Origin of the sequence: Sphingomonas sp. CROZ-RG-20F-R02-07, from assembly GCF_022662335.1 — a bacterium.
Classification (GTDB): Bacteria; Pseudomonadota; Alphaproteobacteria; order Sphingomonadales; family Sphingomonadaceae; genus Sphingomonas.
Genome location: NZ_JAKNQJ010000005.1, coordinates 173015 through 230685, shown reverse-complemented (window position 1 = coordinate 230685; position 57671 = coordinate 173015). Strand labels below are relative to the sequence as shown.

Here is a 57671-nt window from a genome sequence, read left to right as displayed (position 1 = left end):
CCCCACGCGGATCGTGGCGGCCTGCGCCATGCCCAGCGGCACCTGGAACGCGATCGCGGCGATGTTGAGCGCGATCGCGTGCGCGGCCACCTCGGTTACGCCGATCAGCCCCATCAGGATCGCCGCCCCGCCGAACAGCCCGGCCTCCAGCGTCAGCGTCAGCGCGATCGGCAGGCCCAGCGCGACGATCTGCCGCAGCCGCGGCCATTCGGGGCGCCACCAGCGGCCGAACAGGCGGTAGCGGCGCAGCCGCCGGTCGAAGCGCAGGATCGCGGCATAGGCGATCATCGTCACCACGCTCGTCACCACGCTCGCGATGGCGGAGCCTTCCAAGCCGAGCGCGGGAAAGCCGGCATGGCCGAACACCAGCAGCCAGTTGCCGAGCAGCCCCACGCCCAGCGCCAGCGCGGTGACGCCCAGCGCCCAGCCCGGCCGACCGAGCGCCGCCGCGACGGTGCGCATCACCGCGGCGGCGATGGCGGGCAGCAGCGCGACGAGCAGGACGGCCATGAACGCCCCCGCCCGCGCCGCCACCTGCGGATCCTGCCCCGCCAGCCGCAGCAGCGCGGCGCCGTTCGCCAGCAGCGCCATCGCCGGCACGGCGGTGACGACCGCCAGCCACATCGCCATCCGGAACGAGCGCCGCACCTCGCGCACCGCATGGCGGCGCGCGCCCAGTTCGGCGGCGATCAGCGGCGCGCAGGCGGTGGCCAGGCCGATCAGCGTCCAGAGGATCAGGCTGAACACGAACACGCCGAGCGTGGCCGCAGCGAGTTCGGCGGTGCCAAGCCGTGCGACGAACACCACGTCGACCGAATAGACCGCCATCTGCAACAGGTTCGCCCCGACCAGCGGCCCCGCCAGGGCGAGCAGCGGCCGCCATTCGGCGCGGGCGGCGGCGGGAGGCGGAACGGCCGGCGACGGAGAGGCTGGCGCGTGCATGCGAGCGCCCTAGCGGGTGGCGGGGGCGGAGGACAGGGGTGCGATCGGGGACTTGGTAGCCTTTCCCCTCCCGCTCCCTGGCGGAGGCCGGGGTCCAGTTGGGCGAACGGCTGTGCGTCATCACCGAACTTCACCCAACTGGGCCCCGGCCTCCGCCGGGGAACAAGGGGGTAAGGGACGAGCCCCCAACGATGTTGCCCCATCGCCACACCGCACGCTATGCAGGGCCGAACCGACCGCGGGCTGCCGCGCGTCGCCCGTGAAAGGACAAGGCCCCCATGAAGCTCGTGCGCGGCGCATGGAAATTGCTGGTGGGCATCAAGGACGGGCTCGTCCTGATCGCGATGCTGCTGTTCTTCGGCCTGATCTTCGCCGGGCTGAACGCGCGGCCCAACACCGCGATCAAGGATGGCGCGCTGCTGCTGAAGCTCGACGGCACGATCGTCGAACAGCCCGCCACGCCCGCCGCCTTCGCCTCGCTGAGCGGACAGGGCAGCCCCAAGCAGTTCCGCCTGCGCGATCTCGTCCGCGCGATCGACGCGGCGAAGGACGATGCGCGCGTGAAGCTGGTGGTGCTCGATCTCGAATCCTTCGGCGGCGGCTATCCCGCCGCGCTGAACGAGGTGGCCGACGCGATCGGCCGGGTGCGCGCCAGCGGCAAGCCCGTGCTCGCCTATGCCACCGGCTATACCGATGCAGGCTACCGCCTCGCCGCCAACGCCTCCGAGGTGTGGATGAACCCGATGGGCGGCACGCTGTTCACCGGGCCGGGCGGCAGCCAGCTCTATTACAAGGGGCTGATCGACAAGCTGGGCGTCGACGTGCACGTCTACCGCGTCGGCAAGTTCAAGTCGTTCGTCGAGCCCTATACCCGCGCCGACCAGAGCCCCGAGGCGCGCGCGGCGAGCCAGGCGCTGTACGGCACGCTGTTCGCGCAGTGGCGCGAGGCGGTCGGCAAGGCGCGGCCCAAGGCGCAGGTGGCAAGCTTCCTCGCCAGCCCCGACAAGCCGATCCTTGCCGCGGGTGGCGACATCGCCCGGGCGAACCTGGCCGCGGGGATCGTCGACCGGCTGGGCGATCGCACCAGCTTCGGCACGCGCGTCGCGCAGATCGCGGGCGTCGACACCGGCAAGCCCGCCGGCGCGTTCCGCACCATCCCTTACGACAATTGGGTGGAGGCGCACCCGCTCTCGACCGACGGCGACGCGATCGGCGTGGTGACGGTGGCGGGCGACATCGTCGACGGCAAGGCGGGCCCCGGCACCGCAGCCGGCGACACGATCGAAAAGGCGCTGCTCGACGGGCTGGCGACCAAGGACCTGAAGGCGCTGGTGCTGCGCGTCGATTCGCCGGGCGGATCGGTGCTCGCCTCCGAACAGATCCGCCGTGCGGTGATGGTAGCCAAGGCCAAGGGCCTGCCGGTGGTGGTGTCGATGGGCGGTCTCGCCGCATCGGGCGGCTATTGGGTGTCGACCGCGGCCGACATGATCTTCGCCGAACCCTCCACGATCACCGGATCGATCGGGATCTTCGGCATCATCCCCACCTTCGAGAAGACGCTCGCCAAGGTGGGCGTCACCGCGGACGGGGTGAAGACCACCGCGTTGTCGGGCCAGCCCGACATCTATGCGGGCACCACGCCGGTGCTCGATTCGATCCTTCAGGCGGGGATCGAGAACGGCTATCGCCAGTTCGTCGGCCGCGTCGCGCAGGCGCGCCACCTGACGCCCGCGCGGGTCGACGCAATCGGCCAGGGCCGGGTGTGGGACGGCGGCACCGCGCGGCAGCTGGGGCTGGTCGACCGGTTCGGCACGCTGTCCGACGCGATCGCCGAGGCGGCGCGGCGCGCGAAGCTCGATCCGGCCAAGGTCCATGCCGAATATCTGGAAAAGCAGCCGGGCTGGGCCGCCAAGCTCGCGCGCTCGATCGCCGACCGCGACGACGACGGCGATGCGAGCCGCGGTTCGGACGACCTGTTCGGCCGCGCCGCCGCCGATCAGCGCGCCACGCTGGCGCGCGCGCTGGGCGATGCGAAGCGGCTGGTCTCGACCGGCTCGATCCAGGCGCGCTGCCTCGAATGCGGCGGCCTCGGCCCCAGCGCGCGCGACGCCGACGACGCGACGCTGCTGAACCTCGTGCTGGCCCGGGTCGGGCTCTGAGGGAGGCGGGCGCTAGCGCCGCCCGCGATAGGCCGGCAGGCCCCAGTGGAAGCGCATCGCCGCGGCGCGCAGGGTGAAGCCCGCGCTCGCCGCGGCGACGGCGGCCCAGGCGGGCGGCATGCCCAGCCGCTCCAGCGCGACATAGGCGGCCGCCGCCAGCGCTGCGGCGGTGACATAGAGTTCGGGGCGCATCAGGATCGAGGGTTCGCCCGCCAGCACGTCGCGGATGATCCCGCCGACACAGGCGGTGATGACCCCCATCAGCGCGGCGGGCACCGGCGGCACGCCGTAGTTCAGCGCCTTGGCCGCGCCATACACCGCATAGGCGGCCAGCCCGACCGCATCGAACCAGTCGAGCGCCGCACCGCGCCACCAGCGCTCGGGCGTCGTCCAGATCACCAGCGCCACGCCCAGGCACACCGCCGCGGCGCGCGCATCGTGCACCCAGAACACCGGCGCGCCGATCAGCAGGTCACGCACCGTGCCCCCACCCACCCCCGTCACCAGCGCGAAGAAGGCGAGCGTGACGAGCGTCTGCGCGCGCTTGGCCGCCGCCAGCGCCCCCGATGCGGCGAACACCGCGAGCGCGATCAGGTCGAGCCAGGGTGCGGCGGCCGGCAGCACGGCGACGGGAAGGATCATGGGCACCATGATGCGCGCTGTATAACCTGCATCGTATGGCGGCCACCCCTTGTGTGGCCAAAATATCACACCATCTTCGCGCCAAGTCAGACAGGGATCACCCATGAACCTCGATAAATTCACCGACCGCGCCAAGGGCTTTCTCCAATCGGCGCAGACCGTCGCGATCCGCATGAACCACCAGCGCATCGCCCCCGAACATATCCTCAAGAGCCTGCTCGAGGACGAGGAGGGCATGGCGTCTGGGCTGATCGCCAAGGCGGGCGGCGACGCGAGCCGCGCGCTTTCCGAAACCGATCTCGCGCTGGCGAAGATTCCGCAGGTGTCGGGCGGCGGCGCGCAACAGACGCCGGGGATCGACAATGATGCGGTCCGCGTGCTCGACCAGGCCGAGGAGATTGCGAAAAAGGCAGGCGACAGCTTCGTGACCGTCGAGCGGCTGCTCGTCGCGCTGGCGCTGTCGCTGAACACCGCGGCGGGCAAGGCGCTGAAGGCGGCGGGCGTGACCCCCGAGGCGCTCAACACCGCGATCAACGACCTGCGCGGCGGCCGCACCGCGGACACCGCGTCGGCCGAGGACCGCTACGACGCGCTGAAGAAATTCGCGCGCGACCTGACGCAGGCGGCACGCGACGGCAAGCTCGACCCGGTGATCGGCCGCGACGAGGAGATCCGCCGCACCATCCAGATCCTCGCACGCCGCACCAAGAACAACCCCGCGCTGATCGGCGAACCCGGCGTCGGCAAGACCGCCATCGCCGAGGGCCTGGCACTGCGCATCGCCAACGGCGACGTCCCCGACACGCTCAAGAATCGCAAGCTGATGGCGCTCGACATGGGCGCCCTTATCGCCGGTGCCAAATATCGTGGCGAGTTCGAGGAGCGGCTGAAGGGCGTGCTCGACGAGGTGAAGGCGGCCGAGGGCGACATCGTCCTCTTCATCGACGAGATGCACCAGCTCATCGGCGCGGGCAAATCCGAGGGCGCGATGGATGCGGGCAACCTGCTGAAGCCCGCGCTCGCGCGCGGCGAGCTTCACTGCGTCGGCGCGACCACGCTCGACGAATATCGCAAATATGTCGAGAAGGATCCCGCGCTCCAGCGCCGCTTCCAGCCGGTGATGGTCGGCGAACCCACGGTCGAGGACACGATCTCGATCCTGCGCGGGCTGAAGGATCGCTACGAGCTGCACCACGGCGTGCGCATCACCGACGGTGCGATCGTCGCGGCGTCCACCCTGTCGAACCGCTACATCACCGATCGCTTCCTGCCCGACAAGGCGATCGACCTGATGGACGAGGCCGCCAGCCGCATCCGCATGGAGGTGGAGAGCAAGCCCGAGGAGATCGAGAACCTCGACCGCCGCATCATCCAGCTCAAGATCGAGCGCGAGGCGCTGAAGCGCGAGACCGACGCCGCCTCGGTTGACCGGCTGGCCAATCTGGAGCGCGAGCTCGCCAATCTGGAGCAGCAATCCGCCGAGCTGACGACGCGCTGGCAGGGCGAGAAGGACAAGATCGGCGCCAGCGCGAAGCTGAAGGAGCAGCTCGACGCGGCACGGCTCGAGCTCGAACAGGCGCAGCGTTCCGGCGATCTCGCGCGCGCGGGCGAGCTGTCCTACGGTACGATCCCCGCGCTGGTCCGCCAGGTCGAGGCGGCGCAGGGCGAGACCGAAGGCGCGATGCTGCGCGAGGAGGTGACCGCCGACGACATCGCCGCGGTGGTGTCGCGCTGGACGGGCATTCCAGTCGACCGCATGCTCCAGGGCGAGCGCGACAAGCTGCTCGCGATGGAGGCGATCATCGGCAAGCGCGTGATCGGGCAGGCGCATGCGGTGCGCGCGGTCTCCACCGCGGTGCGCCGCGCGCGCGCGGGGCTACAGGATCCCAACCGCCCGCTCGGCAGCTTCCTGTTCCTCGGCCCCACCGGCGTCGGCAAGACCGAGCTGACCAAGGCGCTCGCCGAATTCCTGTTCGACGATCCGAACGCGATGGTGCGCATCGACATGAGCGAGTTCATGGAGAAGCACGCGGTCGCGCGGCTGATCGGCGCGCCGCCGGGCTATGTCGGCTATGAAGAGGGCGGCGTGCTGACCGAGGCCGTGCGCCGCCGCCCCTATCAGGTGGTGCTGTTCGACGAGGTGGAGAAGGCGCATGGCGACGTGTTCAACGTGCTGCTGCAAGTCCTCGACGACGGGCGGCTGACCGACGGCCAGGGGCGGACGGTGGATTTCACCAACACGCTCATCATCCTGACGTCGAACCTGGGCTCGCAATATCTGGCGAATCTGGGCGATGGCGAGGACGTCGCCACCGTCGAGCCGCAGGTGATGGAGGTGGTGCGCGGCCATTTCCGCCCCGAATTCCTGAACCGGCTGGACGAGATCATCCTGTTCCACCGGCTGGGCATGGGCGAGATGGCGCCGATCGTGGACCTTCAGGTGGCGCGCGTCGGCAAGCTGCTGGCGGATCGCAAGATCACGCTCGACCTGACCGACGCCGCACGCGCGTGGCTCGGGCGGGTCGGCTATGATCCGGTCTATGGCGCACGCCCCTTGCGCCGCGCGGTGCAGCGCCACCTTCAGGATCCGCTCGCCGACCTGATCCTGCGCGGCGACGTGAAGGACGGCGCCACCGTCCATGTCGACGAGGGCGACGGCAAGCTGAGCCTGACCGTGGCGTGATCCGCCCGGACATCCGCTGATTTCCTACCGGAATATCAGCGGATGTCGCGACGGGAGAGCTTGTGCGGCGCGACCGCGTCCCCCTACACTGAGTCAACAGATGGGGGACGGGAATGAAGTTGCGAAGCGCGGCGCGAACATGGGTGGGTTCGCTGACGGCCCTGGCGCTGATCGGCTGCGGCCAGCCGACACCGGTGAAGACGGCATCGGACAAACCCGCACCGGGCTCCGGCCCCGGCAAGGGCCATGGCTATTCGCACGACCCCTACCCCTCCACCTACCGCCCCTATCCCGGCGTGCCCACGCTCGTCCGCGACGTGACCGTCTATGACGGCGAGGGCGGCCGGATCGATCACGGCGCGGTGCTGTTCGCCGACGGCAAGGTCGTCGCAATCGGGCAGACGCTCGACGCGCCCGCCGGCGCGACCGTGATCGACGGCGCGGGCAAATGGGTCACGCCCGGCATCATCGATGTCCACAGCCATCTGGGCGATTATCCGAGCCCCGCGGTGCAGGCCAATTCGGACGGCAACGAGGCGACCTCGCCCGTCACCGCCGACGTCTGGGCCGAACACAGCGTGTGGCCGCAGGATCCGGGCTTCGGCCGCGCGCTGGCCAATGGCGGCGTGACGACGCTGGAGATCCTGCCGGGCTCGGCCAATCTGTTCGGCGGCCGCTCGGTGGTGCTCAAGAACGTCTATGCGCGCACCGTGCAGGGAATGAAGTTCCCCGGCGCGCCCTACGGCCTCAAGATGGCGTGCGGCGAAAATCCCAAGCGCGTCTATGGCTCCAAGGGGCGCGAGCCCTCGACGCGGATGGGCAACATCGCGGTCGACCGCGCCACCTGGGCGAAGGCGGTCGAATATCGCCGCAAATGGGACAAGTACGAAAAGGACGGCGGCGAGGCGCCGACGCGCGACATCGCGATGGACACGCTGCGCGGCGTGCTCGACGGCGAGATCCGCGTGCAGAATCATTGCTACCGCGCCGACGAAATGGCCAACGTGATCGATATGTCGAAGGAGTTCGGCTATCACGTCGCCGCGTTCCACCACGCGGTCGAGGCCTATAAGGTCGCGGACCTGTTGAAGGCGAACGGCGTGTGCGCCGCGGTCTGGTCCGACTGGTATGGCTTCAAGATGGAGAGCTTCGACGGCATCCGCGAGAATCTGGCGCTGCTGCAACAGGCCGGCACCTGCGCGATGATCCATTCGGACGACGAGAACGGCATCCAGCGGCTGAACCAGGAGGTGGCCAAGGCACTCTCGGCGGGCCGTCACGCGGGGATCGCGATCCCCGATGCGGTGGCATGGGAGTGGCTGTCGTACAATCCGGCCAAGGCGCTCGGCATCGCCGACCGGACGGGCAGCCTGAAGCCCGGCAAGATGGCGGACGTGGTGCTGTGGAACGGCGATCCGTTCAGCGTCTATACCCGGCCCGAAAAAGTGTGGGTGGACGGCGCGCTGCTCTACGATGCGAACGATCCGCATCGCCGGCCGGTATCGGATTTCGAATTGGGCCAGCCGGGTTCGGGAGACGTGAAGTGAAGGCCCTGCTCCTCGCCTGTGCCGCGCTGGTCGCGGCCCCCGCCGCCGCGCAGACGGGGTCCCTGCAAAGCGATGCTTTGCGGGGTGGACAAACCGTCGCGATCGTCGGCGGCACGCTGGCGGTCGGCGACGGATCGCAGCCGATTCCGAACGGCACCGTCGTGTTTCGCGACGGCGCGGTCGTCGCGGCGGGTGCGAACGTCGCCGTGCCCGCCGGCGCCACCGTGGTGGACGCGCACGGCAAGTGGATCGCGGCGGGCATGATCGCCGGCTTCAGCAATCTGGGGCTCGTCGATGCCGAGGGCATCGAGGAAAGCAACGACAGCCGCGCCGGCCGCTCGCCCTTTGCCGCCGGGATCGACATCGCCCCGTGGATCAACCCGCAGGCCGAACCGATCGGCGACGAGCGGCTGGGCGGCATCACCCGCGCGATCGTCGCGCCCGATGCGGGGGGATCGATCTTTGCAGGGCAAGGCGCGGTGATCGATCTGGGCGACGGCGCGCCGCCGGTGACGCGCGCGCGCGCTTTCCAATATGTCGAGCTGGGCGAAGGCGGCGCGCGAACGGCGGGGGGCAGCCGCCCGGCCGCCTTCGCGATGTTCCGCGACGCGCTCGCCCAGGCCGTGGATTATCGCCGCAGCCCGGCGACGTTTGGCGGTCGCGAGAAGGATTCGCTGCTGAAGCGCGGCGATGCCGAGGCGTTGCTGGGCGTGATCGACGGGCGCGTGCCGCTGCTCGTCCATGTCGAGCGCGCCAGCGACATCCTCGCCGTGCTGGCGCTGCCGCACGACTATCCCAGGATCCGCCTCGTGCTGGTGGGCGCCAGCGAAGGGTGGATGGTGGCGCGCCAGATCGCCGAGGCGCGCGTGCCGGTGATCGCGGGCGCGCTGGAGGATCTGCCCGCCGCGTTCGAAAAGCTCGCCGCGACCGAATCGAACGTCGGCCGGATGACGCGCGCGGGCGTGCCCGTGGCGATCTCGACGCTGGGCGCCAACACCGCGCCCGGCGAGCATGTCCTCGCCCAATATGCCGGCAACCTCGTCGGCTTCGGCCGGATCCCGGGTGCCACGGGGCTCGACTGGGGGCAGGCGTTCGCGACGATCACGTCCCGGCCCGCGCAGGCGCTGGGGATGGACGGCAGCATCGGTTCGCTCCGCCCCGGCCGCCGCGCGGACGTGGTGCTGTGGGACGGCGATCCGCTCGAACTGTCGTCGGCGCCCGTCGCGATCTGGATCGACGGCCGGCCGCAGCCGATGCGATCGCGCCAGAGCGCGCTGCGCGACCGGTACCGCAACGCGAGCGAAGCCGCGCTGCCCAAGGCCTATGAACGGTGAGGATGACGATGAAGCGATCGACCTTGTGGCTGGCCGCGACCGCGGCGGTGATCGGTGCCGCGCCGGCGATGGCAGCGGACAACCCCTTTGCGACGCGCAGCACGCTGCCGTTCGAGGCGCCGCCGTTCGACCGGATCACCGACGCCGATTACCAGCCGGGCTTCGAACAGGGCATGGCCGAGCAGCGCGCCGAGATGCGCCGGATCGCGGACGATCCCGCCCCGCCGAGTTTCGCCAACACCATCGCCGCGATGGAGCGCTCGGGCGCGATCCTGCGGCGCGTGTCGGCGGCGTTCGGGGCGGTCAACCAGGCGGATACCAACCCCGCGCGCCAGGCGGTGCAAAAGGCGATGGCGCCCAAACTCGCCGCGCATAACGACGCGATCTATCTCGATCCGGCGCTCTTCGCGCGGGTGAAGCGGCTGTACGACCAGCGCGCGAGCCTGGGCCTGGATGCGCAGCAGCGTCAGGTGCTCGACATCGTCTATCAGCGCTTCGTACGCGCCGGCGCCCTGCTGTCGGATGCGGACAAGGCGAAGCTGCGCGATCTGAACGGCCAGTTGTCGATGCTGCAGACCGCGTTCGTCCAGAAATTGCTGGCGGCGACCAAGGCGGGGGCGCTCGTGGTGGACGATCCCGCAGCCCTTGCCGGGCTGGGCGACGGCGGCATCGCCGCGGCGGCGGCGGCGGCGAACCAGCGCGGCCTTTCGGGCAAATGGGTCGTGCCGCTGCAGAACACCACGCAGCAGCCGGCGCTCGAATCGCTGTCCGACCGGGCGACGCGCGCGCGGCTGTTCGACCGGAGCTGGACGCGCAGCGAACGGGGCGATGCCAACGACACGCGCGACACCGCCGCCACGATCGCGCAGTTGCGCGCGCGCAAGGCCGCGCTGCTCGGCTATCCCGACTGGGCCTCCTACGTGCTTGCAGACCAGATGGCGAAGACGCCGCAGACCGCCGAAGCCTTCATGGCCAAGCTGATCCCGCCGACCGTCGCGCAGCAGCGCCGCGAAGCCGCCGAGATCGACGCCGCCATCAAGGCCGATGGCGGCGACTTCACCGTCAAGCCCTGGGATTGGGACCGCTATGCCGAACGCGTGCGCCATGCGCGGTTCGATCTCGACCAGAATCAGGTAAAGCCCTATTTCGAACTGAACGCGGTGCTGGAAAAGGGCGTCTTCTTCGCCGCGACCAAGCTCTACGGCGTGACGTTCAAGGCGCGCCACGACATCCCGGTCTATAACCCGGACGTGCGCGTGTTCGAGGTGTTCGACCGCGACGGCAAGCATCTCGGGCTGTTCTACTGCGACTATTTCAAGCGCGACAACAAACAGGGCGGCGCCTGGATGAGCAGCTTCGTCGGCCAGTCGGGCCTGCTCGGCACGCAGCCGGTGGTGTACAACGTCGCCAACCTGCCCAAGCCCGCCGCGGGGCAGCCCGCGCTCATCAGCTTCGACGACGTGACGACGATGTTTCACGAATTCGGCCATGCGCTGCACGGCCTGTTCTCGAACATCGCCTATCCCTCGCTCGGCGCGTCGGCGCGCGACTTCGTCGAATTCCCGTCGCAGTTCAACGAGCATTGGGCGCTCGATCCGGCGGTGCTCGCGCATTATGCGGTCGATTACCGCACCGGTGCGCCGATGCCCGCGCCGCTGGTCGCCAAGATCAAACAGGCCGCCAAGTTCAACCAGGGCTATGCGCTGGGCGAGCTGATCGCCGCGGCCGAACTCGACATGCAGTGGCACGCGCTGCCCGCCACCGCGCCGAAGCAGGACGTGAACGCGTTCGAGACCGCGGCGCTGGCCAAGACCGGGCTCGACGTGGCGAACGTGCCGCCGCGTTACCGCAGCAGCTATTTCCAGCATATCTGGTCGGGTGGCTATGCGGCGGGCTATTACGGCTATTTGTGGACGCAGATGCTCGAAAACGACGCCTATGCGTGGTTCATGGCGCATGGCGGCCTCACCCGCGCGAACGGCGATCGCTTTCGCGATCTCGTCCTGTCGCGCGGGCACAGCCAGGATTACGCGACCATGTTCCGCGCCTTTTACGGCAAGGATCCCGATATCAGCCCGATGCTCCAGGATCGCGGGCTGGTACCGGCGGCCAAGCCCTGACGATCAGGGCCTGGGGCGATACCGATCGAACCAGGCCAGGATCGCCGCATTCTCGGCCACCAGCTGCGAGGGCCGATCCGCCAGCCCGCCATGGCTGGCGCTCGGCACGCGGATCAGCACCGTCGGCACCGCGCGGATCTGGAGCGCGGCATAGAATTGCTCCGCCTCGCTCGGCGGCGTGCGGTGGTCGTCCTCGCCCACCATCACCGCGGTCGGCGTCTTCACGTTGCCGACGAGGCTGAGCGGCGAACGGCGCCAATATTGCTCGGGATCTTCCCAGGGCATCTTGCCGAACCAGTATTTCGCCATCGAGGTATAGCCGTCGGTGGTCAGCACTTCGCTCGTCCAGTTGATGACCGGCTTCTGCGTCACCGCCGCCTTGAACCGGTCGGTCTTGCCGACGATCCACGCGGTGAGCAGCCCGCCGCCCGATCCGCCCGTCACGAAGAGCGCGTTGGGATCGACGCTGCCACCCGCGATCGCGGCATCGACGACGCTCATCAGGTCGTCATAATCCTTGCTCGGATAATCGTGATGGATCCGGTTGGCGAAATCCTCGCCATAGGACGTCGAGCCGCGCGGATTGGCATAGACGACGATATAGCCCGCCGCCGCATAGAGCTGATCGTCGGTCGACCACACCGGCCCATAGCTCGCGAACGGGCCGCCATGGATTTCGAGGATCAGCGGATATTTGCGCGCCGGATCGAAATCGGGCGGCGTCACCATCCACGCGTCGATCGGCAGGCGGTCCGCCGAGGAGGTGACCGCCAGCGGACGCACCGCCGCCAGCGTCTTGCCCGCGAACAATTGCGCGTTGAGCATCGTCAGCGGCTTCAGCGCACCGCCGCGCGTGGCGACCGCGACGTCGCCGGGATGCGCCGCGTCGCCGATGGTGGCCGCGATCGTCCCACCGCGCGAAACGCTATAGTCGCCGCTGGAATAGGGCCGATCGAGCTCGCCGCTCGCCAGCCCCTCGGCCACGGTCGTCACATGACCGGAGAGGTCGACGCGCGCCACCTTCGTCACGCCATGATCGGCATATTTCACGAACACGGCGCGGCCGTCGCCCGACCACTGCGGATCGCCGACGTCGCGGTCGAGCCCGGCGGTCAGCACGCGGACGCCGGTGCCGTCGGCGTTCATCACCGAAAGCCGGTGGTTCTGATAGCCGAGCAGCCGGTCGTCGAAGCCGACGAACGCGATCAGACGCCCGTCGGGCGATGCCACCGGCTCCTCGTCCGGCCCGGCCCGTGTCGTCAGCTGCGTCAGCGCGCCGCTGTTCGCATCGACCGCGAAGATGTCGGAATTGAGCGGATCGCGTTCCGGATCCTTGCCGCGGTTGGCGGCGATCAGCAGGTGGCGCGAATCCGCGCTCCACGCCACGCTGCGGCCGTCGTCATAGGCGCCGAACGTCAGCTGCCGCGCCGCGCCGCCATCGGCGGAGACCGCGAAGACATGGTTATAGCCGGGCCGCAGATAGCCGGCACCATCGGCGCGGTAATGCACCTGCCCGATGATCTTCAGCGGCTCGGCCCATTTCGCGCCCTCGGGCTTGGCGATCGGCGTGCCGAGCCGGGTGCCGTCGCCGGGCACGAACATCGTGAAGCCGATCATCCGGCCATCGGGCGACCAGGCGATGTCGGTCGGGCTTTCCGGCAGCGCCGTGATCGCGGCGCTGGTGCCCGTCTCCATCCACCGGACATAGACTTGCGGCTTTTGTCCATCGGCCCGCGCGGTGAAGGCGAGGCGCGTGCCGTCGGGCGACCAGCGCGGCCGCGAACTGCCCGCCACACCCAGCGGCGTCTGGCGTCCGGTGGCCACGTCCACCAGCCAGACCTCGCGGCGGTCGCCGTCCGTCATGATGTCGCCGGTGGCGCGGGTATAGGCGATGCGGCGGCCGTCCGGGCTGATCTGCACGTCGCTCGCCTGCGACAGCGCGAACGCGTCGCGCGGGTCGAAACGGCGCGACGGGCCGACCGCCTCGGGCGCGGGCGGCGGCACCTGCGCCATGGCGGTTCCGGAGGCGAGCGCGAGCAGCAGGAGCGGGCGGATCATGACGGTTCCCCGGAAAATTGTTCAGTTACAGGATCATAAGCGGACGGCGGGCGCACTCAACCCCGATAGATCGCCTGCGCATCCTGCTTCAGCGCGGCGCCGCTATCGCTGCGGCTGTAGAACATGTGCCCGCCGGGATAGACGCGCAGCCGAACGCGCTCGGCCTGGCCGAACGCCGGCATCTGGTCGACGATCAGGCGCGAGGCGAAGAACGGGCAGGACAGATCGTCCCAGCCATGCACGATCAGCACGCGCATGTGCGGATCGTTGGCGATCGCCTTGCGCAGGTCGCTCACCGGCGTGTCGTCGGGCTTGCCGCGATCCCAGGCCTGGTTCACCGCGAACGACAGCGCATTATAGCGCGCATCGGTTTTCCAGCCGACCTCGCGGGTGACGAAATCGACCATGCTGCTGGTCGTCGGCGCGATCAGCGCATCGAGGATCGGGTCGTTGGAGCGCTGCTCGGCGGACCAGGGAAAGGGATCGAAGGCGGTGACGTTCGAATCATAGACGCTGCCGATCGTGCCGTCGGCGCGGTGCGCCTCGCGCAGATAGGTGCGGCTGTCGACGCGGCCGCCGAGCCGCTTCACGAGCGCGGGGTCGAGCCCGGTCAACTGCGTCACCTGCGTGACGATCCGCCCGGTCGCTTCGGGATCGGACCGGCCGCGCAGCAGGTCGCGCGCGAAATCGCCGCGGGTATAGGCCTCCACCTGCGCCATGGCGGCGGGCGTCAACTTGCCCTGCCGCTCCAGATTGGCCGCCGCCATCGACGGCAGGTCGATCATCCAAGGCAGCGGGGACAGCGCGGTCGCGCCGTCGCCCGACGCCGGATCGAGATAGGGCGAGACCATCACGATGCCGCTGACCCCGACGCCGATCTGCGATTGCAGCTCATAGGCGATGCGCGGCGCGCGATAGCCGCCATAGCTTTCGCCCATGATATATTTGGGCGATCGCAGCCGCCCCTCCTTCACCAGCCAGTCATAGACGATCTTGGAGAGATATTTGATGTCGGGATCGTTGGCGTAGAACGCCTTCTTCGTCTGGTCCGCATCCACCAGGCTGCGGCTGAAGCCGGTGCCGATCGGATCGATGAAGACGAGATCGGTGAAATCGAGCCAGCTATTGGCATTGTCGGTCGCGATCGGCGTGTCGGAGGGGGCGTTGCCCTGCGCGCCGAACTGGATCCGTTTGGGGCCGACCGCGCCGAGGTTGAGATAGACCGACGAGGCGCCGGGCCCGCCGTTGAACGCGAAGGTGACCGGGCGGGCGGGATCGCGCCCCGGCACCGTATAGGCGGTGTAGACCACCTCGCCGATCGTCTTGCCCTTCTCGTCGCGCACCGGGATCGTGCCGACCGTGGCCTTGTAGGCGAGCGTCCGGCCGCCGATGGTCGCGGTCTGCGCGATCGTCCGGTCCGCGGGAAGCGGTGGCAGCTTCACGTCGTCCGCGGCCTTTTTCTCCACGGTGGTCGTCGTTTGCGCGTCGTCCGCAAAGGCCGCGCCCGGAAGCGCCGCGATCAGCGCCGCGGCGAGCCAGGCGCGCGATCGTGACCGACGGGCAGGAAATGGGCGCAGGCTTGGCATGACGGACGGGCTCCTCGAAATCCGGATCCGCCGATCTTTGCAGCAACGCCGCAAACGCACAACCATCCACGGTGCATCAGCGTCCACGCCAAGCGCGACCGGCCTTTCGGCCTGGTGCGTCCCGACCTATGAGCCATCCAATAGCGGGAGCGATGAAGACGATGGAATTCGACGAACTGGTCCGCGCGCGACGCTCCGTCCGCGCGTTTCGCGACGATCCGGTGCCGCTCGATCTGGTGCACCGGCTGCTGGACATCGCATCGCGTTCGCCATCGGGCACCAACGTCCAGCCGTGGAAGGTGCATGTGGTGACGGGCGCGGTGCGCGCGCGGTTGGTCTGCGAAGTCCTGGCGCATCGCGAGACGAAGCCCGCCGACGACAGCGCCGAATTTCCGCGCACCGGCAAGCGCAAGGAACCCTATCTCTCGCGGATGCGCACGCTCGGCAAAGACATGTATTCGCGCCTGGGCATCGCGCGCGGCGACGATGCGGCGAGCTGGCGGCAATGGGGCCGCAACTACGCCTTCTTCGATGCGCCCGTCGGCCTGATCTTCACGATCGACAAGGAGCTCGACGCGATGAGCTTCCTCGACATCGGCATGTTCATGCAGACGCTGATGCTGGCGGCGAAGGATCACGGGCTCGACACCTGCGCGCAGGGCGCGTGGAACCTGTTCTGGAGCGTGACCCGGCGCGTGCTGTCGGTGCCGGACGACGAATATGTCGTGGCGGGCATGGCGCTCGGCTATGCCGATCCGGGTGCGCCGGTGAACGGCGTGATCGCCGCGCGCGAGCCGGTGGATGCGTTCGCGGTCTTCCACGGCTTCGATCCCGCCGCCGGATGACGCTGATCCTGTTCAACAAGCCCTATGGCGTGCTGGCGCAGTTCACCGATGGTGGCGCACGCGCGACCTTGGCGGGGTTCATCGACCGGCCGGGCGTCTATCCCGCCGGCCGGCTCGACCGCGACAGCGAGGGGTTGTTGCTGCTGACCGACGACGGCGCGTTGCAGGCGCGCATCGCCGATCCGCGCTTCAAGCTGCCCAAGACCTATCTGGTCCAGGTGGAGGGCGATCCGGACGAGGCGGCGCTCGATCGGCTCCGCTGCGGGATCACGCTCAACGACGGGCCGACGCGCCCGGCCGACGTCGCGCGGATCGACGACCCGGCGCTCTGGCCGCGCGACCCGCCCGTGCGCTTCCGCAAGACCGTGCCCGACGCCTGGCTGCGGCTGACCATCCGCGAGGGCCGCAACCGCCAGGTGCGCCGGATGACCGCAGGGGTGGGGCATCCGACGCTCCGCCTCGTCCGGTCGCGGATCGGCGACTGGACGCTCGACGGCCTCGCGCCCGGCCGGTGGCGCGAGGGCTGATCCGCTCCCCGCCCCTCTTCCCTGACCCCGCGTCCGGTCAGCGTGGCAGTGCGATGCGCGGCAGCGGCGATCCGGCCACCGGCGCGGCGAAGGTGAACAGGCTGCCCGCCAGCGGCTGGCGCGCCCGATCCGCGTCGGACAGGCCGACGCTCGCGGTCGTCACGAAGGCGGTGCGCAGATCGGGGCCGCCGAACGCCATCTTGGTCACGTTGGCGCAGGGCATCGCGACCTCGCCGACGAGCGTGCCGTCGGGCGCGTAACGCCGCAGCGCCCAGCCGCCCCATAGCCCCACCCAGAGATGGCCTTCCGCATCGAGCGTCACGCCGTCCGGATGGCCGTGTTCGGGGGCGATCGTCGCGAACAGCGTGCCGTCCTCCAGCGTGTTCCGCGCGGCGATGTCGAACCGCCAGATCGTGCCGCCCAGCGTATCGACATGATAGAGCCAGCGCCCGTCCGCGCTGATCGCGGGGCCGTTGGTGATCGTGCACGCGCCGCCGACCGGCGTGACCCCGCGATCGTCGAACCGGTAGACCGCGCCCGTGGCCTGCGTTTCCCCGTCGTCCATCGTGCCCAGCCACAGGCGCCCGGCGGGATCGACCGTCGCGTCGTTGGTACGATTGTGCGCGGGCATGGCGATCGTCGCGATCGTCTCGGACACGCGCCCGTCCACCACCCGCTGCAACGCGCGGCCATTGCCGACCAGCAGCGCGCCGTCATCGTCAGGCAGCACGAAGCTGGGGCTGCCGCCGATCGCCAGGCTGCGATTTTCACCAGTCGCCGGATCGTGCCGGTGGAGGTTGCCGCGCTTGATGTCGACGAACCACAAGGCGCAATCCGCCGTGATCCAGGCGGGCCCCTCGCCGAGCAGCGCCCCCACTTCCCAGGCGACGGTCACATCCGGTTGCTTCATCATCGACACTCGCATTCTCCCCCTGATGGCGTCGCGGCACGACGCCCGACGCTCAGCCCCGCGCGACCTGGAACCCCGCAAACGACTGGCTGACCGGCATCAGCTCGAGCCGGTTGATGTTCAGATGCGGCGGCAGTTCGGCCACCCACAGCAAGGTCGCGGCGATGTCGCCGCCGGTCATCGGCGTGGCCCCGCCATAGAGCGTATCGGAGGCGGCCTGGTCGCCGCCGGTGCGCACCACGGTGAACTCGGTTTCCACCATGCCCGGCTCGATGGCGGTGACTCGCACCCCCGTGCCGTGGAGATCGGAGCGCAGGCCGAGCGTGAACTGCGTGACGAACGCCTTGGTGCCGCCATAGACGTTGCCGCCGGGATAGGGATAGGTGGCGGCCACCGACGACAGGTTGATGATCGCGCCGCGCCGTTCGATCAGGCCCGGCAGCATCCGGTGGGTGAGCGACACGAGCGCGGAGACGTTCGTCGCGATCATGGTGTGCCACTGCGCCAGGTCGGATTGCTGCGCGGGCTTGGTGCCGAGCGCGAGGCCGGCATTGTTGACGAGCAGATCGATGTCGCGGAACGCGTCCGGCAGGTCCGCCAGCGCCGCATCGCGCGCGGCCTCGTCACAGATGTCGAAGACCGCCGGGTGCAGCCGATCGGCACCGATCTCGGCACGCAGCGCCTCCAGCCGGTCCGCCCGCCGCCCGGTCGCGATGACGCGCCAGCCGGCGGCGGCGAAGGCGATGGCCGCGGCTCGCCCGATACCCGAGGTCGCGCCGGTGATGAGGGCGGTCTTGCTCATGACGATCCTTTTTACAGCCGGACTTTTCCCAACCGGATCCCAACCGGATTCCGGCTTTTCGCAGCGTCATGCGGCGGCGCCGTCGACGGACGCGATCCGTAAGAAATCCTGTCCGCGCTCGCAAGGGCCGGGCGCGCGGGGCTCTGCCAAATCCGCCGCGTTGTTGCCGTCGCGCCGGCCCGACCCTATAAAGGCACGGTTGTCGGACATATGAGGATCGAGTGATGGCAGGCCCGGACGTGCAGGAATTTCACGGGATCGACGCGGCCACCGCGCAACCGATCGAGCCGGCGCATGCTGCCAGCACGCTGGCGGACGTGGCCGAGGCATGCGCCGCCGCCGCCGCCGCGTTCGATGCCTATCGCGCGATCGGCGCCGAGGAACGCGCCGCCTTTCTGGAGGCGATCGGCGACGAGATCATGGCGCTGGGCGACGCGCTGCCCGCCATGGCCGCGCGCGAGAGCGGGCTTCCGCTCGGCCGCACCACGGGTGAGCGCGGCCGCACCGTCGGCCAGTTGAAGCTGTTCGCCCAGGTGGTGCGCGACGGCCGCTGGCGACAGGTGCGGATCGATCCCGCGATGCGCGATCGCCAGCCCCTGCCCCGCCCCGATCTGCGCCTGCGGATGATGCCGCTCGGCCCGGTGGCGGTGTTCGGCGCGTCGAACTTCCCGCTCGCCTTTTCCACCGCGGGCGGCGACACCGCCGCTGCGCTGGCGGCCGGCTGCCCGGTGATCGTCAAGGGCCATCCCGCGCATCCCAATACCGACGCGATGGTGGCCGGCGCGATCCGCGCGGCGGCCAAGCGCACCGGCATGCCCGACGGCGTGTTCGGCCATGTCCGCGGCCCCGGCAACGATCTGGGCGCCGCGCTGGTGCAGGATCCGCGGATCGCGGCGGTGGGCTTCACCGGCTCGCGCGGCGGCGGGCTCGCGCTCGTCCGGCTGGCGCAGGCGCGCGCGGTGCCGATCCCGGTCTATGCCGAGATGTCGAGCGTGAACCCGGTGGTGCTGATGCCCGCCGCGCTCGCCGCACGCGGCGCCGCGCTGGGCGAGGCATTCGTCGGTTCGCTGACGATGGGATCGGGGCAGTTCTGCACCAATCCCGGGCTCGTGCTGGCGATCGAGGACGAGGGGCTCGACGCGTTCGAGGCCGCCGCCGCCGCCGCGCTCGGCAAGCATGCGCCGCAGCCGATGCTCACCGGCGGCATCCGCGCCGCCTTCGCGAAGGGCACCGCCGCGCTGGCGGGCAATCCCGCGGTGCGCGAGCTCGCCGCCGGGCTCGAAGGCGATGGCGTCGCGAGCGAGATGGCACGCCTGTTCGCCACCGACGCCGCCGCCGTCCGTGCCGATCCCGCGCTCACCGAGGAGGTGTTCGGCGCCTCCTCGCTGGTGGTCCGCTGTCGCGATCTCGACGAGCTGGCGACCGTGCTCGAATCGGTCGAGGGCCAGTTGACCGCGACGCTGCATCTCGATCCGGCGGATCATGACGATGCGCGCCGGCTGGTGCCGATCCTGGAGCGCAAGGCGGGCCGCGTCATGGCGAATGGCTGGCCGACCGGCGTCGAGGTGGCGCATGCGATGGTGCATGGCGGCCCCTTCCCCGCCACGTCGGACGGCCGCTCGACCTCGGTCGGGACGATGGCGATCGACCGTTTCCTGCGCCCGGTCTGCTATCAGGACCTCCCCGAAATGCTGTTGCCCGCCGAATTGCGCGACGGGGCGGACGGCCCGAAGCTGGTCGACGGCAAACCCGCTTGACGGTCACGCCGCACTCTTTATTGCCGGACAAATAATGAGAGCGCAGGCGGCCGACGGCCCGTCTGCGCTCCGAAGGGGAAGGATCCGCGATGACCGCCACCGATATGCGCCAGCCCAACCTGGTGCAGCCCCGCCTGCTCCAGCATCGCGACGATGACGGGCAGCGACGGGTCATCCTGGCGGAGGGCGACGCGGCGACGTTCCTCTCGGGTGTGGCGACCACGCGCGAGCTGGCGCTGATCGCCATCGCCGAGGGCGCCTCGTTGCTCGACACCGCCCGGCGGCATGCTGATGGCGCGCGCGTCGATCCGGCCGCCGAGCTCGCCGCGGGGCGCCTGCTGCCCGCGATCGATCATCCCGATACCGCCCGCCTGGTGCTGGCGGGCACGGGGCTCACGCATCTCGGCTCGGCCGCGGGGCGTGATGCGATGCACAAGGCCGCCGCCAGCGCCGAGCGGCCGACCGATTCGATGCGCATGTTCCTGGAAGGGGTCGAGGGCGGCAAGCCGGCGACGGGCATTACCGGCCAGCAGCCCGAATGGTTCTACAAGGGCGACGGCCAGTCGCTGGTCGGCCCGGAACGGCCGCTGGCGTCTCCCGCCTTCGCGCAGGATGGCGGCGAGGAGCCCGAGCTGGCCGGCATCTATCTGATCGGCGAGGACGGCACGCCCTGGCGGCTGGGCGTCGCGCTCGCCAACGAATTCAGCGACCATGTCACCGAACGCCATAACTATCTGTGGCTGGCGCATTCCAAGCTGCGGCAGGCGGCCTTGGGCGCGGAACTGCTGCTGGGCGAACCGCCGGCCGATATTCGCGGCACCAGCCGGATCGTCCGCGACGGCGCGACGCTGTGGGAAAAGCCGTTCCTGACCGGAGAGGACAATATGTCGCACCATCTCGCCAATCTGGAGGCGCATCACTTCAAATATCCGGGCTTCCGGCGCGCGGGCGACATCCATGTCCATTTCTTCGGAACGGCCACCCTGTCGTTCGCCGATCATGTGGCGACCCGGGCCGGCGACGTGTTCGAGATCGCGGCGGCGCCCTTCGCGCTGCCGCTGCGCAACCCGCTGACGATCGCCGATGCCGCATCCGTTTCGGTGCGCGCACTGTGACCGCGCCGATCCGCCTCGCGCTCGTCGGCATGGGCAAGATCGCCCACGATCAGCATCTGCCCGCGATCGCGGGCACCTCCAAATTCGATCTTGCGGCCACCGTCAGCCGCAGCGGCGCCAGCATCGACGGCCGGCCGTTCTTCCACGACATCCGCGAATTGGCCGCCAGCGGCGTGGCCGTCGATGCGGTGGCCTTGTGCACGCCGCCGCAGGTGCGCCGCGCGATCGCGCAATTCGCAATCGAACAGGGCTGGCACGTCTTTCTCGAAAAGCCCCCCGCCGCGACGCTCGCCGAGGCGATCGCGCTGCGCGACGCCGCCGCCGCGCGCGGCGTGAGCCTGTTCGCCAGCTGGCATTCGCGCTTCGCCGACGGCGTGGAGCCGGCGCGCCACTGGCTCGCCGACCGCACCATCCACAGTGCCCGGATCGTCTGGCGCGAGGATGTGCGCATCTGGCATCCGGGGCAGGACTGGATCTGGGAACCGGGCGGGTTCGGCGTGTTCGATCCCGGCATCAACGCGCTGTCGATCGCGACGCGGATCCTGCCGCGGCCGTTCTTCGTGGAAGAGGCCGAACTCGACATTCCCGCCAATCGTGCCGCGCCGATCGCCGCGCGCGTCGCGTTCCGCGACACCGGCGGCACGCCGATCGAAATGGATCTCGATTTCCGCCAGGAGGGCCCGCAAAGTTGGGACATCGTGGTCGAGACGGATGCCGGCACGCTGAAACTGGCCAAGGGCGGCGCGGAGCTGTCGATCGACGATGCCGCCGCACCGACCGCGAACGTTGATCTTCACGGCGAATATCCCGGGCTCTACAGCCGCTTCGCCGCGATCGTCCGGGCCGGCGTGTCCGATGTCGACGTCAGCCCGCTGCGCCTCGTCGCCGACATCTTCCTGCGCGGCCGGATCCAGTCGGTCGAACCCTTCCACGACTGATATCCGGCGGCGGCCGGCCGGCCAATCCCCGGCCGGCCGATACCGGGATCGTCAGCGATCCCGGTATCGGGTGAGCGACACATCGCCCAATCCGCCGGCCGAACCGTCCAGCTTCCATACCGCGATCGCGATCGTGTTGCGGCCGTTCGGATCGAGCACGCCGTTCGGGATCGGGAAGCTGTGCTGCGGGCCCAGATCCGACACGTAATTGCCGAACTGCCACCCGTTCACGAACAACGTCGCGCGGTAATGCCGGCCCGGCGGATCGGTGATGACCAGCCCCAACGAATGATCCGCATCGCGCGGCAGATCGAGCGCCACTTCGGTGCGATACCAGGTGACGCCGGCGGCGGCATCGACGGCCGGCAGCGTCGCGGGCTTCCACGCCGCACCGCCGCCGCGCTCGAGATGCCAGCCCTCGCGCTCGCCGTACAGACCGCCTTCGTTATAGGGCCCGCGCACCGGATCGGTCGCGCCCTCGCCGCCGCGGCGGCCCTGGATACGCCACGCGATCGCATCGGCCGGTGCGCCGATCGGCACAGCGGCGACGATCCCGCGCGCGGTGCGGTTCTCGCCCTTCGAATTATAATCCTCTTCGTGGCCCATGTTCACCGTGAGCACCGATACGACATTGTCGCCGCGCCGCAGCGCATCGGCAGGAAAGCCGAAGCTCGCCACCTCGTTGCCCGACACGCTGCCGAGCAGATGCCCGTTCAGCCAAGCGGTATAGGCACCGCCGTCGCCGCCGCTCTGCACCTTGAGGCGCAGCCCGGTCGGCGCGTCGGCCGCCCCGTTGCTGCGGAAATGGCCGCGATACCAGGTGTTGCCGGTGTGGAAGCCGTAATCGTCCGCGAACAGCACGGGCAGCGAGCCCGGCTTGGTGATGCTGGCGCTCGCCGTCAGGTTCGCTGCCCGCCAAGTGCCGTCGGCGAAGCCCGGCTGGATTTCCGGGGCTTCGGCGCGGCGCGTCCAATGGTCGAGCGCGGGCAGCACCACGGGTTGCGGCGTCGGCAGCGTTGCGGCGAGGCCGTCGGAGGGCGTCGGTGTCGTCGCCAGCCGCTTGCCGTTCCACGTCACCGCGGTCGCGCTGGCCGCGAAGATCTCGATCGCCGGATCCGCGCCCGCATCGCCGTGCAGCGCCAGCGTGCCGCGCGTGAGTTCGGCCTTGCGCAACAGGTCCGAGCCGAGCAGCAGCACGGGACCGGCCGCCGTCTCCTGCCGCCACAGATGCTCGGTCGCCTGATCGTCGGCGAGCAGCAGCAGCAGCGGACGCGCGCCGCCCGTCACCAGCACCCGCGCCAGCCCCTGATGGTTGTAGTTCAGCCGCAGATCGCGGCCGTTCTCCCAGCGCGCCTCTACCGATCCGGCGAGCGTCCTGGCGACGGGCGGCCGACCGAAGCGCAGCACCGTCTCGCCCGCGGTGCCCCGCGCGCCGTGAAGCACGACCACGTCGCGGCCACCGATCGTCGCCTGCGTCATCACCTCCGAGGTGGAATAGACGAGCCGCGCCGCGCCCAGATCCGCGCCCGCCACGAGGAGCTTCGCCGAACGCCCGTCGAGCGTCAGCGCGGTGCCCGGCTGTTGCGGCACCACCGGATAGCGGCCATCGCGCGTTTCCAGCGCGAGATGCGTCGCGGTGATCGCCTGCGCGGTGGAATCGCCGTGGCGGATCAGGTGGAACTGCGTGCCCGATGCCGGATCGGTGCGCGCGATGTCGATCGCCGCGGGATCGTCGAGCCGCGCCGGCTTCGCCGCGTCCGCCGCCAGCAGCGGCGGCAGCGCGGCCAGCATATAGCCGATCCGCTTCATCGCATGATATTTCGGATCGAACCGGCGCGCCTCGGTGATGGCGGCGCCATAGTCGTAGGAGGTGTAGTTTTGCGGGATCGCCTGCCATCCCCAGGACGTGCCGCCATAGACCATGTAGAAATTCTGCGCGGTGGCGCCCGCCGCGACGTTGCTCTTGTAGAAGACGTCGGCGAACCGGTCGTTGATGAGTTCGGCGCATTTGGCATAGCCCGGGCCGCCCCAGGGGTCGAAGGCGCCGCCCTGATATTCGGCGGCGAAGATCGGCTGGTCCACGCCATGTTCGTCGGCCATGTCGGGCGCCGGTTTCCAGCGGTTGGGCGACGAACAGTCGAAGCCTTGCGGATAATGATCCCAGCCGCTGACCTGGACCGCCCCCACTCCGGAGACGAAGGTGCCGTTGTGGTTGCCGACCAGCGGCACGGTGATGCCGTCCGCGCGCGCCTTCTCCTCCAGATGCGCCATATAGGCGCGGCCCGCGTCCGAGCCGTCGTAGAACTCGTTCTCGACCTGATAGGCGATCACCGTGCCGTGGCCGCCGTCGATCTGGTGGCGCGCGATGATGCGGTCGATCCGGCCCAGCCATTCGTCGGCGAGCGCGAGATAGGCCGGATCGGTGCTGCGGTTGCGCACCGGACGCGTCGACAGCCACAGGGGAAAGCCGCCGCTGTCCACTTCGGCGTTGATATAGGGGCCGGGCCGGGCGATGACGTAGAGCCCGGCGTCGCGCGCCGCATCGAGCAGCCGGTCCATGTCGCGGATGCCGGTGAAATCGTAACGGCCCGGCGCCGCCGAGTGATAGCCCCAGGAAAAATAGATCGAGACGGTGTTGAAGCCGCCCGCCTTCATCTTCTCGAAGATGTCGCGCCACAATGCGGGGCTCGGCAGGCGATAGGGGTGAAATTCGCCGGACCAGAGATAGACGCGATTGCCGTCGACCCGGAAGCTGTGCCGGTCGAACGTGACGCGGCTGGATGGCGCGGGCGCCGATGCAGGCGCGGGTGCGGACTGGGCCGCCACCACCCCGATCGGCAACGCCAGCGAGGCGCAGGTGGCAAGAAGCCGCATCGCCCGGCGTCGGATCGCGTTCATCGGCATAGAGCCCTCTTTCTCAAAAACGATGCAGGCACGCCGCCCGCATCCGGTCTCAACGGATATCGAGCATCACGATCGACTTGGCCGGCAGCGTCACCTGCAGCGTGCCGCCCGAAAGCTGCGCGCCGGTAAAGGCGGCGGGCCGCACCGCATCGGGCGCCTCGAACGTATTGTGCGCATCCATCGTCGCGGCAGTCAGGATGCGCGCCGTAACGCCCGCGCCCGTCACCCCGGCCAGCCGGACGGTCACCGTTTCCGCGCGGTTCGGATCGACGTTCGTCAGCCCGATATGGACGGTGCCGTCGGCGCCGCGCACCGCGCTCGCGCTCACCGCCTTCAGCGTCCACTCGTTCTTGTTGTACCAGCGCGACTGCACGTCGACCGGCAGCACCACCGCGTCCTGATAATCCTTGTACATGTCGAACGCCCAATAGGTTGGCGTCTTCACCATCCGGTTCCCGTCGGTCAGCAGGATCGACTGGAGCACGTTGACCATCTGCGCGATGTTGGCGCCGCGCAGGCGATCGGTGTGGCGCGCAAAGATATCGAAATTGAGGCTGGCGACGAGCGCGTCGCGCAGCGAATTCTGCTGGTAGAGGAAGCCGGGATTGGTGCCCGGCTCGACATCGTACCAGGTGCCCCATTCGTCGACGAGGAGCGCGGTGCGCTTGGCGGGATCATATTTGTCCATGATCGCGGCATGGCCGGCGATCAGGGCGTCGATCCGCTCGGTCTTGGCCAGCGTGCGTGCCCAGCCGTCCTCGTCGAAGCCGGTGGCCGCGCCCTTGTGCGACCAGTCGAACGGGATCGTGTAGTAATGCATGCCGATCCCGTCGAACGCGCCGCCGGCCTCGCGCATCATCACCTCGGTCCAGTTGGTGTCGTCCACATTGGGGCCGCTGGCGATCTTCATCACCCGCTGGCCGCCGCCCGGCTTCAGAAAGGTGCTGTAGCGCCGCGTCACGTCGGCGGCATATTCGGGGCGCATGTTGCCGCCGCAGCCCCACAGCTCGTTGCCGATGCCGAACATCGCGACCTTCCAGGGCTCCTTGCGGCCGTTGGCGGCGCGCTCCTTGGCGAGCGACGATCCGCTGGGGGACGTCATATATTCCATCCACTCGGCCATCTCGAACGGTGGCGCGTTGCCGACATTGCCCGAGACATAGGCGTCGGCGCCCACCATCTCCGAATAATCCATGAATTCGTTGGTGCCGAACCGGTTGTCTTCGGTGACGCCGCCCCAGTTGGTGTTGATCTTCACCTTGCGCCCGGCCTGCGGGCCGATGCCTTCACGCCAGTGATATTCGTCGGCGAAGCAGCCGCCGGGCCAGCGGATCACGGGGACGCGCAGCGCCTTCAGCGCATCCAGCACGTCGCGGCGATAGCCGTCGACATTGGGAATGGGGCTGCCCTTGCCGACCCAGATGCCGGTGTAGATGCCGTGGCCGAGATGCTCGGCGAACTGGCCGAACAGCCGCCGGTTGAACTTCGCCGCCGGCTGGTCGCCATGCACCGTCACCTGATCGGGCGCCTCGCCGGTCGTCGGGGCCGGGGCGCCCGTCTGCGCGGCGGCGGGAAGGGCCAGCAGCAGCGCCAGCGTGGTCATCATGTTGCGGATCATGTCGGTCTCCGGGCAAAATGCCGTCAAAGCGGGGGAGGCGCTGGTCAGGGCGATCGGGGTCAGGGCGATCGGGGGTCAAGGCGATCGGGGAGAAAGGTCGGCAGATCGACGAAGCGCAGGCGTGGGTGCGGCGCATGGCCGGGGTCGCCAGCGGGCACGACGCGACGGACGATCGACGGCGCTGTCGTCGAATATTGGGTTCCCCCCTTCCTCTTGTCTGACTTTATTCTGGCATTCGCGGGGATTGCAAGCGCTTTTCGTCGCCGCCCGCAAGCCCGCCCTTGCCTCGTCCCGCGGCTTGGTTCAGAGCATGCGGTACGATCCAAGGAGAGGCCGCCTGGTAAAAGTCGCGCGACGCGAACCCGCCCATGTCACCATTTCGAAGGAACTCGGCGTGGCGATCGTTACCGGCGTGCACGCTCCGGGCGCGCTGCTGATGGGCGAGATCGAACTGGCGGAAAAACTGGGCGTATCCCGCAGCGTGGTGCGCGAGGCGCTGCGCATGCTCTCGGCCAAGGGGCTGCTTCACAGCCGGCCCAAATCGGGCACGCGGGTGCGCGAACGCAGCCAGTGGAACCTGCTCGACCCCGATCTGCTCGCCTGGATGTTCGAGGGCGAACCCTCGCTCGGCTTCGTGCGCAGCCTGTTCCAGCTTCGGATGATCGTCGAGCCGGCGGCGGCCGAACTGGCGGCGGTGGGCCGGACGTCGCACCAGCTCTCGCGCATGGGCCATGCGCTGGAGACGATGGACGCCTACAAGCTCACCACCGAAGAGGGCCAGGCGGCCGATCAGCTATTCCATGCGATCATCCTGGAGGCGACGGGCAACGAGCTGCTGGTCAGCCTGTCGGGCAGCATCGCGGCGGCGGTGCGGTGGACGACCTATTTCAAATATCGTCGCCAACGCTCGCCGCGCGATCCGATGCCCGAACACCGCGCCCTGTTCGATGCGATCGCGGCGGGCGATCCCGCCGCCGCGCGCGAGGCGACCGTCGCGCTGATCGAACAGGCCGAACGCGACACGGAGACTGCGCTCACCGCCTGAGCGCCGCCGCGGTTCGCGGCGGCGACGACTGCGGCTACACGGCCACCCGCTTGTCATCATTGCACAACATTCGGCTGGCAAGCCGAAGCCCGAAAAGGGGTGTGCCATGATCGATCGCCGTTCTCTGCTGGCCACGGGCGTGTTGGGCGCCGGTGCGTTGATGATCCCCGGCTTCGTCCAGGCGACCGGGGTGGGCGGCCTGAACGGCTTCACGCATGCAGTCGCCAGCGGCGAGCCCGGCCCCGACTCCGCGCTGCTGTGGACCCGCTACGTTCCGGCGAACGGCGGCGCGGTCGAACTGCGCGCCGAGATCGCGGAAACGCCCGATTTCGCGCATGTCGTCGCCGGCGGCGCGCAGATCACCGGGCCGTGGCGCGACCACACCGCCAAGATCACGGTGGATGGCCTAAAGCCTGGGCGGACTTATCATTTCCGCTTCGTCGCGCCCGACGGCACCTTTTCGCCCGTCGGCCGGACGCGCACCTTGCCCGACGACGGGCAGCGGCCGTGGCGCGCGGCGATCTTCTCGTGCTCGAACATGGGCTATGGCTGGTTCAACGCCTATGGCCATGCCGCCGCGCGCGACGATTTCGACTGCACGATCCACCTCGGCGACTATTTCTACGAATATGCCCCCGATCATTATCCGCTCGCCAAGGATGCCGTTCCTGGCCGCGTGCCGGCACCTGCGGCCGAGACGGTGCATCTGGCCGATTACCGGCTGCGCTATGCGAGCTACCGCGCCGATCCCGATCTGCAGGCGCTGCACCGGAAGCTGCCGATGATCGTCCAGTGGGACGATCACGAAAGCGCGAACGACAGCTATGAATGGGGTGCGGAAAACCACGATCCCAAGACGCAGGGCGATTGGAACCCGCGCCGCGCCGCCGCCATCCAGGCCTATCGCGAATGGATGCCGGTGTCGGACGAGCCGTGGAAGGCCTATGACATCGGCGGCCTGGCGACGCTGTTCCGCACCGAGACGCGGCTGCTCGCGCGGACGAAGCAGCCCGATGTCGCCGCGCTGTTCAAATCCGCGGACCCGGCGACCGCGCTCAAGACGTTCCGCGACGGCGCCTGGATGGACCCCGCGATGACGATGATGGGCAGCCAGCAGGAAGTTTGGCTGTCGCACGCCATGCGCGCCTCGGTGACGAGCGGCCGGCCGTGGCAGATCGTCGGCTTCGGCACGATCATGGGGCAGACGCTGATGCCGGCGGATGCGGCGACGTGGCTGGGCGGATCCGACCCGCGCGCGCGCGACTATGTCACCGCAGGAATCACGGCGGCGAAGGCGGGGCTGCCGTTCAATTACGACAATTGGGGCGGCTATCCCGCGGCCCGCGCACGCTTCCTTGGTTCGGCGCAGGCGCTGGGCGGCAACACGGTGGTGATCTCGGGCGACAGCCACAACGCCTGGGCCTATGATCTGGCGCAGGACGGGCACGCCGCCGCGGTCGAGTTCGCCGGGCAGAGCGTGACGTCGCCCGGCTATGAAGGCGGGATCCACACCGATCCGCGCATCGTCGCCGCCGCGCTCGTCGGCGCCAATCCCGAGCTGAAATGGTGCGACACGTCGCGCCGCGGCTATATGGCGATGACGGTTGCCGCAGACCGCGTGACCAACGATTGGGTGATGATGGACACGATCCGGACGCGCAATCCCGCCGGCTCGATCGGGCACAGCGCCACCGTGCGTCGCGGAACGAACCGGATGGCCTGATCCGCGCGGGAAGCACGGGCCGTCACCCCCCGGTGACGACGACCCGAACGCGGGCTTCGGTGGGATCGACCGGATCGATGATGAACGCGCCCGCATCGCGGTTCGCCACCAGCCACGCGACATGCGCGGCGGTGATCCGCTGGCCGGGCACCAGGCGGGGCACGCCGGGCGGCGCGGGCGCGATCATCTCGGCGGCGATCCGCCCCGTGGCATCCTCGTAGCGGATAAGCTCGGCCACGCCGGACAGGGCCTCCTGCCCGCCCATCGCCATCTCGACCGACAGCGTGCCGATGCCGGGCGTAGCGGAACAGGGCGGCAGCATCGCCGGATCGACGGCCAGCTTCGTCACCAGATCCTGAAGCCCGCGCACCAGCTTGCGAATATCGGACCGCGTCGTCCCGAGCGACAGCACGACGAGCAGGTGGCGCGCGTCCGATAACCCCACGCTGATCCGGTGGTTCGCATAGAGCCAGTCGTCGATCGCATAGCCCGACACGCCGAGCGCGGAGATGTCGACCAGCACCTTGGTCGAATCCAGATCGGTATCGGCGGGCAGGTCCTCGCGCCCGAACACCCGCAGCGGCGCGATCGCGGCGAGTTGCCGGCGCAAGCCTGCCGCGAGGTCGAGCACCGCCGTCCAGAGCTGCTCGCCGTTGAGCGCATGATCGCGCCGCGTGGCGTCCAGCGTCACCATGATCGGCACCGACGGGCTGGTCGTCTCGAACAGCTCATACGCCATCCACAGCCGCTGGCGATCGACCAGATCGCCCTTGGCCACCAGGATCGACCCTTGCGCCAGCGCGCCCATGGTCTTGTGTGCGCTGTACACCGCGATGTCGGCGCCCTTGGTCAGCGGATCGTCCGGCAGCCCCTCGCAAAAGGCGAAGGCGCCGCCCCATGCGGCATCGACGATCAGCGGGATGCCGTGATCGTGGCAGATATCGGCTAGCGCCGCGACGTCGCCGGTCACGCCGAAATAGGTGGGGCTCACCAGGACGAACGCCTTGGCCGCCGGGTGCGCCGCGAGTGCGGCGCGCAGCGCGTCGGGCGTCACGCCATGTTCGATATCCCAGGCCGCATCGATCGCGACGGGCACGATCGCCGCGTCGAGGCCGGCGGCGAGCGCATAGGCGCGTTCCGCCTTGTGCGCGTTGGCGGCGATCAGGATCGTGTCGCCGGGGCCCGCGACCGCGGCGATGGCGGTGTGCAGGCTCTGCGTCGATCCGCCGGTCACGAAGCGGCAGAAATCCGCGTTCCACGCTTCGGCGGCGAGTTCGTGCGCGCGCTGTACCGCCAGCTTCGCCTCGGTGCGGTCGTCCAGCCCCTTGGGGGTCAGCACATCCGCCCGGAACACGCGCTTGCCGAGCAGCGCGCGCATCCCCGTCGGCATGGCGGCACCCTGATTGTGCCCCGGCGCCCCGAAGCCGGTGACGGTAACCCGTTCGATCGCGGCCAGGGCCTCGACGAGCGGTGCGCGTTTCTGATCCATGGCGAGCCTTGTGCGGTGCAGGGGGCAGCGCCTTGATCCGCAAAGGGATTAAGGAAAACCCGCGACGCCCCGGCGGAAGGAAATGGGTTTGAGCCCCAACGCGCAAGTCCCGGTTTCGCCCGGCACCCTGACCGGCTTTTTCATTTGATGGTTCGCCATCTCGACGGCGGTGATTCTGCCGCTACCATGGCGCCAGGCGCGATGCGCACAAACGGGGGACCATCATGACCTTAACCGCACGCCTGCTGGCGGCCGGCGCCTTGCTCGGCCTCTCGGCCCCGAACGCCGCACAGACGCCCGCGGCGCCGTCCGACGCCAAGGCGATCGAACAGGCCTTCGACGCGCGGATCAGCAGCGCCGACCAGCTCGGCTGGCTGAAGGACATGAGTTCGGCACCGAACCATGTCGGCAGTCCGCATGATCGCGCCAATGCCGAGATGCAGCTCGCACTGTTCAAGCAATGGGGCTGGGACGCGCATATCGAGACGTTCCAGGTCCTCTATCCCACGCCGATCGCGACGACGCTCGAGCTGGTCGCGCCCGAGCGGGTGGCGCTCGGCGGCCAGGAACCCGCGGTGCCCGAAGACCCCAGCTCCGCCAATCTCCAGGGCGCGCTGCCCCCCTATGTCGCCTATCAGGGCGATGGCGACGTCACCGCGCCCGTCGTGTACGTCAACTATGGCATGCCCGAGGATTACGAGGCGCTCGCCGCGCGCGGGATCAGCGTGAAGGGCAGAATCGTCCTCGCACGCTATGGCGGCGGATGGCGCGGGCTGAAGCCCAAGCTGGCGCAGGAGCATGGCGCGGCAGGCTGCCTCATCTATTCGGATCCGGCCGACGACGGCTATGGCGAGCGCGATCCCTATCCGCGCGGCGGCGGCCGGCCGTCCACGGGCGTCCAGCGCGGTTCGGTGCAGGACATGACGCAATATCCGGGCGACCCGCTGACGCCGGGCATCGGCGCGACCGCAGGCGCCAAACGGCTGACGCGTGCGACCGCGCCGACCATCCTGAAGATCCCCGCGCTGCCCATCTCCTATGGCGACGCCGCCCGGATCATGGCGCGGCTGGAGGGGCCGATGATCGCCGGCCGCGCGCGCGGCGGCCTGGGTCTCGCCTATCATTGGGGTGGCACCGATGCGGTGAAGGTGCATCTGGCGGTCAAGTCCGACTGGTCGCTGAAGCCGGTCTACGACGTGATCGCGGTGATGCCCGGCCGGACCCGCCCCGACGAATGGGTGGTGCGCGGCAATCATCACGACGGCTGGGTGTTCGGCGCGAGCGACCCGCTGACCGGCCAGGTGGCGCTGATGAGCGAGGCCAAGGCGCTCGGCGCGCTCGCGCAGACCGGGTGGCGGCCCGACCGGACGATCGTCTATGCGAGCTGGGACGGCGAAGAGCCTGGATTGATCGGCTCGACCGAATGGGTCGAGGCGCATGCCGACGAGCTCGCCGCCAAGGCGGTGGTGTATATCAACACCGACGGCAACGGCCGCGGATTTCTCGGCGCCGAGGGCAGCCACAGCCTCCAGCATTTCGTCAACGGGGCGGCGCGCGACGTGATCGATCCGCAGACCTCGGTCAGCGTGCTCGACCGGCTGCGCGCCAATGTCCGCGCCGGCGCCTATGCGGGATCAACGCGGCGCGAGGGCGAGGCGCTGGCGCTCGACGCGGCGAAGGCCGGTGGCGACATGCCGATCGGCGCGCTCGGTTCGGGCTCCGACTATTCCGCCTTTCTCCAGCATCTGGGCATCCCCGCGATCGACATCGGCTTCGGCGGCGAGGGCGGCGGCGGCGGATCCTATCATTCGGTCTATGACAGCTTCTATCATGTGACGAAGTTCGACGATCCCGGCCTCGTCTATGGCGCGGTGCTGTCGAAGATGGTCGGGCGGCTGGTGCTGCGCGCGGCGGACGGGCCGCGCGTGCCGGCGCGCTATGGCGATTTCGCGACCACCGTCGCCCGCTATGTCGGCGAGGTGAAGACGCTCGCCGCCGGCCAGCGCGAGAAGGACCGGACGCTGCGCGATCTCACCCGCGACGGCGCGTTCCGGCTGGCCTCCAGCCCCGACGATCCCACGGTCGCGCCGGCGGACAAGGGCATCACGCCGCAGATCGACATGCTGGCGCTGGACGACGCCGCCGACCGGCTGGTCCGCTCGGCGCATGCGGCGGACGCGGCGGTCGACCGGCTGGCGACGCTGCCCGTAGCGACTCAGGCGCGCATGCTCGCGCTGCTGCGCGACATCGACCAGTTGCTGATCGACCGTGCCGGCCTGCCCGGACGGCCCTGGTTCCGCAACCTGATCTATGCGCCCGGCACGCTCACCGGCTATGGCGCCAAGACGCTGCCCGGCGTGCGCGAGGCGATCGAGCAGCGCCGCTTCGCCGACGCCACCACCTATGTCGCGCGCACCGCCGCCGTGCTGAACGCCTATGCCGACCGGCTCGACGCGGCGGCGGCGCTGGCGAAGACGCGGTAGCGCGGGATGGCGTGAGTCTGCCCCGCTCTCCCGATCCTTTCGTGCCGAGCCTGTCGAAGCGGGTAAGGTTCATCGCACTCCGACCCGACCCTGCCCTCCCCGCGTCCCGCTACGGACAGGACGACGGCAGGGCATAGGCCGCGATCATGCCGTCGGTGCGATAGCGGTTGCCGCCGCCGTTGCGGTGCCACCGGCCGGGTGCGACGCGCGAGGGCTGGCCACCGATCGGCCGCGCGCCCCCAGCCGCGAGCAGATGGCCGACCATCGCGCGATCGGCATCCACGTCGGGGCCGATATAATGGGTGATCTGCAGCGTGAAGAGGCTGAGCCCGACGCCGCGGTCGAAGGTGGCCGCCGCCAGCCAGTCGTTCGGGCCCACCTGCCACAGCCGCACATGATGGCGCCGGTCCGCGCTCGCGCCCTGGTCGATCTGGAAGGCCATGTCCTGCACGCGGTCGTGCACGTAGAGCGGGCTGACGGGGGCCTGCGGATAGGGCCGCCCCAACACCACGCTCGCCGCGATCCGGATGGCCGAGCGGGCGGACACCGCATCCGCCTGCGCCCAGCCCGCCCGCGCGAACACGCACCGGATCGTCGCCGCATCGCCGATCAGCCGCAAGTTGACCGGATCGGCGGGAATATCCTGCGCGGTGTAGGAGATGATCGCGTCGCGCCGCCCGATCCGCTTATGCTCGTGATGGCTCCACAGGCGCGGCAGGCCACCATAGGCGAGCCCGAACCACAACAGCAGCAGCGCCAGCACCGCCCCCAGCGCGAGGACGAAATAATGCCATGGACGAAGCGTGATCTTCATGGCGCCTCCGTTCACCTCAGGAGGGCGGATGGTCAAGCATGGCATGGCAAGCGTGGCGTCCGATCGGGGATGACGGTCCGTCGCGCAGCCGTCGCCAGAAGGGCGCGGAACCGCTAATCCCGGCGGATCGTCCCGCTCGACCCTGGAGGCATCGTGCTCAAGCGCTTCTACCGGCATGGCCTGCTCGCGATCGCGATCCTGAGCCGTTCGCATGCCCATCGTTCCGCAGCTTCTTTAGCCGGCAACGTCTTGTACTCGGGCGCAAACCCCTTGCGGCGCACCTGAGCGGACCACCCGCTCGTCCGCTTCGTTATCGTTGCCATACCGGCTCCTGTGCCAGGATTGTGACTAGGAGCGGTTTCAAAGACGATTCGGATCTTTCCGGCAGGAAATGCCGCCGGAAGTCCTCATAAAACAATAGGTTGTCTGGTGCACCCGACTGGATTCGAACCAGTGGCCTCTGCCTTCGGAGGGCAGCGCTCTATCCAGCTGAGCTACGGGTGCCTGTCGCCCGCCTAGCAAAGCGGATCGGGCCGCGCCAGCCGTTTTCGGTGGGGCGGCGTCAGCGCGCCGGCGGCGGGGGCGGGGTCTTGGGTCTGTAGGGGCACAGATCCGCCACGACGCAGCGCCAGCATTCGGGGCGGCGCGCCTTGCAGACATAGCGGCCGTGCAGGATCAGCCAGTGATGCGCATGCAGGCGGAACGGCTGGGGCGTCGCCTTGTCGAGCGCCAGTTCGACCGCGAGCGGCGTCTTGCCGCGGGCGAGACCCGTGCGGTTGCAGACGCGGAAGATGTGGGTGTCGACCGCGAAGGTCTCCGCACCGAACGCCACGTTCATCACCACATTGGCGGTCTTGCGGCCCACGCCCGGCAGGCGTTCGAGCGCCTCGCGCGTGTCGGGCACCGCGCCGCCGAAATCGTCGATCAGCATCTGCGAGAGCGCGATGACGTTCTTGGCCTTGGTGTTGAACAGCCCGATCGTGCGGATATGGTCCTTCAGCCCGTCGAGCCCTAGCGCCAGCATCGCTTGCGGCGTGTCGGCGATCCGGAACAGCGCGCGCGTCGCCTTGTTCACGCCGCTGTCGGTGGCCTGCGCCGACAGCGCGACCGCGACGACGAGCGTGTAGGGATTGGTATAGGCCAGCTCGGTTTCGGGATGCGGGTCATTCGCCGCGAGCCGTTCGTAGAAGGTGATGACGTCGGCGCGCTTCACAGCCCGAGCACGTCCCCCATCCGGTAACGCCCGGGTGCGCGGCCCGCGAGCCACAGCGCCGCGCGCACCGCGCCGCGCGCGAAGATGGAGCGATCGTCGCCGCGGTGGTTGAGTTCGATCCGCTCGCCTTCGCCCGCGAACACCACGCTGTGATCGCCGACGACCGAGCCGCCGCGCAGCGACGCGAAGCCGATCGTGCCTTCGCAGCGGGCACCCGTCAGCCCCGCGCGGCTGTCGACGCGCAACTCGCCGAGCGCCATCCCCCGCCCCGCCGCCGCCGCCTCGCCGAGCAGCAACGCGGTGCCCGACGGCGCATCGACCTTGTGGCGGTGATGCATCTCCAGAATCTCGATATCCCAGTCCGCGCCCAGCCGCTCGGCCGCCTCGCGCACCAGCATGCCGAGCAGGGTCACGCCGAGCGACGTGTTGCCCGTCTGGAGCACCGCGATCTCGGTGGCGGCGGCATCGATCGCGGCATGATCGCTGGGCGCGATGCCCGTCGTGCCGATCACGATCGGCGTTCCCGCCGCGCGCGCCGCCGCCAGATGCGACGCCACCGCCAGCGGCGAGGAGAAGTCGACGAGCACATCGGCCTGGCGCGCGAGCGCCGCGGCATCACCGCCGGCATCCACGCCGCCGGCCAGCGTCGCGCCGAGATCGTCGATCGATTGCGTGATGGCGCGGCCCATCCGGCCTGCGCTGCCATAGATGCCGATGGAGGTCATGCGGGGCTTCCGGAAAGCGGGAGACTAGGGCAACGAACGCAGGGACGGGGTGACGACATGATAGCGCGCCTTTGCACGTTTCGGGCGCGCGCGAACAGGGTGGACATGGCATTTTACCCTGCGCCGCCGCCTGCGCGTGCGCTCAATCCACCCAGTCGAGCCCGATGTCGCGATACGTCTCGCGGTCTTCGTCCCAGCCCGGCTTCACCTTCACGTGGAGATAGAGATGGACGGGGCGGCCGGTGATCGTCGTCAGTTCGGCGCGGGCGCGCGCGCCGATCTCCTTGATCCGCTGGCCGCCCTTGCCGAGCACGATCGCGCGCTGCGTCGGGCGTTCGACGAGGATCTGCTGGTGGATCTCGACCGAACCGTCCTCGCGCTCGTCATAGCGTTCGGTCTCGATCGTGCTCGCATAGGGCAGCTCGGCATGGAGCTGGAGATAGAGTTGCTCGCGGGTCACTTCGGACGCCAGCGCGCGTTCGGTCGCGTCGGAGACCTGATCCTCGGGATAATGCCAGGGGCCTTCCGGCATCAGCGCGGCGAACGCGCGCTTCAGTTCGGGCACGCCGTCGCCCGTTTCCGCGCTGACGAACCAGGTCTCGGCAAAGGGCCGGATCGCGTTCAGCCGCTCGGCATGGAGCAGCAGCTTGGGCTTGGCCGCGATATCCACCTTGTTGAGGATCAGATGCACCGGCTCGGGGCGATCCTTCAGCGATTCCACGATGGCGACCACCTTTTCGGGCAGCCCGCCCTTGCCATCCACCACCAGCGCGATCACGTCGGCGCCCTCGGTGCCGCTCCAGGCCGCGGCCACCATCGCGCGGTCGAGCCGGCGCTGGGGCGCGAAGATGCCGGGGGTGTCGACCAGCAGCAACTGGGTCGCGCCCTCGATCGCCACGCCCAGCAGCTTGGCGCGCGTGGTCTGCGCCTTGGGGCTGACGATCGCGACCTTCTGGCCGACGAGCGCGTTGACGAGCGTCGACTTGCCGGCATTGGGCGCGCCGACCACGGCGACGAGGCCGCAATGTTGGGTTTCGGTCATGCGAGCGCGATGCCGGAAGAACGCGGCTTCGACAAGTTGGGAAGGGATGCGGTCGGTCAGCCGAGCTTCGCCAGCAGCGCGCGCGCCGCCGCGGTTTCGGCCTCCTGCTTGCTCGACCCCTGGGCGCTGGCCTCGGCATGGCTGCCGATCGCGACCGCCACGGTGAAGCGCGGCGCGTGGCCGGGGCCGGTGCGTTCCACGATCCGATATTCGGGCGCGCGGCGGTTGTTGGCGGCGGCCCATTCCTGGAGCTGCGACTTGGGGTGCTGCGGCGCCTTGGCGTCGCGCCGCGGGCGATCGCCCCAGGCCGAGCGGACGAAGGCGCGCGCGTCGCCCAGCCCGCGTTCGCGATACCAGGCGCCGATCAGCGCCTCCATCGCGTCGCCCAGCACATTGTCGCTGTCGAGCGCGCCATCGTCGCGCGCCTGTTTGCCGAGCCGCAGATGCGCCGGCACGCCCAGCCCGCGCGCGACATCGGCGCAGACCGCGCCGGTCACCAGCGCGTTCAGTCGCTTCGACAATTGGCCCTCGGGTTCGTCGGGATAGAGTTCGAACAGCCATTCGGCCATCACCAGGCCGAGCACCCGGTCGCCGAGAAACTCCAGCCGCTCGTAATTCGCCGCCGCCTGGCTGCCATGCGTCAGCGCCCGCTCATAGGGCACGGGATCGGCCGGCGCCGCCCCGAACGTCTCCGCCAGCCACCGCGCCAGCTCGCTCAAAAGCCCGCCCCGATCCGGCGCCAGCGGCCTGCGCTCACCCAGGTCCATGGCGCGATCCAGCTGGCGCTGCCATCGGTCGAGAAGAAGGTGACGAGCGCCTTGCCCTCGACATTGGCGAGCGGCACGAACCCCATGCCGTAACCGGGCAGGCCGTCCGCCCCGGCATTGGGGGGTGCGGGGAAGCGGCTGTCGCCGCTGTCGTCGCGATTGTCGCCCATGACGAAGATGTGGCCGGCAGGCACGGTATAGACGCTGGTATCATCGCGATCGGGAAATTCGCCCTGATCGAGCACGTCGTAGCTGACGCCGCCGGGCAGCGTCTCGCGGTAGCGCGGATAGCGGCAGATCGCCTGCCCCCCCGCGATCACGGCGCGGAACGCCGGCGCGCAATGCTGATCGCTGAAATTGGGCGTGATCGGCAGGACGAAATCGGCGAGGCGGCGCTTGGGGATGGCGGCTCCGTTCAGGACGAGCGTGCCGTGCCGCATCTCGACGGTATCGCCCGGCAACCCGATGACGCGTTTGATGACGTCGTGATTCTCGACGACCGGCGCGCGGAAGACGACGACGTCGCCCCGTGCCGGATCGCGCGGGAGAATGCGCCCGGGAAAGGGTGGCAGGCCCCAGGGTAGCGACCAGCGCGAATAGCCGTAATTCCATTTCGAGACGAACAGATAGTCGCCGATATACAGCCGCGGCAGCATCGATTCGGACGGGATGCTGTAGGGTGCGATCAGAAAACTGCGGAAGATCAGCACGAACAGCGCCAGCTTTGCCAGGAAGAGCAGCGTGTCGCCGGTTTCGGAACGGGTGCGCGTGGCCATGCATGCGGCATGCGGGGCGCGTGCAATCGCGTCAAGAAGCGCCACGGAACCCATTGCCCCGCAAGATGCGTTTTGACGGCGCACACCGCCCGGCCTAGCTGGGCTTCTCACGACACGGAGCCTCTCATGTCCCTCGACTGGTCGAAGATCGAAGCCCTGCCCGCCACCCGCCTGGAGGCGCTGTTCGACGGCGATCCGGATCGCCTTGCCAAGCTGTCGCTCGACGTGGCCGGCATCCATTTCGACTGGTCGAAGACTCACCTGACGCCCGACGCGATCGCGGCCTTCGCCGATCTCGCCAAGTCGGCGGATCTGGCGGGCAAGCGCGAGGCGATGTTCGCCGGCGACGTCATCAACACGACCGAGGAGCGCCCTGTCGAGCACACCGCCGAACGCGGCGAGGGCAAGCCCGACAGCGTCGCGCGCGCGGCCTCCTATCACGGGCGGATGCGCACGCTGATCGACGCGATCGAGGCGGATGCGCTGGGGCCGGTGCGCTCCATCCTTCATGTCGGGATCGGCGGATCGGCGCTGGGGCCGCACCTGCTCGTCGATGCGCTCGGGCGCGATCACGATCGCTACGAGACCGCGATCGTCTCGAACGTGGACGGCATGGCGCTGGACGACGTGTTCGAGAAATTCGATCCGCAGACCACGTTGCTGATCGTTGCGTCCAAGACCTTCACGACGACCGAGACGATGCTCAACGCCAAATCGGTGATCGACTGGATGACCGGCGGCGGCGTCGAGGATCCCTATGGCCGCGTGATCGCGGTCACCGCCTCGCCCGACAAGGCGATGGAATGGGGCGTGGACGAAACGCGGATCGTGCCGTTCTCGGAAAGCGTCGGCGGGCGCTATTCGCTCTGGTCGTCGATCGGCTTCCCCGCCGCGCTCGCGCTCGGCTGGGACGTGTTCGAGGAGCTGTTGGAGGGCGCGGCCGAGATGGACCGGCATTTCCGCCTGTCCGCGCTCCACGAGAACGCGCCCGCGATCGCGGCGTTCGCCGACCTTTATTACACGCAGGTGCGCAAGGCCGAGACGCGCGCGCCCTTCGCCTATGACGAGCGGCTGCGGCTGCTGCCCTCCTATCTCCAGCAGCTCGAGATGGAATCGAACGGCAAGGGCGTGACGATCGACGGCCAGCCCGTCGGCCGCCCGACCGCGGCGATCACCTGGGGCGGCGTCGGCACCGATGCGCAGCATGCGGTGTTCCAGTTGCTCCACCAGGGCACGCATCTGGTGCCCGTCGAATTCCTCGCGGTGATCGAGGCGGGCGACACGCTGCCGGCGGAGCATCACCGGCTGCTGCTGCTGAACGCCTTCGCGCAAGGGGCGGCGCTGATGAAGGGCAAGCAGGTGGACGATCCCGCGCGCAGCTATTCGGGCGACCGGCCGTCCTCCACCCTGCTGCTCGACCGGCTCGATGCGCACACGCTGGGCGCGCTGATCGCCTTCTACGAACATCGCGTATTCGTGAACGGCGTGCTGCTGGGGATCAATTCCTTCGACCAGTTCGGCGTGGAACTCGGCAAGGAAATGGCCAAGGCGGCGGAAAAGGGCGGCGGCGAATTCGACCCCTCCACCACCGACCTGATCGCTCGCGCCGGTCTGGACTGAACCCGGCGCCGTCCCTATGTGTACGATCTGCGGAGATCGTACACATGCGGACCAATATCGAGATCGACGACGCCTTGATGGCGGACGCGATGAAGGCGACGGGCGCGAAGACGAAGCGCGAGGCGGTCGAACAGGCGTTGCGCTGGATGGTGACGATCAAGCGTCAGCGGGAGGCGATCGAGCAGTTGCGCGGCCTGGGCTGGGAAGGCGATCTCGATGAGATGCGCACCGACAAGCGGCGCCCCGAATGGGGCTGATCCTCGTCGACTCCAGCGTCTGGATCGACCTGCTGCTCGATCGCCCGACGTTGCAGGCCGACGCGCTGACGCGGTGTCTCGACGCCGGCCAGGCGCTGGCGATCGGCGATCTGATCCTGATGGAGGTGCTACAAGGCGCGCGGCACGCGCGTCGGGTGTCCGAAGCCCTGCTGCTGTTCCGGCACATGACGCCGATCGTCATTTCCGATCTCGCCGTTGCCCGGCAGGCCGCGCACCATTACCGCGATCTGCGGTCGCGCGGCATCACGATCCGCAAGACGATCGACACGCTGATCGCAACCCGCTGCATCCTGGACGGTTTACCCCTCCTCTACAGCGATCGGGATTTCGATCCCTTCGTCGAACATCTCGGGCTCTTCTCCGCGATGAACCTGCTTCCGGAGTGAATTGATGCCCGACCACGACTACGACCTCTTCGTCATCGGCGCGGGCTCCGGCGGCACCCGCGCGGCGCGCGTCGCCGCGGCGCACGGCGCGAAGGTGGCGGTGGCCGAGGAATATCGCGTCGGCGGCACCTGCGTCATCCGCGGCTGCGTGCCCAAGAAGCTGCTCGTCTATGGCGCGCATTTCGCCGAGGACCTGAAGGACGCCAAGCGCTTCGGCTGGAACGTGCCCGACCAGTGCGACTTCAGTTGGACGACGCTGCGCGACAATGTGATGGAAGAGGTCGACCGGATCAACGGCGCCTATACCAAGACGCTGGAGACGCACGGCGTGGAGATCCTCCACACCCGCGCCGAGATCACCGGCCGGAACAGCATCCGCCTGGGCGACGGGCGGACCGTGACCGCGACCACCATCCTGCTCGCGGTGGGCGCGCACCCCGCCGTCCCGAAATGCCCGGGCCACGAGCACGGCATCACCTCGAACGAGGCGTTCCATATCGACGCCATCCCCAAGCGCGTGCTGATCGCGGGGGCGGGCTATATCGCCAACGAATTCGCCGGCATCTTCCACCAGTTCGGCGCGCACGTGATCCTGATGAACCGCACCAAGGACATCCTGCGCGGCTATGATCTCAGCATCCGCGACCGGCTGCTCCAGATCTCGCTGATGAAGGGCCTCGAATTCCGCTTCGACGCCAATTTCGAGGGGATCGAGAAACAAGCCGACGGCTGCCTGACGGTCAGCATGAGCGGCCATGAGCCGGTGACGGTCGACATGGTAATGTTCGCCACCGGCCGCGTGCCCAACACCACCGGGCTGGGGCTCGAAACCGCGGGCGTCGAACTGGACGAGCGCGGCGCGGTGAAGGTGGATGCCGACAACCGCTCGACCTGCCCCAGCATCTATGCGGTGGGCGACGTGACCGACCGGATCCAGCTGACCCCGATCGCGATCCGCGAGGGCCAGGCGTTCGCCGACACGCTCTACGGCAACAAGCCGACGCGGGTGGATTACGATCATGTGCCCTCCGCGGTGTTCAGCCATCCGCCGATGGCGGGCTGCGGGCTCACCGAGGCGCAGGCGAAGGAGAAGCTCGGCTCGGTCAAGGTCTACACCGCCGATTTCCGCCCGATGAAGAACGTGCTCGCCGACCGGCAGGAGCGCGCGCTCTACAAGATGGTGTGCGACGGCGACACCGACCGGATCGTCGGCATCCACATGATCGGCCCCGACGTGCCCGAGATGATGCAGGTGGCCGCGGTGGCGGTGAAGGCCGGGCTCACCAAGGCCGATTTCGATTCCACCGTGGCGCTGCACCCGACGATGGCGGAGGAGCTGGTGCTGATGCGGTGATTTGGGGCGCGAGCGGCGTGAGTTTGAAGGATCGCCGCTATCGCCCAAAGCCGGACGTTCCGGCTGGCGATCCGCGCTCTCGATGACGGCTATTGATTAAGCGCCGACGTTCCCGTTTCTCCGTCTCCGACAGAGCCTTTCGGGAAAAAGCAACCGGGAACAAATTTCGGGAAAGGGGTGCCCTGGACGGGTCTCGGCCCCGGTTGGTTGGACGACGGTCTCGCTATGGGTTCCCAATCGGGAAGCGATCTGCACTCCCCAGCACGGACCGATCGTGGCAATGGCGGTCACCGATCGGAGGTGGCCATGACATTCGAGATAGAACCCATAGGGTATGTGCGGGGCGGTCGGGCCGATCCGATCGACGACGATTGGGGAAGCAGCCGAAGCACGATCGAGTTGGACACGACGCGGGTCGGGGCTGACGCGCTGGCAGGGCTGGATGCGTTCAGCCACGCCGAGATTATCTTCCTGTTCGATCGTGTCCCCGAAGCGAAGATCGAGCGAGGCGCACGTCACCCGAGAGGCCGCGACGACTGGCCGCTGACGGGCATCTTGGCGCAAAGGGGCAAGAACCGTCCTAATCGGCTTGGTGTGACTGTCTGCCGCGTGTTGAGCGTGGAAGGTTCACGGCTGAACGTCGAGGGGCTGGACGCGATCGACGGAACGCCCGTGATCGACATCAAGCCTGTTATGCGCGAGTTCCTGCCTCGCGGTGAGGTTCGACAGCCAGAATGGGTGTCCGAACTGATGGCGGCCTACTGGTAGCCTGAATCCCGTTTCTCGATGGTTTTCGGGAAAGGCGGCAGCACCGCTGCAATGGCGGCTATCGCCATCGGTTCTCCCGAGAGCCGCCGTCCGTAGTCCACCACCCCCTCAAGCCCCCACGAACCGCCCCGGCCGGCGCTCCGCCACCGCCTTCACCCCCTCGGCGAAATCGGCGGTCTTCTGCAGCCAGGCCTGTTCGGCGAGTTCGTGGTCGGTCTGCGCCGCCACCAGGGCGGCCAGGTCGCCCCGCATCGTGCGGCGGGTGGAGGCGACCGCCAGGGGCGCGCCGGCGGCGATCTCGTGCGCCAGCGCCAGCGCGGTCGCGTGCAGCCCGTCGTCGCTCGCCATCTGGTCGATCAGGCCCCAGTCATGCGCTTCGGGTGCGCGGATCCGGCGCGCGGTGAGGTTCATCAGCAGCGCGCGCTGCCGCCCGATCACGCGCTCCAGCACCGCCGAGATGCCGAAGCCCGGATGGAAACCCAGCGCCACGAAGTTCGCGCAGAATTTCGCCTGCGGCCCGCCGACGCGGAAATCGGCGACGAGCGCGAGGCCGAGCCCCGCGCCCACCGCCGCGCCCTGGATCGCGGCCACCACCGGGGTCTCCACCGCGAACAAGCGGGCGGCCGCCACGTAGAAGGGGTTGCGCGCGCCCGGCGCGCGTTCGTTCGCCACCGGATTGGCGTTGACCAGATCGGCGCCCGCGCAGAACACGCGGCCCCCCGAGCAGAGCAGGATCGCGCGCACCGCGGGATCGGCGTCCGCCTCGGCGAAGCGCGCGGCGATCGCCTCCAGCATCGCCAGATCGGCGAAATTGTACGGCGGACTGGCGAAGCGCACCACCAGGACATGACCGTCGCGCTCGCTCCACACGCCGGTCCCGTTCGCGTCGTCCATGCACCATTCTCCTGTCTCGCCCATCGGATACCGGCTCGGGCGACCGGGTGAAAGCCCGTCCGCGAACGCCGAGGCGTCGCAAGACCGTCACCAAAGCGAGACACGCGCGTCACGATCCGCCGCTAACAGCGACTCGGGCGACGGAGGGAACGACGATGCTTCAGGCGGTAAAGACCGGCGGAACGGGGGCGGAGCGCCGCCGCTATCGGACGATCTGGATCAGCGACGTGCATCTGGGCACCCGGGGCTGCAACGCCGCGATGCTGATCGACTTTCTCGACCGGGTGGACAGCGACACGCTCTACCTCGTCGGCGACATCATCGACGGGTGGCGGCTGAAGAAGCGGCTCTATTGGCCCGCGCTCCACAACGACGTGGTTTCGCGGCTGATGAAGCGGGTCAAGCGCGGCACGCGCGTCGTCTACATCCCCGGCAACCATGACGAGATGTTCCGCCAGTTCGTCGGCATGAACTTCGGCGGGATCGCGATCCGCCGCCGCGCGATGCACGAGACCGCGGACGGGCGGCGGCTGCTGGTGCTGCACGGCGACGAATTCGATGCGATCACGCTGGCGCAGCCCTGGCTCGCGCATATGGGCGACACCGCCTATACCGCGCTGCTCGCCGTCAGCCATGTGGTCAATTCGGTGCGGCGGCGGCTCGGCATGCCCTATTGGTCGCTGTCCAAGCATGCCAAGGCCAAGGTGAAGAACGCGGTGGCCTTCGTCTCGCGCTTCGAAGAGGTGGTGGCGCGCGCGGCCGGGTCGCGCGGCGTCGACGGCGTGGTGTGCGGGCACATCCATACCGCCGAGACGCGCACCATCGGCGACATCGCCTATTATAACGACGGCGACTGGGTCGAGAGCTGCACCGCGCTGGTCGAGCATCACGACGGGCAGATGGAGCTGCTCCACTGGGCCGACGAGATTGCCCGGCGCAACGCACGGCCGCGGTCGATCGGGCTGGCCGCCTGAGATGCGGCCGGGTATGCGGATCGCGATCGTCACCGACGCCTGGTCGCCACAGGTCAACGGCGTCGTCCGCACGCTTCAGGCGGTGCGCAGCGAGCTGGAGGCGATGGGCCATGTGGTGCGTGTGATCGCGCCCGATGCGTTCCATTCGCTGCCCTGCCCCACCTATCCCGAGATCCGGCTGGCGCTGGCGAGTTCGGGAGCGATCGGCCGGCGGCTCGCCGCCTTCGCGCCCGATGCGATCCATCTGGCCACCGAAGGGCCGCTGTGCATCGCCGCGCGGCGCTGGTGCCTGGCGCAGGGCCTGCCCTTCACCACCGCCTATCACACGCATTTTCCGGATTATGTCGGCGCGCGCACGGGCATCGATCCGCGCTGGGTGTGGCGCTATATCCGCTGGTTCCACGCGCCGGCGCAGGCGATCCTCGCCTCCACCCCCAGCCTGCGCGCGCAGCTCGCCGCGAACGGGCTGACTCAGGTGCGCGCCTGGGGCCGCGGCGTGGACCTGTCGCTCTTTTCCCCCGCCGGGACGGTGGATGCCGCGCTCGCCGCGCTGCCGCGGCCGATCCAGCTCTATGTCGGGCGGATCGCGGTCGAGAAAAATCTCGAGGCGTTCCTCGCCGCGCCGACCGGCGGCAGCAAGGTGGTGATCGGCGCGGGGCCGGCCCAGGCCGGGCTGGCGGCGCGGTTCCCCGACGTGCATTTCGCCGGCCCGCGCCACGGCGAGGCGCTCGCCGCCGCCTATCGCGCGGCGGACGTGTTCGTGTTCCCGAGCCGGACCGACACGTTCGGGCTGGTGATGATCGAGGCGCTGGCCTGCGGCGTGCCCGTCGCCGCCTTCCCGGTCGCGGGGCCCTGCGACGTGCTGACGCCCGCGAGCGGCGCGATGGACGATCGGTTGGCGAACGCGATCGCCGCTGCGCTGCGCCTGTCGTCCGCGGACTGCACCGCGCATGCCGCCACGTTCGGCTGGCGCGACAGTGCCGAACAGTTCCTCGCCGCGCTGAGCCCGCTGCCGGCGCGACGCCTCGCTGCGTGAGCGGGTCAGGGCGCCCGATCGGCCAGACGCGCGCCCCGCGGATCGTGCTCGCCCCGACGGGCACGCTGGGCGACATCTATCCCTTTCTCGATGTCGCCATCCAGTTGCGCGCGCTGGGGTTCGATCCGCTGCTGGCGACGATGGAGGAATATCGTGGCGTGGCGGAGGCCGAGGGTATCCCCTTCCACGCGGTGCGCCCCGGCCGCGCCGAGCTCGAGGCCGACGGCCACGATCATGCCATACTGGCCCGCGCGGTGGCGCGCGATCTGCGCGCGAGCTTCCGCTTCGTGGCGCCGCACGCCACCGACGGTTTCGCGGACCTGCAGGCCGCGATGGCGGGCGCGGCGCTCGTCGTGGGCGGCGCGCTTTCGACCATCGCGCGGGTCGCGGCGGAGGCGGCGGGGCTGCCGCTCGTCACTTTGGTGCTCCAGCCGATGGGATTCCTGTCGGTCACCGATCCGCCCTGCCTCGGTGCGCGGCCCTGGCTGCGCGCGGTCGGGCGGCATGGCGGCGCCGGCAGCGTGCGGGCGCTCTATGCGCTGGCCAGCCTGCGCGAGCGATCGAGCCTCGACATGGCCAACCGGCTTCGCGCCGGGGCCGGTCTGCCGCGGATGCGCGACGAACTGCGCGAGGGGCCGCGGCGGAGCGAACGGCTGATCGCGATGTATCCGGCCGCCTTCGCCCCGTTGCCCGCCGACGCGCCGCCCCAGGCGCTGAGCGCTGGCTTCTCCTTCTACAATGGCCGCACCGATCGCGCGGTGCCGGCGATGGCGGCGCTGTCGCGCTTTCTGGACGAGGGTGCGCCGCCGATCGTCTTCACGCTCGGCAGCTTCGTCGTGCACGCACCCGGCGAATTCTTCGCGCATGCCGCCACGATCGCGCGCAATCTCGGCCGCCGCGCAGTGCTGCTGGTGGGCGATCATGCGGTCGAGCGCCATGCCGCGCTCGGCGGCCCCGACGTGCTGGTGATCGGGCAGGCGCCGCACGCGCTGCTCTTCCCGCGCGCGGCCGCCGCGGTCCATCATGGCGGGATCGGCACCACGGGCCAAGCGCTGCGCGCCGCGCTGCCGCAGATGGTGTGCGCGTTTTTCGGCGACCAGTTCGACAATGCCGATCATCTGCGCCGGCTGGGCGTCGCCGAGGCGCGCCCGCTCCGGCGGTTCGACGCCGCCGCCGGCACCGCGATGCTCGGCCGGCTGCTGTCGAGCCCCGCCGTCGCCGCGCGCGCCGCGACGCTCGCGACCGCCAGCGGCGCGGCGGACGGCCCGCACATCGCTGCGGACGCCATCGCCGCGGTCGCGCTGCGCCATGCCCGGTTGCGGCTCGCGGCCTGACGTCCCCCGGACCCCGCAACCGAGACACCCCGCGAGCGTTTGACGGCTTCGCCTCGCTCCGTTCGCCCCGAGCCTGTCGAAGGGCCTGTTCCGTATGCGAAGGCTCGACCGCGAGCCGGGATCGACCCCTGTCGTCCCGCTCCAGCCGGCGCGTCGCAACCCCGCCGCCGCCCGATGGAGCGATTGCGCTCCACCGCCCGGCCGCCTAACTTCCGGCCATGCGCAAACATATCCTCATCGTCCTGGGACTGATCCTCGTCGTGATCGTCGCGGTGGTGGCCTATCTCGCCTGGCCCGACACCGCGCGGCTGCCGATTACGGCGGTGGAGGGCAAGCGCCCGACGATTTCCGAACCGCGCATCCAGACGATCCCCACGATGGCGGTCGCCGATGCGGTGGGCTGGCGGAACGGCGCGATGCCGGTGCCCGCCGCGGGGCTCGCGGTGCAGCCCTTCGCCACCGGGCTCGATCATCCGCGCTGGCTCTATCGTCTGCCGAACGGCGACGTGCTGGTGGCGGAGAGCAATTCGCCGCCGCGCAAGGACGGCGGCATCCAGGGCTGGGTGATGACGCACCTGCTCGGCAAGGCCGGCGCCGGCGGCGCGTCGCCCAACCGCATCGTGCTGCTGCGCGACGCGAATGGCGACGGCGTGGCCGAGGAACGCCATGTCTTCATGACCGGGCTCAATTCGCCGTTCGGCATGACGCTGTTCCAGGGCCAGCTCTACATCGCCGACACCGACGCGCTTCTCCGCGTGCCGTACACCGACGGCGCCACGCAGATCACCGCGAAACCGCAGCTGGTGGTGAAGCTGCCGGGCGGCGGCAATCATTGGGCGCGCAACGTCATCCCCGCGCCCGACGGGCAGACGCTGTTCGTCAGCGTGGGATCGTCCACCAACATCGCCGATGACGGCATCGACGCCGAGACGAACCGGGCGAACATCCTGCAGGTGTGGCCGAAGGACGGCCGGTTCCGCATCTATGCGGCTGGGCTGCGCAATCCCACCGGCATGGCGATCAACCGCGAGGGCCAGCTCTGGACCGTGGTCAACGAACGCGACATGCTGGGATCGGATCTCGCGCCGGATTATCTGACGCAGGTCGAGTTCGGCGACCATTTCGGCTGGCCCTGGTATTATTGGGGCGGCTATCCCGACAGCCGCGTCCAGCCCGACAATCCCGCGCTCCAGGAATATTCGAAGCGCCCGGATTACGCGCTCGGGCCGCACGTCGCCGCCTTGGGCCTCGCCTTCTCGACCGACGCCAAATTGGGCGCGCGCTTCGCCGACGGCGCCTTCATCGGCGAACATGGCTCGTGGAACCGCAAGCCGGTCTCGGGCTACAAGCTGGTGTACGTGCCCTTCGGCGCGAACGGCTTTCCGGCGAACGGCGCGAAGCCGGTCGACGTGCTGACGGGCTTCCTGAATGCCAAGGGCGAGGCGCAGGGGCGGCCGGTGGGCGTCATCACCGATCGCACCGGTGCGCTGCTGGTGGCGGACGATGTGGGCAACGCGGTGTGGCGGGTCAGCGCGAAATAGGCGCGCCCGTCACTTCAGCAGCTTGGGCGCTTCCTTCTGGATCGCGGCCTGGACCTGCGCGGCGAACAGCCGGAGGAAGCCCGGCAGGTTCACCACCGCATGCACCTTGTCGTCGAACACGGTCGCGGTGCTCGCGATCTCCTGGCCCATCGCGCGCACCGCGAAGTGCATCGTGTCGCCGTCCCAGCGATGCGTGACGGTCGCGCCGCCGGGGATCAACTGGCCGAGCTTGCCGATCCCGCCATCCAGCCGCGCGCGGACGCCGGCTTTTCCCAGATCGTGCGGGATATCCATCTCGATCGGTGCGCTCATAGCGTCGTCTCTCCCGGCTCGTCGGTCGCGAACAGCATCGCATCGTCGGCAAACGCCTTGAACTCGAGCGCGTTGCCGCTGGGATCGCGAAAGAACATCGTCGCCTGCTCGCCCGCCTGACCCTTGAAGCGGATGTGCGGCGCGATGCCGAAGGCGATGCCCGCGCGTTCGACGCGCGCGGCGAGCGCCTCCCAGGCGGGCATCGTCAGCACCACGCCGAAATGCGGCACCGGCACGTCATGCCCGTCGACCGGGTTGGTTGCCGCCGCCGCGCCGGCGGCGGGCGACAGATGCGCGACGATCTGGTGACCGAAGAAATCGAAATCGATCCACTGGTCGCTCGACCGCCCCTCGGCGCATCCGAGCGTATCCCCGTAAAAGGCGCGCGCTTCGGCGAGATCGTGGACGGGAAAGGCGAGATGGAACGGGCGCAGCGTCATGCCGCAGGTCTAGCCGCCCCGCCGCGCCCCGTCACCCCGGACTTGTCGTGCGCGGCGCCGGGCGGCAAGGGAAAGCGGTGCGGCTCGTGCGGAACCGTGGATGCCGGAACGGGTCCGGCGTGACGATACAGGACGCCATCTTGCCCTTCCTCCTTTCCGCCGGGAAACGCTTCCCCGCCCTGGCCTGCCTCCTGCTCGGCGCGTTGGCCGCTTGCGGCTTCGCGCCGCTCGGCCTCTGGCCGCTGACGCTGGCCTGCATCGCGGGGTGGATGGCGCTGGTCCATGACGCGCACAGCATTCGCGGCGCGCTGTGGCGCGGGTGGCTGTTCGGGCTCGGCCATTTCACGATCAACGACAATTGGATCCAGCACGCGTTCGATTTCCAGGACGCGATGCCGCCGGTGCTCGGCTATTTCGCCGCGGTCGGGCTCGCTTTGTATCTGGCGGTCTACCCCATGGCGGCGGCGGGCGTCGCGTGGCGGTTGCGGCGGGGCCGGCCCGATACGGCCTATGTGCTGGTCTTCGGCGCGGCGTGGATCGCCACCGAATGGCTGCGCGGGCATCTGTTCACGGGCTATGCCTGGGATCCGCTCGGGGTCGTCTGGCTGCCGCTGATCGGCGTCGCGCGGCTGTCGGCCTTGGTCGGCACCTATGCGCTCTCCGGGCTGACGATGGTGGCGGCGGGTGCGCTGCTGATGGCGGCGCAGCGGCGCTGGCGGCTGCCCGTGATCGCCGGCGGCACCGTGGCGTTCGCCGCGCTGTCGGCGCTTTGGACGAACGCGCCCGCCGCGGATCCGCACGGCGTCCGCGTCCGGGCCGTGCAGCCCAATATCGGCCAGCAGGACCGCAGCGACGACGACGGCGCCCGCGTGTTCGCAGCACTCGCCCGGCTGTCGGGCACGCCCGGCGCCACGCCGCGGCTGGTGGTCTGGCCCGAGGGCGTGTTGCGCGACTATGTCGAGGACGGCTATCCGCCCATCGCTTATGGCGGCACCACGCCCGAGCGCACGCGGCAGCGGATCGCCGCTTTGCTCGGGCCCCGCGACGTGCTGATGACGGGAGGCGACTCGCTCGTCTTCGATGCGCGCGAACGGCTGACGACGGCGGGCAATTCGGTGTTCGCGATCGACGCCGCCGGGCGGCTCGGCCAGCGTTACGACAAGGCGCACCTGGTGCCCTATGGCGAATATCTGCCGATGCCCTGGCTGCTGCGCCGGCTGGGCCTCGCACGGCTGGTGCCGGGCGACATGGACTTCACCCCCGGCCCCGGCCCCGCCGCCATTGCGCTGCCGGGCTTCGGCGCGATCGGCGTGCAGATCTGTTACGAGATCATCTTCTCGGGCGAAGTGATCGACGAGGCGCACCGCCCGCGGTTGTTGTTCAACCCTTCCAACGACGCCTGGTTCGGCACCTGGGGACCGCCGCAGCATCTGGCGCAGGCGCGGATGCGCGCGATCGAGGAGGGGCTTCCGATCGTGCGCGCGACGCCCACCGGCATCTCCGCGCTGATCGCCGCCGACGGGCGGCTGCTCGCGACCGTGCCGCACGAGACCGCGGGTGCGCTCGAAGCCCCCATCCCGCCCGCGCTCGCCCCCACGCTCTTCGCGCGCGTCGGCAACGCGATGGCCGCGATCGTGGCGGCGCTGATGATCGGCTTGGCCGTTGCCACCCGGCGACAGCGTCGCTAGAGATCATATAAAGCTTTCCTTATATGACGCTCGCCCGCGAGCACGGCTAAGAGGTCCGCATGCGCAAATCCTTTCTCTTCACCTCCGAATCGGTTTCCGAGGGCCATCCCGACAAGGTCGCCGACCAGATCAGCGACACGGTCGTCGATCTGTTCCTCGCCAAGGACAGCCAGGCGCGCATCGCCTGCGAGACGCTGACGACCACGCAGCTCGTCGTGCTGGCCGGCGAGATCCGCGGCAAGGGCATCTACGAGAATGGCGAGTGGGCGCCGGGCGTGCTCGACGAGATCGAGGCCGCGGTGCGCAATACCGTGCGCGAGATCGGCTATGAACAGGCCGGCTTCCACTGGAACGAGTTCCGTTTCGAGAACAATCTGCACGGCCAGTCCGCCGAGATCGCGATGGGCGTGGACGAGAGCGGCAACAAGGACGAGGGCGCGGGCGACCAGGGCATCATGTTCGGCTATGCCACCGACGAGACGCCGGGGCTGATGCCCGCCACGCTCTATTACAGCCACAAGATCCTCGAGACGATGGCGGCCGACCGCCATTCGGGCGCGGCGCCGTTCCTGGAGCCCGACGCCAAGAGCCAGGTGACGCTCGCCTATGAGGACGAAAAGCCGGTGCGCGCCACCGCGCTGGTCGTCTCGACGCAGCACAAGAAGGGCTATTGCGAAAAGGGCGAGGATGCCAATCCCGCGCTTTATGCCGAGCTGCGCGATTATGTGACGGGTGTGATGAAGGCGTCGCTGCCCGCAGGCTTCGTCACCGACGAGACCGCGATCTACATCAACCCGACCGGCGCGTTCGAGATCGGCGGGCCGGACGGCGACGCCGGCGTCACCGGCCGCAAGATCATCGTCGACACCTATGGCGGTGCCGCGCCGCATGGCGGCGGCGCGTTCAGCGGCAAGGATCCGACCAAGGTGGATCGATCGGCTGCCTATGTCGCACGCTATCTGGCGAAGAACGTCGTCGCCGCGGGCCTCGCCAAGCGGGTCACGATTCAGCTGAGCTACGCGATCGGCATCGCCGAGCCGCTGTCGGTCTATGTCGACACGCACGGCACCGGCACCGTGCCCGAGGCGACGCTGGAAGAGGTGCTGCCCAAGCTCGTCCGCCTGACGCCCAAGGGCATTCGCGAGCATCTGAAGCTGAACGCCCCGATCTACAAAAAGACGGCCGCCTATGGCCATTTCGGCCGCGATGCCGAGGGCGATCACTTCACCTGGGAAAAGACCGATCTGGTCGATGCGCTGAAGGCCGCGGTCGCAGCTTGACCGAGGCGTGAGCCGAACTAGCCTCTCCGGATACCCACCGGAGAGGCGTTTCATGCGTATCCACACCCTGATGGCGAGCGCCGCGCTGCTGATCGCGGCATCGACGGCCGCCTTTGCCGCGCGCGATCTGCCGGTGCCGGTCGACAAGGGCTGGCAGCATGCCGATACCGGGCTGATCCTGCCCGCGACGCTCGACGGAATGGCGCGCGACAAGCTGGCCGACAACGGCACCGCCGAACGCGATGTCTATGCCGATTTCCGTAGCGCGGACAAAGCGACGAACGTCACGATCTTCCTCTTCCATCCCGCGATAGACGACGTGGCGATGTGGTTCGATCGCGCGCAGAGCGTCATCCTATCGCGCGACGTCTATGGCGGCGTCACCGCCAGCGGCATCGCGCCCATGCCCTTCGCGCCGCCGCGCGCCACCACCGCCTCGGGGTTGCGCCAGGCCTATACCCCCACCGCCCGCGCGATCCGCGGCACCGCGCTGGCGGTGATGCCGCTCGGCGAGTGGCTGGTCGCGGTGCGGGCGAGTTCGACCACGCTCGACGCGGCGGCGACCGATGCCGCGATGAGCCGCGCGATCGCCGCGATGCGCTGGCCGCAGGGCGTGGCGGAGGCGGCGGCCGCGGTGCCGATCGGGTCCTGCGCGGACGCGCTGCACTTCGGCCCGGCCAAGCCCGCCGCGACCGATGCGGGCGACGCGTTGATGCCGCTGCTGCTCGGCGCGGCGCTCAAGAACGACAAGGCCCGCGCGGTCGGCCGCCCCGTCCACTGGTGCCGCGATGCCGCGAGCGGTGCGCGCTACGGAATCTATCGCGGCGACGGCGCGGGGTACGAGATCGCGTTCGGCGACGCGGGTCGCGTGATGGCGGTGACGCCGACGCTCGACACGCTGCTCGGCAAGGGCAACCGCTATTCGGTGTCGTTCACCGACGTGGACGATTCGGTGCGGGCCTTTCCCGCATTCGACGGATTGCCCAGCCCGGAACAGGCGATCGCGCTGCTGGCGGGCAGGAGCAGCGGCGTCGCGACGCACAAGGACGGCCAGACCGCGATCACGCTGCCTGCCAAATAGCGCGCCGGTGCGCCGCATCGAAGCGCGTTGCGGAGAGACCGGATGTTTTAGCGATTATTTTACCGTGCCGCTGCGGGTCGCCGGTATCGGCATCGTCGTATCAGCGACGGGGCGCGCTGCGGGGGCGGGTTTCGGTCTGCGCACCGTTTGCCGGGGGGCAACGCAGCGTAAGGGCCGGATCCGAATAGCGACGCGTCCATCGCCGAACGCAAATGGATGTCGTACGCATGTTGCTCGATCTGGACGGCTATACCCTGCCCGCCGGCGCCGCGGCCGCTTATAGCTCGCCGTCGCAACCCAACGCCGCGTGGAGCGTGTTGGTTCCCTTCTTCAACGAACGGGAACTGCTCGGCGGCACGATCGCCAGCCTCGCCGCACAGACGCGCCACGCCCGGCTCATCCTGATCGACAACGGATCGACCGACGGCAGCGCGGACGTCGCGCATGAAGCCTGCCGCCGGCTGGGGCTGGATTACATGCTCCTCACCGAGCGGCGCCCCGGCAAGGTGGCCGCGCTCGCCACGGGGCTGCGTTGGGTCCGCACCGCCTTCGTCGCGACGTGCGACGCGGACACCTGGTATCCCGCCGACTATCTGGCCGAGGCCGAGGCGCTGCTGCGCCGGCCGGGCTGCGCCGTCGCCGGCGCGTTCTTCGCCGCGCGCGATGCGGATGCGGAGACCCGCCTCAAGGCCGGCCGCAAGATCTGCGCGACCGCGCGCATGCTGCGCGGCCAGTGCCATACCGGGGGCGCCGGCCAGGCGTTCCGCACCGATGCGCTACGCGCCGGCGGCGGCTTCTGCGCGGATCGCTGGAGCTATGTGCTCGAGGATCACGAGATCATCCACCGCGTGCTGAAGCACGGGACGATGGCCTATTCGGAGCGGCTGTGGTGCGCGCCCTCGCCGCGCGAACGCAACCGCGATTCGATCCGCTGGACGCTGGCCGAACGGCTGGTCTATGCGACGACCTCGGCGATCGCGGGTGACTGGTTCTTCTATCGTTTTCTCGCCACGCGGCTGCGCGCACGCCAGCTCACGAGCGATCGTATCCGCGAACGGCCGTTCCAGGCACCGGCGCAGCCCGGCCCGTTCGCGACGCCGGCGCACGCCGGGTAAGGCCGATACGAAGGATAACCGATTGCCGCGCCTCATCCTCTGTGCGGACGATTTCGCCTTTTCGCACGGCACCAGCCGAACGATCGTGGCGCTGGCGCAGGCCGGCAAGCTGAACGCCACCGGCTGCATGACGGCGCTGGCCGACTGGCCCGGCGACGCGGCGATGCTGCGCGACGTGCCGGATCATGTCGAGATCGGCCTTCACCTCACGCTCACGCTGGAGGCGCCCGCGATCCCCATGCCCGAACTCGCGCCGGACGGGCGGCTGCCGCCGATCGGCGTGCTGGCGGCCGCGGCAAGGCGGCGCGCGCTGCCGTTGGAGGCGGTTCGCCGTGCGGTCGCCGCGCAGTTCGACCGGTTCGCGCAGGCGATGGGACGCCCCCCGGCGTTCGTCGACGCGCACCAGCATGCGCATGTGCTGCCCGGCATCCGCGCCATCGTGCTGGCCGAGACCGCCGCGCGCGCGCCATCGGCCTGGGTGCGGACCTGCACCGACCGGCCGCTGGCGATCGCCGGCCGACCGTTTCGCGGCAAGGCGCTGGCCAGCGCGTACCACGCATCGGGCCTGCACCGCGCCGCCGCCGCGCACGGCCTGGCGTGCAATGCCGGGTTCGCCGGCCATTACGGATTCGCCGGCGATTATGCCGCGGTCTTTCCCGCGTTCCTGCGGCATCCGGGCGAGCGGCATCTGGTGATGTGCCATCCCGGCGACGGCGCGCGCGATCACGATGCCATCGCCGCCGCGCGCCCGATCGAGGCCGCGGCATTGCGGGCGCTGCCCATCTCCGACATGGCGGCGGCATGCGGCCTCTCCTACCCGACGTGATAGGCGCTGCGTTGGCGGCATGGCGATGAGCGATGGCGGGCTGCGGGCGGTCTTCCTGGAGAACCGGCCGATGCTGCTGCGGCTGCTGGCCGCGCGGCTCGGCAATCGCGACGATGCCGAGGACGCGCTGCAGGACATGTGGCTGCGCGTCGAGCAGCTCGCCAACCGGCCGATCGACCAGCCCGCCGCCTTTCTTTATCGCGTGGCGGCGAACCTCGCGACCGATCGCCGCATCGCCGGGCAGCGCGGCGTGGCGCGCGACACCGCCTGGGTGGACGTGCAACCGCTCGCCGAGGAACTGCCCGATGCCGAGCGGACGCTGATCGCGCGCGACCGGCTGGCCGCGGTCGAAAGCGCGATGGCGGCGATGCCCGATCGGATGCGCACCGCGCTGCACATGTTCCGCGTGGAGGAACGGCCGCAACGCGAAATCGCCGAGACGATCGGGATCAGCCTCAGCGGCGTAGAGAAGCTGCTGCAGCGCGCCTACCGTCATATAATTGAAGCATCGGAAGATTTCGATGCGGGAATGGCGAAACGGCATCGTCTAGGTTCAGGAAAGGGGGCCTGAAGGTGCAGACCAGCGACGACATCATCGACCAGGCCACCCTGTGGCAGCTTCGCCAGCCGACGCTCGACGCGGCCGGGTGGGAGGCGTTCGTCCTGTGGCTCGAGGTGAGCCCGGCGCATGCCGCCGCGATGGACCGGGTGGCGCTGGCCGACCGCCTGATCGCCGACGCCCGCCCCTCCGCGCCGGCAGCGGGCATCCCGGTTCTTCCCATGCGGTCGCAGGCGCGCCACTCCCGGTTGGGCGCGCTGCCGCGGCGCCGGATCGGCTGGGGCATTGCCGGCACGGCGATCGCCGCGAGCCTGGCGCTGCTGCTGATGCCGCTCGCGCTGCCGCGCGGCGCGCGGCCCTATGTGCTGACCACCGCACCCGGCGAGCACCGCACCGTGCGGCTGGGCGACGGCACCGAGATCGCGATGAACGGCGGCACTCGCCTGCGGCTCGATCATGCCGACCAGCGCGTCGCCGTGCTCGATCGCGGCCAAGCGATGTTCCGCGTTCATCATGACGAGGGCAAGGCGTTCACGCTCGTATCGGGCAATCTGAGCGTGCGCGACATGGGCACGGTGTTCGACGTGACGCGCACCGGCGATCGGCTCGACGTGCAGGTCGCCGAGGGATCGGTGATGTTTCAGCCGGACGGCGACGCCATCGTCCTGAAGCGCGGCCATGCGCTCACCGCGCGCGAGGATCGGCACAGCGTGGCGCTGGCGACCGTCGCGCCGGAGACGGTGGGCGGCTGGCAGCAGGGCCAGATCGCCTTTGTCGACGAGACGGTGTCCGCCGTGTTCGCCGCCGTGGAGCGCCGTTACGGGACGAAGGTGGTGCTGGAGCACGGCTTGCCCGAGCGCCAGTTTACCGGCATGGTCGCGCTGAGTGGTTCGGCGGATCGCGACATCCCGCATCTGGCGACGCTGATCGGGGCAAAGGCGCGGCGTAACGGTGAGCAGTGGGTTCTCGCGCCATAATGGCTTGCGCGCCGCGATCATCGCGTTCGCGGCGCTGACCAACGGGGCACCGGCTCTGGCACAAAACGCCCGGATCGCGCTTCCCGCCACCACGCTCGACACCGCCCTGCCGCTTCTCGCCCGTCAGACGGGTGCGGACATCATCAGCACCGAACCCGCGCTCCGCGCCACCCGCACCCGCGCGCTGAGCGGCACGCTCTCGCCCGCCGCCGCGCTCGCGCGCCTGCTGAAGGACACGGGCTACCGCGCCGTGCCCGTGGACGCGCGCAGCTTCCGCGTCGTGCGCCTGGCGGTGCCGGCCAGGGCCGCGCCGCCGCCCGCGCCACCACGCCCCTTCTCGCCCATGGCGGCGATGCCGGGGGGCGACGTCGTCGTCACCGCCAGCAAACAGCGCGTGCCGCTGCTGCGCTATCCCGGCAGCCTGGCGATCCTGACCGCCGACCAATGGCCCGCGGTGACCGGCTCGCCCGACCTGACGCAGATCGCGCACGCCACCCCCGTGCTCCAGACGACCGAACTGGGCCCGGGCCGCAACAAGATCTTCATCCGCGGCATCGCCGACAGCAGCTTCAACGGCAGCGCGCAGTCGACTGCGACGATCTATCTGGGCGATGTCCAGCTCGGCTATTCGGGCGCCGATCCCA

The 57671-nt window shown here is 69.5% G+C and carries 49 protein-coding genes and 1 tRNA gene (2 of these 50 running past the window's edge); 31 read left to right on the top strand and 19 right to left on the bottom strand.

Annotation, left to right across the window (positions count from 1 at the left end):
• Positions 1-942: the 5' portion of an MATE family efflux transporter gene (locus tag L8H00_RS10475; RefSeq protein WP_242097247.1), read on the bottom strand. 468 nt of this gene lie to the left of the window's left edge; only the first 942 of its 1410 coding nucleotides appear in the window; it begins with the start codon at positions 940-942; the stop codon falls past the left edge of the window.
• A 278-nt stretch (positions 943-1220) separates the two neighbouring features.
• Between L8H00_RS10475 and sppA the strand changes: the two genes are divergently transcribed.
• Positions 1221-3101, top strand: a complete 1881-nt coding sequence (gene sppA, locus L8H00_RS10470) for a signal peptide peptidase SppA (protein ID WP_242097246.1) — start codon at positions 1221-1223, stop codon at positions 3099-3101.
• 12 nt (positions 3102-3113) lie between these two features.
• Here the strand turns inward: sppA and L8H00_RS10465 are convergent, their stop codons facing one another.
• Complete coding sequence (locus tag L8H00_RS10465; protein WP_242097245.1) at positions 3114-3743, bottom strand: TRIC cation channel family protein; 630 nt, start codon at positions 3741-3743, stop codon at positions 3114-3116.
• Positions 3744-3846: 103 nt separating this feature from the next.
• Between L8H00_RS10465 and clpB the strand changes: the two genes are divergently transcribed.
• The 4 genes from clpB (at position 3847) to L8H00_RS10445 (ending at position 11427) form a co-directional block, all read left to right on the top strand.
• Positions 3847-6426, top strand: a complete 2580-nt coding sequence (gene clpB, locus L8H00_RS10460) for an ATP-dependent chaperone ClpB (protein ID WP_242097244.1) — start codon at positions 3847-3849, stop codon at positions 6424-6426.
• A 113-nt stretch (positions 6427-6539) separates the two neighbouring features.
• Positions 6540-7973, top strand: coding sequence for an amidohydrolase (locus L8H00_RS10455; protein ID WP_242097243.1), 1434 nt, complete (start codon positions 6540-6542; stop codon positions 7971-7973).
• The gene (locus L8H00_RS10450) at positions 7970-9307 is read left to right on the top strand and encodes an amidohydrolase family protein (RefSeq protein ID WP_242097242.1); all 1338 of its coding nucleotides are present in this window, start codon (positions 7970-7972) and stop codon (positions 9305-9307) included. Before L8H00_RS10455 ends, L8H00_RS10450 begins: the two co-directional genes overlap by 4 nt.
• Positions 9308-9315: 8 nt before the next feature.
• Positions 9316-11427 carry a M3 family metallopeptidase gene (locus L8H00_RS10445; RefSeq protein ID WP_242097241.1) on the top strand — a complete coding sequence of 704 codons (2112 nt, stop codon included), beginning with the start codon at positions 9316-9318 and terminating at the stop codon, positions 11425-11427.
• Between the two features lie 3 nt (positions 11428-11430).
• Here the strand turns inward: L8H00_RS10445 and L8H00_RS10440 are convergent, their stop codons facing one another.
• Together L8H00_RS10440 and L8H00_RS10435 are read right to left on the bottom strand one after the other, a co-directional pair.
• Entirely contained in the window at positions 11431-13485 is a 2055-nt protein-coding gene (locus L8H00_RS10440) for a S9 family peptidase (protein ID WP_242097240.1), read from the bottom strand.
• Positions 13486-13541: 56 nt separating this feature from the next.
• Positions 13542-15071, bottom strand: a complete 1530-nt coding sequence (locus L8H00_RS10435; protein WP_242097239.1) for a peptidase S10 — start codon at positions 15069-15071, stop codon at positions 13542-13544.
• 152 nt (positions 15072-15223) lie between these two features.
• Between L8H00_RS10435 and L8H00_RS10430 the strand changes: the two genes are divergently transcribed.
• Both L8H00_RS10430 and L8H00_RS10425 read left to right on the top strand, forming a co-directional pair.
• The gene (locus L8H00_RS10430) at positions 15224-15916 is read left to right on the top strand and encodes a nitroreductase (RefSeq protein ID WP_242097238.1); all 693 of its coding nucleotides are present in this window, start codon (positions 15224-15226) and stop codon (positions 15914-15916) included.
• Positions 15913-16443, top strand: coding sequence for a pseudouridine synthase (locus L8H00_RS10425; RefSeq protein ID WP_242097237.1), 531 nt, complete (start codon positions 15913-15915; stop codon positions 16441-16443). The genes L8H00_RS10430 and L8H00_RS10425 overlap by 4 nt, the downstream gene beginning before the upstream one ends.
• Positions 16444-16480: 37 nt before the next feature.
• On the opposite strand, the gene L8H00_RS10420 is transcribed toward L8H00_RS10425, so the two are convergent.
• Together L8H00_RS10420 and L8H00_RS10415 are read right to left on the bottom strand one after the other, a co-directional pair.
• Complete coding sequence (locus L8H00_RS10420; RefSeq protein ID WP_346731937.1) at positions 16481-17356, bottom strand: SMP-30/gluconolactonase/LRE family protein; 876 nt, start codon at positions 17354-17356, stop codon at positions 16481-16483.
• 49 nt (positions 17357-17405) lie between these two features.
• The gene (locus tag L8H00_RS10415; protein ID WP_242097236.1) at positions 17406-18155 is read right to left on the bottom strand and encodes an SDR family NAD(P)-dependent oxidoreductase; all 750 of its coding nucleotides are present in this window, start codon (positions 18153-18155) and stop codon (positions 17406-17408) included.
• A 224-nt stretch (positions 18156-18379) separates the two neighbouring features.
• Between L8H00_RS10415 and L8H00_RS10410 the strand changes: the two genes are divergently transcribed.
• The 3 genes from L8H00_RS10410 (at position 18380) to L8H00_RS10400 (ending at position 21965) form a co-directional block, all read left to right on the top strand.
• Positions 18380-19912, top strand: a complete 1533-nt coding sequence (locus L8H00_RS10410; protein ID WP_242097235.1) for an aldehyde dehydrogenase (NADP(+)) — start codon at positions 18380-18382, stop codon at positions 19910-19912.
• A gap of 89 nt (positions 19913-20001) precedes the next feature.
• The gene (araD1, locus tag L8H00_RS10405) at positions 20002-21027 is read left to right on the top strand and encodes an AraD1 family protein (RefSeq protein ID WP_242097234.1); all 1026 of its coding nucleotides are present in this window, start codon (positions 20002-20004) and stop codon (positions 21025-21027) included.
• Positions 21024-21965: a Gfo/Idh/MocA family oxidoreductase gene (locus L8H00_RS10400; RefSeq protein ID WP_267381151.1), complete on the top strand. Its 942-nt coding sequence runs from the start codon at positions 21024-21026 to the stop codon at positions 21963-21965. The genes araD1 and L8H00_RS10400 overlap by 4 nt, the downstream gene beginning before the upstream one ends.
• Before the next feature lie 51 nt (positions 21966-22016).
• On the opposite strand, the gene L8H00_RS10395 is transcribed toward L8H00_RS10400, so the two are convergent.
• Together L8H00_RS10395 and L8H00_RS10390 are read right to left on the bottom strand one after the other, a co-directional pair.
• On the bottom strand, positions 22017-24869 hold the full coding sequence (locus L8H00_RS10395; protein WP_242097233.1) for a beta-galactosidase: 2853 nt from the start codon (positions 24867-24869) through the stop codon (positions 22017-22019).
• 49 nt (positions 24870-24918) lie between these two features.
• A complete protein-coding gene (locus L8H00_RS10390; protein WP_242097232.1) occupies positions 24919-26487 on the bottom strand; it encodes an alpha-L-arabinofuranosidase C-terminal domain-containing protein in 1569 nt (522 codons plus the stop codon).
• A gap of 310 nt (positions 26488-26797) precedes the next feature.
• Between L8H00_RS10390 and L8H00_RS10385 the strand changes: the two genes are divergently transcribed.
• Both L8H00_RS10385 and L8H00_RS10380 read left to right on the top strand, forming a co-directional pair.
• Positions 26798-27532, top strand: a complete 735-nt coding sequence (locus tag L8H00_RS10385; RefSeq protein ID WP_277924369.1) for a FadR/GntR family transcriptional regulator — start codon at positions 26798-26800, stop codon at positions 27530-27532.
• Between the two features lie 106 nt (positions 27533-27638).
• Positions 27639-29255, top strand: coding sequence for an alkaline phosphatase D family protein (locus tag L8H00_RS10380; RefSeq protein ID WP_242097230.1), 1617 nt, complete (start codon positions 27639-27641; stop codon positions 29253-29255).
• 22 nt (positions 29256-29277) lie between these two features.
• Here the strand turns inward: L8H00_RS10380 and L8H00_RS10375 are convergent, their stop codons facing one another.
• Positions 29278-30744, bottom strand: coding sequence for an aminotransferase class V-fold PLP-dependent enzyme (locus L8H00_RS10375; protein ID WP_242097229.1), 1467 nt, complete (start codon positions 30742-30744; stop codon positions 29278-29280).
• A gap of 224 nt (positions 30745-30968) precedes the next feature.
• Between L8H00_RS10375 and L8H00_RS10370 the strand changes: the two genes are divergently transcribed.
• Positions 30969-33227 carry a transferrin receptor-like dimerization domain-containing protein gene (locus L8H00_RS10370; protein WP_242097228.1) on the top strand — a complete coding sequence of 753 codons (2259 nt, stop codon included), beginning with the start codon at positions 30969-30971 and terminating at the stop codon, positions 33225-33227.
• A gap of 109 nt (positions 33228-33336) precedes the next feature.
• On the opposite strand, the gene L8H00_RS10365 is transcribed toward L8H00_RS10370, so the two are convergent.
• A complete protein-coding gene (locus L8H00_RS10365; RefSeq protein ID WP_242097227.1) occupies positions 33337-34041 on the bottom strand; it encodes an LssY C-terminal domain-containing protein in 705 nt (234 codons plus the stop codon).
• Positions 34042-34194: 153 nt separating this feature from the next.
• Between L8H00_RS10365 and L8H00_RS18855 the strand changes: the two genes are divergently transcribed.
• Positions 34195-34326 carry a hypothetical protein gene (locus L8H00_RS18855; protein ID WP_277924368.1) on the top strand — a complete coding sequence of 44 codons (132 nt, stop codon included), beginning with the start codon at positions 34195-34197 and terminating at the stop codon, positions 34324-34326.
• 142 nt (positions 34327-34468) lie between these two features.
• Here the strand turns inward: L8H00_RS18855 and L8H00_RS10360 are convergent.
• The 6 genes from L8H00_RS10360 to lepB form a co-directional block, all read right to left on the bottom strand.
• Positions 34469-34545: transfer RNA gene (locus L8H00_RS10360), tRNA-Arg, on the bottom strand.
• A 58-nt stretch (positions 34546-34603) separates the two neighbouring features.
• Complete coding sequence (gene nth, locus L8H00_RS10355; protein WP_242097226.1) at positions 34604-35254, bottom strand: endonuclease III; 651 nt, start codon at positions 35252-35254, stop codon at positions 34604-34606.
• Positions 35251-35979, bottom strand: coding sequence for a 4-hydroxy-tetrahydrodipicolinate reductase (dapB, locus tag L8H00_RS10350; protein WP_242097225.1), 729 nt, complete (start codon positions 35977-35979; stop codon positions 35251-35253). Before dapB ends, nth begins: the two co-directional genes overlap by 4 nt.
• A 142-nt stretch (positions 35980-36121) precedes the next feature.
• A complete protein-coding gene (gene era / locus L8H00_RS10345) occupies positions 36122-37021 on the bottom strand; it encodes a GTPase Era (protein WP_242097224.1) in 900 nt (299 codons plus the stop codon).
• A gap of 56 nt (positions 37022-37077) precedes the next feature.
• Positions 37078-37788: a ribonuclease III gene (gene rnc, locus L8H00_RS10340; protein WP_242097223.1), complete on the bottom strand. Its 711-nt coding sequence runs from the start codon at positions 37786-37788 to the stop codon at positions 37078-37080.
• Positions 37737-38564, bottom strand: coding sequence for a signal peptidase I (gene lepB, locus L8H00_RS10335; RefSeq protein WP_242097222.1), 828 nt, complete (start codon positions 38562-38564; stop codon positions 37737-37739). The genes rnc and lepB overlap by 52 nt, the downstream gene beginning before the upstream one ends.
• Positions 38565-38690: 126 nt before the next feature.
• Between lepB and pgi the strand changes: the two genes are divergently transcribed.
• The 5 genes from pgi to L8H00_RS10310 all read left to right on the top strand — a co-directional run bounded on the left by pgi (position 38691) and on the right by L8H00_RS10310 (position 42970).
• Positions 38691-40184, top strand: a complete 1494-nt coding sequence (pgi, locus tag L8H00_RS10330) for a glucose-6-phosphate isomerase (RefSeq protein WP_242097221.1) — start codon at positions 38691-38693, stop codon at positions 40182-40184.
• A gap of 44 nt (positions 40185-40228) precedes the next feature.
• A complete protein-coding gene (locus L8H00_RS10325) occupies positions 40229-40441 on the top strand; it encodes a type II toxin-antitoxin system VapB family antitoxin (protein ID WP_242097220.1) in 213 nt (70 codons plus the stop codon).
• Complete coding sequence (locus L8H00_RS10320; protein WP_242097219.1) at positions 40432-40848, top strand: PIN domain-containing protein; 417 nt, start codon at positions 40432-40434, stop codon at positions 40846-40848. The genes L8H00_RS10325 and L8H00_RS10320 overlap by 10 nt, the downstream gene beginning before the upstream one ends.
• A gap of 4 nt (positions 40849-40852) precedes the next feature.
• Positions 40853-42202: a glutathione-disulfide reductase gene (gene gorA, locus L8H00_RS10315; protein ID WP_242097218.1), complete on the top strand. Its 1350-nt coding sequence runs from the start codon at positions 40853-40855 to the stop codon at positions 42200-42202.
• 306 nt (positions 42203-42508) lie between these two features.
• Positions 42509-42970: an SAM-dependent methyltransferase gene (locus L8H00_RS10310; protein ID WP_242097217.1), complete on the top strand. Its 462-nt coding sequence runs from the start codon at positions 42509-42511 to the stop codon at positions 42968-42970.
• A 108-nt stretch (positions 42971-43078) separates the two neighbouring features.
• Here the strand turns inward: L8H00_RS10310 and L8H00_RS10305 are convergent, their stop codons facing one another.
• Positions 43079-43864, bottom strand: a complete 786-nt coding sequence (locus tag L8H00_RS10305; RefSeq protein ID WP_242097216.1) for an enoyl-CoA hydratase/isomerase family protein — start codon at positions 43862-43864, stop codon at positions 43079-43081.
• Between the two features lie 155 nt (positions 43865-44019).
• Between L8H00_RS10305 and L8H00_RS10300 the strand changes: the two genes are divergently transcribed.
• The 4 genes from L8H00_RS10300 (at position 44020) to L8H00_RS10285 (ending at position 48749) form a co-directional block, all read left to right on the top strand.
• Positions 44020-44838 carry a UDP-2,3-diacylglucosamine diphosphatase gene (locus L8H00_RS10300; RefSeq protein ID WP_242097215.1) on the top strand — a complete coding sequence of 273 codons (819 nt, stop codon included), beginning with the start codon at positions 44020-44022 and terminating at the stop codon, positions 44836-44838.
• Between the two features lie 13 nt (positions 44839-44851).
• On the top strand, positions 44852-45874 hold the full coding sequence (locus L8H00_RS10295) for a glycosyltransferase family 1 protein (RefSeq protein WP_242097214.1): 1023 nt from the start codon (positions 44852-44854) through the stop codon (positions 45872-45874).
• Entirely contained in the window at positions 45871-47208 is a 1338-nt protein-coding gene (locus L8H00_RS18980; protein ID WP_242097213.1) for a glycosyltransferase, read from the top strand. The genes L8H00_RS10295 and L8H00_RS18980 overlap by 4 nt, the downstream gene beginning before the upstream one ends.
• A gap of 218 nt (positions 47209-47426) precedes the next feature.
• Entirely contained in the window at positions 47427-48749 is a 1323-nt protein-coding gene (locus L8H00_RS10285; protein WP_242097212.1) for a sorbosone dehydrogenase family protein, read from the top strand.
• A gap of 9 nt (positions 48750-48758) precedes the next feature.
• Here L8H00_RS10285 and L8H00_RS10280 read toward each other — a convergent pair whose 3' ends face one another.
• Both L8H00_RS10280 and L8H00_RS10275 read right to left on the bottom strand, forming a co-directional pair.
• Complete coding sequence (locus tag L8H00_RS10280) at positions 48759-49061, bottom strand: polyhydroxyalkanoic acid system family protein (RefSeq protein WP_242097211.1); 303 nt, start codon at positions 49059-49061, stop codon at positions 48759-48761.
• On the bottom strand, positions 49058-49501 hold the full coding sequence (locus tag L8H00_RS10275; protein WP_242097210.1) for a VOC family protein: 444 nt from the start codon (positions 49499-49501) through the stop codon (positions 49058-49060). Before L8H00_RS10275 ends, L8H00_RS10280 begins: the two co-directional genes overlap by 4 nt.
• Positions 49502-49641: 140 nt before the next feature.
• Here L8H00_RS10275 and lnt point away from each other — a divergent pair, with 140 nt between their 5' ends.
• The 8 genes from lnt to L8H00_RS10235 all read left to right on the top strand — a co-directional run.
• Positions 49642-51189 carry an apolipoprotein N-acyltransferase gene (lnt, locus tag L8H00_RS10270; RefSeq protein ID WP_242097209.1) on the top strand — a complete coding sequence of 516 codons (1548 nt, stop codon included), beginning with the start codon at positions 49642-49644 and terminating at the stop codon, positions 51187-51189.
• A 59-nt stretch (positions 51190-51248) separates the two neighbouring features.
• Positions 51249-52469, top strand: coding sequence for a methionine adenosyltransferase (metK, locus tag L8H00_RS10265; protein WP_242097208.1), 1221 nt, complete (start codon positions 51249-51251; stop codon positions 52467-52469).
• Between the two features lie 52 nt (positions 52470-52521).
• On the top strand, positions 52522-53550 hold the full coding sequence (locus L8H00_RS10260; RefSeq protein WP_242097207.1) for a hypothetical protein: 1029 nt from the start codon (positions 52522-52524) through the stop codon (positions 53548-53550).
• 227 nt (positions 53551-53777) lie between these two features.
• Positions 53778-54665, top strand: coding sequence for a glycosyltransferase family A protein (locus L8H00_RS10255; protein WP_242097206.1), 888 nt, complete (start codon positions 53778-53780; stop codon positions 54663-54665).
• Positions 54666-54687: 22 nt separating this feature from the next.
• On the top strand, positions 54688-55491 hold the full coding sequence (locus tag L8H00_RS10250) for a ChbG/HpnK family deacetylase (RefSeq protein ID WP_242097205.1): 804 nt from the start codon (positions 54688-54690) through the stop codon (positions 55489-55491).
• Between the two features lie 25 nt (positions 55492-55516).
• Positions 55517-56062 carry a sigma-70 family RNA polymerase sigma factor gene (locus L8H00_RS10245; RefSeq protein WP_242097273.1) on the top strand — a complete coding sequence of 182 codons (546 nt, stop codon included), beginning with the start codon at positions 55517-55519 and terminating at the stop codon, positions 56060-56062.
• 2 nt (positions 56063-56064) lie between these two features.
• The gene (locus tag L8H00_RS10240; protein ID WP_242097204.1) at positions 56065-57027 is read left to right on the top strand and encodes a FecR domain-containing protein; all 963 of its coding nucleotides are present in this window, start codon (positions 56065-56067) and stop codon (positions 57025-57027) included.
• Positions 57002-57671, top strand: partial view of a TonB-dependent receptor gene (locus L8H00_RS10235; protein ID WP_242097203.1) — the 5' portion only. It continues 1715 nt past the right edge of the window; the window shows 670 of its 2385 coding nt (coding positions 1-670); the start codon lies at positions 57002-57004; its stop codon lies off the right edge, out of view. The genes L8H00_RS10240 and L8H00_RS10235 overlap by 26 nt, the downstream gene beginning before the upstream one ends.

Excerpts from the sequence above, each read along its gene's own strand:
- sppA (WP_242097246.1), top strand. The coding sequence starts at position 1,221 with ATGAAGCTCGTGCGCGGCGCATGGAAATTGCTGGTGGGCATCAAGGAC.
- L8H00_RS10465 (WP_242097245.1), bottom strand. The coding sequence starts at position 3,743 with ATGATCCTTCCCGTCGCCGTGCTGCCGGCCGCCGCACCCTGGCTCGAC.
- clpB (WP_242097244.1), top strand. The coding sequence starts at position 3,847 with ATGAACCTCGATAAATTCACCGACCGCGCCAAGGGCTTTCTCCAATCG.
- L8H00_RS10455 (WP_242097243.1), top strand. The coding sequence starts at position 6,540 with ATGAAGTTGCGAAGCGCGGCGCGAACATGGGTGGGTTCGCTGACGGCC.
- L8H00_RS10445 (WP_242097241.1), top strand. The coding sequence starts at position 9,316 with ATGAAGCGATCGACCTTGTGGCTGGCCGCGACCGCGGCGGTGATCGGT.
- L8H00_RS10440 (WP_242097240.1), bottom strand. The coding sequence starts at position 13,485 with ATGATCCGCCCGCTCCTGCTGCTCGCGCTCGCCTCCGGAACCGCCATG.
- L8H00_RS10435 (WP_242097239.1), bottom strand. The coding sequence starts at position 15,071 with ATGCCAAGCCTGCGCCCATTTCCTGCCCGTCGGTCACGATCGCGCGCC.
- L8H00_RS10430 (WP_242097238.1), top strand. The coding sequence starts at position 15,224 with ATGAAGACGATGGAATTCGACGAACTGGTCCGCGCGCGACGCTCCGTC.
- L8H00_RS10425 (WP_242097237.1), top strand. The coding sequence starts at position 15,913 with ATGACGCTGATCCTGTTCAACAAGCCCTATGGCGTGCTGGCGCAGTTC.
- L8H00_RS10420 (WP_346731937.1), bottom strand. The coding sequence starts at position 17,356 with ATGATGAAGCAACCGGATGTGACCGTCGCCTGGGAAGTGGGGGCGCTG.
- L8H00_RS10415 (WP_242097236.1), bottom strand. The coding sequence starts at position 18,155 with ATGAGCAAGACCGCCCTCATCACCGGCGCGACCTCGGGTATCGGGCGA.
- L8H00_RS10410 (WP_242097235.1), top strand. The coding sequence starts at position 18,380 with ATGGCAGGCCCGGACGTGCAGGAATTTCACGGGATCGACGCGGCCACC.
- araD1 (WP_242097234.1), top strand. The coding sequence starts at position 20,002 with ATGACCGCCACCGATATGCGCCAGCCCAACCTGGTGCAGCCCCGCCTG.
- L8H00_RS10395 (WP_242097233.1), bottom strand. The coding sequence starts at position 24,869 with ATGCCGATGAACGCGATCCGACGCCGGGCGATGCGGCTTCTTGCCACC.
- L8H00_RS10390 (WP_242097232.1), bottom strand. The coding sequence starts at position 26,487 with ATGATCCGCAACATGATGACCACGCTGGCGCTGCTGCTGGCCCTTCCC.
- L8H00_RS10385 (WP_277924369.1), top strand. The coding sequence starts at position 26,798 with ATGCGGTACGATCCAAGGAGAGGCCGCCTGGTAAAAGTCGCGCGACGC.
- L8H00_RS10380 (WP_242097230.1), top strand. The coding sequence starts at position 27,639 with ATGATCGATCGCCGTTCTCTGCTGGCCACGGGCGTGTTGGGCGCCGGT.
- L8H00_RS10375 (WP_242097229.1), bottom strand. The coding sequence starts at position 30,744 with ATGGATCAGAAACGCGCACCGCTCGTCGAGGCCCTGGCCGCGATCGAA.
- L8H00_RS10370 (WP_242097228.1), top strand. The coding sequence starts at position 30,969 with ATGACCTTAACCGCACGCCTGCTGGCGGCCGGCGCCTTGCTCGGCCTC.
- L8H00_RS10365 (WP_242097227.1), bottom strand. The coding sequence starts at position 34,041 with ATGAAGATCACGCTTCGTCCATGGCATTATTTCGTCCTCGCGCTGGGG.
- dapB (WP_242097225.1), bottom strand. The coding sequence starts at position 35,979 with ATGACCTCCATCGGCATCTATGGCAGCGCAGGCCGGATGGGCCGCGCC.
- era (WP_242097224.1), bottom strand. The coding sequence starts at position 37,021 with ATGACCGAAACCCAACATTGCGGCCTCGTCGCCGTGGTCGGCGCGCCC.
- rnc (WP_242097223.1), bottom strand. The coding sequence starts at position 37,788 with ATGGACCTGGGTGAGCGCAGGCCGCTGGCGCCGGATCGGGGCGGGCTT.
- lepB (WP_242097222.1), bottom strand. The coding sequence starts at position 38,564 with ATGGCCACGCGCACCCGTTCCGAAACCGGCGACACGCTGCTCTTCCTG.
- pgi (WP_242097221.1), top strand. The coding sequence starts at position 38,691 with ATGTCCCTCGACTGGTCGAAGATCGAAGCCCTGCCCGCCACCCGCCTG.
- L8H00_RS10325 (WP_242097220.1), top strand. The coding sequence starts at position 40,229 with ATGCGGACCAATATCGAGATCGACGACGCCTTGATGGCGGACGCGATG.
- L8H00_RS10320 (WP_242097219.1), top strand. The coding sequence starts at position 40,432 with ATGGGGCTGATCCTCGTCGACTCCAGCGTCTGGATCGACCTGCTGCTC.
- gorA (WP_242097218.1), top strand. The coding sequence starts at position 40,853 with ATGCCCGACCACGACTACGACCTCTTCGTCATCGGCGCGGGCTCCGGC.
- L8H00_RS10310 (WP_242097217.1), top strand. The coding sequence starts at position 42,509 with ATGACATTCGAGATAGAACCCATAGGGTATGTGCGGGGCGGTCGGGCC.
- L8H00_RS10305 (WP_242097216.1), bottom strand. The coding sequence starts at position 43,864 with ATGGACGACGCGAACGGGACCGGCGTGTGGAGCGAGCGCGACGGTCAT.
- L8H00_RS10300 (WP_242097215.1), top strand. The coding sequence starts at position 44,020 with ATGCTTCAGGCGGTAAAGACCGGCGGAACGGGGGCGGAGCGCCGCCGC.
- L8H00_RS10295 (WP_242097214.1), top strand. The coding sequence starts at position 44,852 with ATGCGGATCGCGATCGTCACCGACGCCTGGTCGCCACAGGTCAACGGC.
- L8H00_RS10285 (WP_242097212.1), top strand. The coding sequence starts at position 47,427 with ATGCGCAAACATATCCTCATCGTCCTGGGACTGATCCTCGTCGTGATC.
- L8H00_RS10280 (WP_242097211.1), bottom strand. The coding sequence starts at position 49,061 with ATGAGCGCACCGATCGAGATGGATATCCCGCACGATCTGGGAAAAGCC.
- L8H00_RS10275 (WP_242097210.1), bottom strand. The coding sequence starts at position 49,501 with ATGACGCTGCGCCCGTTCCATCTCGCCTTTCCCGTCCACGATCTCGCC.
- metK (WP_242097208.1), top strand. The coding sequence starts at position 51,249 with ATGCGCAAATCCTTTCTCTTCACCTCCGAATCGGTTTCCGAGGGCCAT.
- L8H00_RS10260 (WP_242097207.1), top strand. The coding sequence starts at position 52,522 with ATGCGTATCCACACCCTGATGGCGAGCGCCGCGCTGCTGATCGCGGCA.
- L8H00_RS10255 (WP_242097206.1), top strand. The coding sequence starts at position 53,778 with ATGTTGCTCGATCTGGACGGCTATACCCTGCCCGCCGGCGCCGCGGCC.
- L8H00_RS10245 (WP_242097273.1), top strand. The coding sequence starts at position 55,517 with ATGAGCGATGGCGGGCTGCGGGCGGTCTTCCTGGAGAACCGGCCGATG.